A 57671-nucleotide genomic window follows, 5' to 3' on the forward strand; every position below is an offset into this window, starting at 1 on the left:
ATAGTGAACTCATGCAGATGTTCATTAGCAAATACTCTGGCGCGATGGGCTTCACTGTCCTCATATTCATAACCGGCATAGTGTGGCTTATGGAAAAAGACTCCCCGGTAATCACCCCAGATCTGAGCCTGCTCCTGACGGTCATACAGCTTTGAGCCCAAAATGCCGGACAGATAAACTACCGGCAGGTTTTTCCCTTCGCCGCCAAGCCCGGCCTTGCGTAGCTGATACGCAATAGATTGCGACCGGGCATAAGAGTATCCCCAATTTAGCGGCATATCAGCGCCCCGGGATGGGTAAAAAGTTTAATGGAACATCTTCGCTGGCAAGGTGAGTTTGTTCAGCACCGGTAACCGGGAAGTGTGCCCGGTCATACACTTCAAACACTTGCAGTTTATTCTCTGCCGGATGATAGAGGCGTATTCCTTCCGCTCTGTCGTCACTTTTAGACAACATAAAACGAATACAGCCGTTAGTGCCAATTTCGCCCACCGGCTGACCCGATGCGGAAATAAACTGATAGAACAACGCGGATTCTTGTTGTTGTTCTACGTGACAAGCCTGTATCGGTCCCCGGAACATATGGGTAGTACTGACAAAGCTTGCCGGAATTTGATGATTAACGGATTCAGGCGCTGAATCTTTCCATGGAAGCTGAATCGGCGAAGCTTTACCACACTGAGGGCAGCAGCCATTTTGCAGGAATGAACGAGCAATTAAACCATTACGTTGTACCCATAAAGCCTGACAGTCCGGGCAGTAAGAGTTGGTACTGGTGGTATTGTAAGCATTCCCTAAATAGACATAACGCATGCCGTCAGCCATTGCCTGAAGGCGAGCCTGTTCCAGGAAAGGTACCGAAGTACGTTCAACCTGGGTATAGCGGAAGTCCGGATGGAAACGCACATAGTGAAGAGGGATTTCCGCATCCAGATTATTTAGCATCCAGTCAGAAACCTTACGACTTTCAGTTAAATTATCATTACGTCCGGTAACACAGAGGTTGGAAACTTCCAGGTGGGGGCCATTACCTCCCTGTCTTGCTGCATAAACCTGCTTAATGCCGTCCAGTATTGGCTGCAGACGACCAGCGGTATGTTTACGGTAAAAGCTGTCCTGCATTGATTTAAGGGAAATACTGAAGATATCCATCACTTCCAGCAGTTCATCAATACCCTTTTCACCAATATAGAAGGCGCTTTTATACAGATTTTTCAGACCATGTTGGCGCGCCAGTCTGGCGGTATCCATAACAAATTCATGCCAGACAATAGGGTCGTTGTAAGTCCATGAAAGCACTTTGATATTATGCTTTAGCGCATAATTAACTACATCTTCCGGACTGTAGTACATCACATGGCTATCCTGCACGTAACGCGCCTGACTGGTGGTCCAGTTCTGGCAGAAATCACAGCGCAACATACAACCAATGTTGCCCAGTGAAAGAATCTGCTCTCCCGGTGCATAGTGATAAACCGCTTCGGTTTCAATGCACTCCTGAGTCATGGGTACTGACTTACCATAGTTAAGCGTCACCAATGAACCGTTTTCATTGCGTCGCATACGGCAAGTTCCTGAACGTCCCCCGCTAATTTTGCATTCCCGTGGGCACAGCTCACACTGCACTCGGTTTTCTGGCAAAGGCCGCCATAAACGGGCAGGATGCCCACTTTTTTGCCACTCTTTTAAACCAGCCATACAATAATCCCTCTGATTGACACGACATACCGGCTAACAGTTGCCGGGTATTTTATTGTTCACGCTATTTATAATTTTTTTTCATATCAGGCATCGACATTGACCAACGCAGTCCTTGTTGCCAGCGCCATAGTGTTGGTGTTAACAGCCAAAAGAAAGGCCCTCCTTTCGCAGGCGTATTCATCATATATCGCACTTCACCTCTGTCACTTAAGTCACATAACAGTTTGAATCCTGGCCCAAAAGTATAGGGTTTACTTTTTACCGGACCATCACTCCCGGTTTGGGATTGGGTCAAAAAATCAGTATTTTGACGGGTGGCATGAACCGTCTCGCGGTTTCCACCCTGATAGGGGTAACGGCCGGTGAGTAATTTTCTTAACCATGCCGGGTGTTTAATAGTGTGTTGAAACTCCACTTCAGGAACGGTGGCATGTTGAGTAGCTGCCAACGCGCTGTTATAGGCGTCCTGAACCAGTTGGCTGGCAGAGTTTTTTTCATGCCCCCAGTCGGTTAGATGATGATGCAAAATAGTCAGCATATTCCATCGACAACCCGGCCAGAAATCCGAATACAACGCCCGTGAGCCGCGTTTAAGTACTTTACGTAATAGCTTATCCGCCAGATGCTGCATCCAACGTTCAAATAGCTGTGCCTGCTCAATCTTTCGTGTATCACCATTCCAGCCGGATAACGGCGTAGAAACCGATAGATAGGGAAGGAGTATGGCTAAAGCACTGCGGGCAAACACATCCACTTTGTCGTCCTGAATAGCTTGCAGTGTATTAAGGTCATGCTGATGGGTTTGTTCAATCAGTTCACTAATGCGCAGTGCCCGGCTTGGCGGATGCCAACGGTTTGATAAAGCACATTTACCGCTAAACAGCGCTTCACTGTACTGATTGGCATAGACTGCATAACCTTCCGGCGGATTATATTGAAACGGTAAGTCTTCATAAGGGACATACCCCTGCCACTGATGATCAGGACTAGTCAGATTAAGGATTAAACTGCCAATCTCGGTTTTCCGTTTAGGGATAAATCCCATGGTTTGCAAACCAATATCACCATGAATATCTGCATACCCCACCATCATCGGGGAATTATGCACATGAGCCAGGCTGGCACGGAATGTTTCCCAATTGTGGCACTTCGCCAGAGAATGAAAGGTGATATCACCACCTGGGTGGTCAAGAGATGGCCAGCGTAAAAACAGGCCGTAGTCTCCTTTTTCTGAGAGCAATCTCCCCTGAGAAAAACCGTACGCGGTAAACTCATGGGCTTTACCTGATTTACACTGGATGGTTTGGTTTTCTCGCTTGAGTGGTACCCAACCTTCTGTGGTTTCAACCTTTTCTTCCGCCAGATTAATCTTGCCCCAGAACAGATCCTGATTATCCGCCATGATACCTACCATTCCCCAGGCAGCATGGTGATTACGACCAACAATAATGCCCGGTACACCGGGAAAGTGAGAGCCTATAACAGATAACCCTTCATCACTTTCCAGCTTACACATCAGATTATAACCGGGGTTTACGTGTCCCATATGAGTGTCGGCCGCTAATATTGGCTTGTCTGAAACCGTATGTTGCCCGCTAATGGCGATAACATTCGATCCGGTGTCCGGTGAAGCAAGTCCCAGATGTTGCATACCCAGCAATCCATCTTTTAATGCTTCTTCTACTTCAGCAAGGCGTTCTCCCACCTCATTCAGTGGTAATGGCGGTATTGAGTTTCCTTCCTGACTCACCGTAGTGAGCAATTGCTTATGCTGTTGGGGCGTTAAGCGGCCAGATAGTCGGGTATGAAACAGCTCATATTGCCAGGCCGAGTTAATAAAATACTTTAGCTGGGCCAGCAAATAGACATCCATAACCTGAAATGAAGCCGGGCGATAGCGTAATAACAGACACTCAACCGGCAATAGCTTCATATCCATCATCGCCTGATTAATACCCGCTACATAGGCCTGAATATGCTGATATTGTTGGCCTTGCCAGGATAAGGGTTCCGCACTGGCATCAATCGATTCTGCCTGCTGTGCCAGTGAAGCTAATCCCAGACGGCGTTGGAAAATATCGGTTCTTAGCGCACCATTACCCATAATTTCTGACAGCGTACCTGTCGCTACTCTACGAGAAAGATCCAATTGCCATAAGCGTAAACGGGCTGCGCCATAGCCCTGACCAAAAAACACCGCTTTATCGCTACTTCCCTGAACCGTCAGCTGCTGTGGATTTTCCAGCATTACCCTGACATCTCCCCAGGGGCTTTTTAATTGGGTGGTCTTCATCATTTGTCCCTTATTTTGCCAACCGGCTTTCCGCTGCTACTTCATCAGCCAGTGTCCGTATAAACGCGGTTAACTCCTGTGCAGGATCCCCTTCCGACCAGTTAAGTTGCCGTCTGGCTTTATCAGAACAATACATATAGGTACTACCATCCATAATGTGCAGAGCTTCCTGTGAAAGAGGCATTTCTGGCCCCATAGAAGAAATTTTATCCATCAGCCAGGCCAGTGCATTTAAAGATGATGCCGATTTAAAAGGTGGAATTTTACGTTTACCAATTTCCGCCATCAGCGTAAACAAAATCGGCATTGAGAAATCTTTTCCGGTAAACAGGAAATTTTGCCGCTGGATATCAGGGTTGAGTAAATGAATCAATCCATCACAAAGGCGATCCACATGACAAAGTTGAAAGCGGCTGGTAGTAGCAATTTGAAACGGGATTTTATCGCGGTAAAAAGCGCGTATGGTTTGGCTTAATACGCTATTATCACCCGGGCCAAAAACCCCGCCGGGGATCGCAATATTTACCGGTAAGCCTTGCTGCTGTTTTTGCTGCAGAAAGTAATGAGCAATTTGCTTGGTTTCTTCGTAATAACAGCGGAAAACACCATTATGCTGGTGGGTTTCATCCGGATAACTTCCCTGAGTTTCCCCTAATGCTGCTGTGGTACTCATGTGAATCATTTGCGGAATGGATGCCTGCTGTGCTGCATCAAACAGATCCAGCGTTCCTGTCACATTGGTTTGATACATCGCCCGGCGAGCAGAAGAAGATGCCGGTAGACCAACCCGATAATCCGCAGCCATATGAATCAATGCCTGATGACCCTTTAGCACACTTTTGTAACTTTCCGGCTTAGATAAATCACCCGTGATCAGTGTCGTTTCCGGCGGCAACGCTGGCCGACCTGCTATTTTCTTCAGTGACGGCGATCGAACTAAAACCGTCAGCGCATAGCCCTGCTGGTATAGTTTTGGCAGCAAATGTGAACCAATAAATCCGGTTCCGCCAGTAATAAAAATTCGTGGCCTGTTCATCATGAATAGTCGTCCTTGTCGATAAAATAGACCAATGATTGCAGAATAAAAAATCCATCATGGGGTGCCAGCAACGAGCGATCGTGCATACGTCCTATTGGACAATAGCGGGTAAAACCACCGTGCTGAAGGTCTGAAATGTCTCCCCAATATCCTAACGTTTGCAGGCGACCCGGCCAGCGTGATTGCGCATCAGATAAGCTGGTGCCAACAGGAGACACAATAAGCTGAAAGCCTTTAGATAGCCATAATTCAGGGGAGAAGTGACGGCTCAGAGTAACTCCCCAGCCGCTGGACTCACTGTAATCAATTTTTCCCCAGTCCAAAGTTAGCTTCTGATACATCGTCAATTCACGCGCTTTGGCTAACTGAGCGATTCGTTCATCTTCTGCCAGACGGGGTAACCTGTCTAATACATGCCGTAATTGCTGGTATAACTGCTCCGCAGCCAGCTCACTATCCAGCAAAATAAAGCGCGGTGAGCTACACACTTGCTGTAGAAACAGACAAACATCCGTCAGAATTTTTTCCACCGGCGGTAGCTGGTGGCCCAATATTGCCATTCCGCTAATTTTTGGGCCAAGCTCAATTAAACGAATATGTGCAGGAGTTATCTTTCGGTAATGGTGAATTAATGCTTCACCACCAGCCAGTAAAACCGTATCAATTCCCTGCAATAGCTGTTCATCACTTTGTTGATAGCTTTGCCAATCGCTGATTTGACACTCATCATCCGATAAATCTAATGCCTGACGCAGAGATTCCAGCCAGGGTCGCGAATGCCGGGCTTTGATTCGCATACGGCTACCAATCAGATAAGCGGCTAAAAAACCCTCCAGCGTACCCAACGGATCTTTTTCAGAGATCACCAGCAGTAACCGACCAGGTGGATGCCAGCTCTTCCCCGCCAGTTCCCGCTCAATTTTCTGTTCCGGCAAATCGGTTGAACACCATAAATGAAGCCGGGACAGACAAAACTGCTGAGTTGCAGGATCGGGAGAGAATTGCATCTCTGACTGTATACAGCTGGCAATCCACGATCTTATCTTTAACAGCCTTTCAGGCAATTGCGGTTTCATAAAGCTTCGGCAGCACAGGTCCCTTCCGGGGTTGTGGCTCTTCCTAAATAACGCAGATAAGGTCGCGGCTGACCACAAGAACAGCGCTCACCCCACATACCTAAATCCTGGGTTAATAAGCGCTGAGCAGGCAGTGAAGCAAAGAAAGGGTTTTCAAGCTGAATGAGCCCCTGTTTGCCTGACGCTGCGGGCTTGCCATCCGCATCAATGATAGTAAAGGAAGAGTAAGCCGGAATATGAAAATGCCCTTCCTGACAGCTGATGTAATGCAGTGGGTGTTCCGTCATGCCATAGATATCCCGGATATCTACCAAGGGCGCCTGTAAGCATTGATTCAAACCAAAAACAATTTGTTGGCGATCCAGCTGTTGAGTCATTCCCTTCCAGCCACCGCCGGTTAAACCTTTTACTGGTGCCTGTAGCGTGAATGCATCCGGGCTACTTAAGCACAGATGTTCAAAAAATACTGTCAGGCCAAAAATATAAATAGGTTCAGGGTCATTGGCCCAACGCTGCAATGTATCCCAGGCCAGCTGGCTATCAAAACGACCATCCGCCTGAACGGCAAATACACACTCCTTTACCGGTGCACAGGCAGTAAACTTCATAAAGGCGGTGGCATATCCGGCATGATCCCCTGAGCGAGGGTCCGGAGAGAGTAGAAGAAAACGTGAAGGCGTTAATGACACCAAGCCATTGGCAATGAACATTTGCGTCATTGCCCGTTGAATACGGCCCATACTGGCTACATCAAAAAATACCTGAGTTTTTCCGTGAGTTCCGGTGCCTGAACTGGAGAGCCATTGCCCTGGTTCATTCATCGGCGTAGCTAAATTAAGGGTCTTAAACAATCCAACGGGTATAACCGGTGATGATTGTTCATCACAGAGTTGCGCATATGTAGGATTATGCGAGCAGTGCCAGCGGTCTATTTGTTGCATTGCAGCAGTAAATATCTGCTCTTCCACCGGCGAGCTTAATGCATAAGGCGCTGGTAAATCAGCCAACGCATCTATGGCGGTCAGTGACTCAGCTTTTTCCATATAATCAGACATCTCTGTTTCCCTAATTGATGGGTAAAATATTGGCTGAACAATACTTTTACCACGCTATCCTTTATTATTTTTTAAACATAATTAATTTATTATTGATTTAAAAAAATAATGGAAATCCACTCTTTATCTATTATTCAGAACAAGAAGCATAGGGAAAGTTCCCCGATGAATTGGTACAACACAAATAATTGATACCTGTTTTTCACATAAATCTGATTAAATGTCTAATATCATTGATCAGGAATCAATAATCATCATGAAAACCACTCTGGAAGAACTTCTGGCATTTGTTACCGTCGTTGACAGTAATTCGATTACTCATGCAGCCAGCAAACTGAATCAAACGGTTTCAGGCATTAGTCGGGCGCTGGGCAGACTGGAAGAAAAACTGGAAACCTCGTTGTTAAACCGTACTACCCGACGACTGGCATTAACGGAAGAGGGACAGGCATTTCTGGTACATGCCAGAAAGATTCTGGCATCAGTGGATGAAGCAGAAGATCAGATGGCAATACGCCGTCAACAGCCTTCAGGGCTACTGCGAGTCAATGCAGCATCCCCTTTTATGATACATACCATAGTGCCAATTATCGGTGAGTTTCGCCGCCTTTATCCACAAATTGAACTGGAATTAAATACTAACGACCACTTTATTGATTTGCTGGAACATAAAACCGATATTGCTATTCGCATTGGTGAATTACGTGATTCAACCCTACATGCCCGTCATTTAGGTTCCAGCCAGAGGCGAGCGCTGGCAAGTCCTGAGTATCTAAAAAACCATCCGGCAATCATCAGTACAGAAGATTTAACATCCCACCAGCTGCTGGGTTTTACCCAAATAGAAAAGTTAAATGAATGGCCCTTCAGCGATGATAATGGTCATCTGCTGCATATAACACCAAACCTGACCGCCTCCAGTGGGGAAACGTTAAGGCAGCTGGCTTTAGCCGGAGAAGGAATTGTTTGCCTGTCTGATTTTATGACCCATAAAGACAGGATGCAGGGAGATCTAATAGAGATACTACCGCAACAAACGGTCAAAGTTATGCAACCTATTAACGCGGTTTATTATCGTAATACTCAGCTATCTGCCAGAATCACCTGTTTTTTAGATTTCTTAAGTAATCGAATAAAAATAATGCTTTAAATAAAAGTTTTAATATAAATACCCACTTTAATAATTAAATCCAAAATAACATCATAAATTAACGTTATTTTCAGATTGATGACAAAGTCTGGTTTGTTTAATTCTGTATTTTAAAATAGCCAATTGTCGGGAGGGGCTCCCGTGGGGGTCGACTTGGCGTAAGCCAACGACAAACAGGCAAAGCCTGTTTGAACAGCGCTAGCGCTGGCCCGAAGGGTGAAACACCGTCAGGTGTTTCATAACTGCCCCTAGGGAGACCAGGCCCGACACACACAGAAATCAAGTACAGATTGGTTTCCGGTCGAGCACTAAGCCAGTATAAACACTTTAGATTTTACGACCGGAATATTCTGTGATGCCAATTTATCTGATTTGTCATCCCCCTAATAACAACACCATAATCTAACGTTATTTTTTTATATGAAATTAATCACAATTTAATAACATTTCATGGCATTCCTTTAAGACTCTACTACGATTAATTTAACATCCATAACCCCTACCGGTAGTTATCGTGTTGTTTTGTAAAAAATATTAATACATCAGTCTTATTAGTAACCTTGTTACTAATCGGCTGTCGCGTGTTAACAATTCAAACTTAAAATAGTTATGCATGGAGATTTTCATGAAAAAAACGCTATTAGCCACGATTGTGTTTGGTACCTGTATGGCCGTTTCTGCAGCTACTTTAGCAGCCACCAAAATTGGGGTTACGATTTACAAATACGATGACAACTTTATGTCTGTTGTCCGTAAAGCGATTGAAAAAGAGTCTGCCGGCAATAAAGATGTCACCCTGCTGATGAATGACTCACAGAATGACCAATCCAAACAGAACGACCAGATTGATGTTCTGATCGCTAAAGGGGTTAAAGCCCTAGCGATTAACCTGGTTGACCCGGCGGCAGCTCAGGTAGTGATTGATAAAGCACGTGGCGACTCTATTCCAGTAGTGTTCTTCAACAAAGAACCTTCAAAAGCCGCACTGGACAGCTATGACAAAGCTTATTTTGTTGGTACCGACTCTAAAGAGTCTGGCGTTATTCAGGGCCAACTGATTGCTAAACACTGGAAAGCCCATCCTGAGTGGGATCTGAATAAAGATGGCGTCATTCAATTTGTACTGCTTAAAGGTGAACCGGGACATCCGGATGCTGAAGCACGTACCACTTATGTAATTAAAACATTGAATGATGATGAAAAACTGAAAACCCAGCAACTGCAACTGGATACCGCAATGTGGGACACCGCACAGGCTAAAGACAAAATGGATGCCTGGTTATCCGGCCCTAACGCTGACAAGATTGAAGTGGTTATCGCTAATAACGATGCCATGGCCATGGGCGCAATCGAAGCATTAAAAGCGCATAACAAAGGCAAAATCCCGGTATTTGGCGTTGATGCTCTGCCAGAAGCACTGGCTCTGGTACGTCAGGGCACTATGGCGGGTACCGTGTTAAACGATGCCAGCAATCAGGCTAAAGCCACATTTGAATTATCTAAAAACCTGGCTGAAGGCAAACCAGCAGCACAAGGCACCAAGTGGGAAATTAAAGACAAAGTTGTCCGCGTTCCTTACGTAGCAGTAGATAAAGACAATCTGGATAAATTTAAATAATCCTTTTTATTGATAGCAATAGAAGGGCCTGTTGTATGAGCGAAGAACTAACACCGCCAACCGATGAATTATTACTGGAAATGATCAATATCAGTAAATCATTTCCCGGCGTAAAAGCGTTAGATAACGTTAATCTTAAAGTTCGCTCTCATTCCGTTCACGCATTAGTGGGCGAAAACGGGGCCGGAAAATCAACGTTATTAAAATGTCTGTTTGGTATTTATAAAAAAGACAGCGGAAAAATTATCTTTCAGGGAAAAGAAGTTAATTTCAGTAATTCCAAAGAAGCATTGGAACAAGGGGTTTCAATGGTGCATCAGGAGCTGAATTTAGTGCTCCAGCGAACCGTTATGGACAACATGTGGCTTGGTCGATATCCGGTAAAAGGCCTGTTTGTCGACCATAAAAAAATGTATCAAGACACTAAGGCTATATTCGATGAACTGGATATTAATATTGACCCACTGGTAAAAGTCGCCACCTTATCTGTTTCCCAAATGCAGATGATAGAAATTGCCAGAGCGTTTTCCTACAACGCTAAAATCGTCATTATGGATGAACCCACTTCTTCTTTAACCGAGAAAGAAGTTAGCCATCTGTTTAGTATTATTCGTAAATTAAAAGATCGCGGCTGCGGTATTGTTTATATCTCCCATAAAATGGAAGAGATATTCCAGCTGTGTGATGAAATAACCGTACTGCGTGATGGCCAATGGGTCACCACTCGCCCGCTTGAAGGGCTAGCGATGAATGACATCATTTCTATGATGGTAGGCCGTTCATTAACTCAACGCTTTCCGGAAAAAACCAATGATATTGGCGATGTCATTCTCGAAGTTAAAAACCTGACGTCAAAAAAACAACCTTCAGTTCAGGATGTCTCTTTCTCTCTGCGTAAAGGAGAAATATTAGGCATTGCCGGTTTAGTTGGCGCGAAACGTACTGACATTGTGGAAATACTGTTTGGTATTCGCGAAAGAAGTGCCGGTAAAATTATTCTGAATGGAAAAGAGATAAAGAATAACAATGCTAATGAAGCTATTAGCCATGGTTTTGCTTTAGTAACGGAAGAACGCCGATCGACAGGTATTTATGCTCATTTGGATATTGGATTTAACTCTTTAATTTCCAATATGAAAACCTACAAAAATTCAGTTGGTTTATTAAACAATAACCGAATGAAAAGTGATACTCAGTGGGTTATTGATTCAATGCGGGTAAAAACCCCCGGTCATAAAACAGCAATTGGCTCTCTCTCCGGTGGTAATCAGCAAAAAGTGATTATTGGCCGCTGGCTACTAACCCGACCTGAAATTTTATTATTGGATGAACCTACCCGTGGAATTGACGTAGGTGCCAAATTTGAAATTTATCAATTAATTATTGAGCTGGCAAAAAAAGAGAAAGGAATCATTATTATTTCTTCTGAGATGCCCGAATTATTAGGTATTACCGATCGTATTCTGGTTATGAGCAATGGCCATCTGGCGGGTATTGTTAATACTAAAGAAACATCTCAGAGTGAAATTCTGCAACTGGCTTCCAAATATCTATAAGTTATAGGATCGGCATATTATGAGTACCAAAAATAAAGGCTCTGTTGTGAATTTCATGAAAGAGAACGGTATTTATATCGTTCTCTTCGTGCTGCTTGGCATTATTATTATTCAGGATACCTCGTTTCTTAGTTTACTTAACCTGAGTAATATTCTGACTCAATCTTCGGTGCGAATTATCATTGCTCTTGGGGTTGCCGGACTGATTGTAACTCAGGGTACTGACCTGTCAGCAGGTCGTCAGGTAGGCTTAGCGGCGGTAATTGCTGCTACCTTGCTGCAATCCATGAGTAACGTAAATAAAGTATTCCCTGGTTTAGGTGAAATTCCTATTCCGGTAGTGATCCTGATTGTTTGCGCTATTGGTGCAATCATTGGGCTGATAAATGGATTAATTATTGCCTATCTCAACGTGACACCATTTATTACGACGTTAGGCACCATGATTATCGTTTATGGTATTAACTCCCTCTATTATGACTTTGTTGGTGCCTCTCCTATCGCCGGTTTTGACCCACGATTTTCTACCTTTGCTCAGGGATTTATTCGATTTGGCGATTTTAAGCTGTCGTATATTACCTTCTACGCAGCTATCGCTATTGGATTCGTCTGGATTTTGTGGAACAAAACTCGCTTTGGCAAAAACATATTTGCCATTGGCGGTAATCCGGAAGCGGCAAAAGTATCCGGCGTTAACGTAACCCTGAACCTGATTATGGTGTATGCCCTGTCCGGTGTGTTTTATGCTTTTGGTGGTATGTTGGAAGCTGGCCGCATCGGTAGCGCCACCAATAACCTGGGCTTTATGTATGAGCTGGATGCTATCGCTGCCTGTGTAGTCGGTGGTGTGTCGTTTAGTGGCGGTGTGGGTACCGTTGCCGGCGTGGTCACTGGGGTGCTGATATTTACCGTTATCAACTATGGCCTGACGTATATCGGGGTAAACCCTTACTGGCAGTATATTATTAAGGGCAGCATTATTATCTTTGCGGTGGCATTGGATTCGTTGAAGTATGCGAAGAAGAAATAAGTTGTAATGCAACAAATTGGTTTCTGAGGATATTCCGGCCGTAAGAACTCTTGTGCTTATATAGCCTTGGTGCTCGGCCGGAAGACCATTTGTACTTTAGTTCAGAGTGCGTCGGGCCTACCTTTCCTAGGGGCCCTTCGTTGGCTAACGCCAAGTCGACCCCAACGGAAAGCTCTCCCTCCGATTGGATATTTTTTAGGTATAAATATTCACCGTCTGGTGTTTTCATATCAATCAGTATATTTAACCCAAAGTAACTCACTATCTGAAATCATCTGGCTAAACAGCGCTTTCATTTTTTCTTTTTCACTATCAGTCACATGGTATAACAACAATAAATCTTCACAGAGATAGTTTAGCTGTATATCTGTTAATGGCTCTTTTCTGATAAAACCTAAATAAGAAGCGCCGATACCAATAAGCTCTAAGCCATATTGTTGTTGAAAGCGTTTTGCCAATATAAAGTTTTCTGCCGGTGATAAATCACAACTAAAATAGCCATTAGGAAATGCATATAAAGTTTCATAACTATGATTAACCGGTACAATTAATGCAGATACCGGACAATCAAAAATAGAAACAGGATCTGTTTGATACTCAATCCATTCTTCTAAACATTCATCTGTTAACGTTAGTCCTTTTTCACAAGCCTGTTCAAAGGTGATGTCTTTTATTAAACGTTGAAAATTATGCTGACAAATAAACATTTCAGATGGGGTATTTAGATATCCAAGATATTCCCCCTGCTCAAAACACTCAGGTGGTAACCCGGATAAATCCAGATCGTCACTATCGGCTAAATCACAGGTCATTCTGGCGTGGCCAGAGGTATAGCAAGCCTGAGATACATCATCCAGAGTTAATAAAATTTGTTGATTACTATATTCCTGGCTTTTCTGATGATAAAAATCTAACAAACCATTCAGGCTTTCAATTTTATCAATTCTATATTCATTACAGAGGCCTCCCGAAGGATTATGTGTCTCATCATGGCCTAGAAACGTAATATTCATCCACTATATCCCTTTATGTTTATCGACCCGCTTTCACCAGATACTGTTTCCCACTCACCTCAACCAACGGCACTCTGCGTGTACCTTCAAAAGCATCATACGCTGGCTTTAGCGTTTGCCAGAAATCGATATATTCCGAATCCTGATACTGAGTCATTTTATTTTTCGTCATAGCAAACGGGAAAATATGGATAGGAACCACCTTCTGCCCACCGGCAAAAGCCTGTTCAACTAACCCATATATCTCGGTAATTATCGGGTCAGTCATGGCGTAGCAACCTGCAGAAGCGCAACCGCCGTGTACCATAAGAAAATCACCGGTATAACCATTGGCGCGATCGAAAGCATTTGGGTAACCAATATTAAAAGAGAGGTGATAACTGCTATTGGGGTTAAGTAATCCCTTGGTGGTTGAGTAGAAACCTTCCGGGCTTTTATGATCCCCTTGCTTCTTTTTCGGCCCTAAACCACCAGAGTAAGTACAGATGATATAGCTTTTATACAACTCATAAGGCTTATTGTCTGAACTAAACCACAGCTCAAACTTATCTTCTGCTTTAAGAATTCGGATATACAGACGATCGCCAAACTTAATCTGCTTTTCAGTTTCAGGAGGACGAGGATGAATAACTCCGTCATCCGGGCCAGGTCCTTCAGGAGGGCGGCTGGTAAGATTCTGGTAAATCAACAGGCTGACAATCACAATCAGCACCAGAATAATAATGAAAAGCACATTTTTCATTCAATAACGTCCATATTATCTCTGCAACTTCTTATCCATAGTAAAAAAGCCAATCTGTTTACAGATTGGCTTTTTATAACGCACATAGCAATCAAAATACCGGGTGCTGATTACATCATTTTCTTGGTCAATTCGATAACACGCAGTTTTGCAATCGCTTTACTCAGCTCTGCAGATGCCTGTGCATAATCGATGTCACCATGCGAATTACGGATATGTTCTTCCGCTTTACGCTTGGATTCCATTGCCCGAGCTTCATCAAGATCCTGTCCGCGGATAGCCGTATCAGATAAAACAGTAACTATAGTTGGTTGAACCTCGAGGATACCACCGGAAAGGTAGATAAACTCTTCATCACCGTTTAGCTTAACGATACGAATCAGGCCCGGCTTGATGGCAGTGAGCAGCGGCGTATGCTGAGGATAAATCCCCAATTCACCTTCGCTACCCGTCACCTGGATTCTTTGTACTTCGCCAGAAAACATATTATTTTCTGCACTCACTACGTCCAGATGGAAAGTTGATACAGCCATGTAGCCCTCCTATTGCAGCTTACAGTTTCTTGGCTTTTTCCACAGCTTCGTCAATGGAGCCAACCATGTAGAACGCCTGCTCAGGCAGATGATCGTATTCACCGTTCATAATACCGTTAAAGCCACGGATAGTGTCTTTCAGCGATACGTACTTACCAGAAGAACCGGTAAATACTTCTGCAACGAAGAATGGCTGAGACAGGAAGCGCTGAATCTTACGAGCACGAGATACCACCAGCTTGTCACTTTCTGACAGCTCGTCCATACCCAGAATCGCAATAATGTCTTTCAGTTCCTGATAACGTTGCAGAATTGACTGAACACCACGAGCACAATCATAGTGCTCCTGACCAACCACTAATGGATCCAGCTGGCGGCTGGTTGAATCAAGTGGGTCAACCGCAGGGTAAATACCCAGAGAAGCGATTTGACGACTTAATACGACCGTTGCATCCAAGTGGGCAAAGGTGGTTGCTGGTGATGGGTCAGTCAAGTCATCCGCAGGTACATATACTGCCTGTACCGAGGTGATTGAACCGGTTTTAGTTGATGTAATACGTTCTTGCAACACACCCATCTCTTCTGCCAGCGTTGGCTGATAGCCTACCGCTGATGGCATACGACCTAACAGTGCGGATACTTCCGTACCGGCCAGGGTATAACGATAGATGTTATCGATAAATAACAGAACGTCACGGCCTTCATCACGGAATTTTTCCGCCATGGTTAAGCCGGTTAATGCAACGCGCAGACGGTTTCCTGGTGGCTCGTTCATTTGGCCATAAACCAGTGATACCTTATCCAGTACGTTTGATTCGGTCATTTCATGATAGAAGTCGTTACCTTCACGAGTACGTTCACCTACACCCGCAAATACAGAGTAACCTGAGTGCTCAGTCGCAATATTACGAATCAGCTCCATCATGTTTACGGTTTTACCTACACCCGCACCACCGAACAGACCAACTTTACCACCTTTAGCAAACGGACAAATCAGGTCGATAACCTTGATACCCGTTTCCAGCAGTTCAGTTGCACCTGACAGATCTTCATAGCTTGGTGCTTCACGGTGAATAGCCCAACGGACCTCTTCACCAATGTCGCCTTTCATATCGATAGGCTCACCAAGTACGTTCATGATACGACCTAAAGTCGCAACACCAACCGGTACTTCGATAGGGTGCTCTAAATCTAATACTTTCAGACCACGGCTTAAGCCATCAGATGTACCCATTGCGATACAACGGACTACACCACCACCGAGCTGTTGTTGAACTTCCAGCACCAGCTTGGCATCGATCTGAACTTCAAGCGCGTCGTACACCTTTGGTACGGCGTCTTGAGGGAATTCGACGTCCACTACGGCGCCGATAACCTGGATAATCTTTCCAGTAGCCATCTTGAATCCTCTACGTAATTCCTAAACCAAGCCCTAGACCGCCGAAGCTCCCGAGACAATCTCGGTAAGTTCCTGAGTGATGCTGGCCTGACGCGCTTTGTTATAAACCAACTGAAGCTCTTTAATCAGCTCGCCACCGTTATCGGTTGCGGCTTTCATCGCTACCATTCGCGCGGCCTGCTCGCTTGCCAGGTTCTCAACTACACTTTGATAAACCTGCGATTCGACGTAACGACGCAGCAAGGTATCCAGCAGCGACTTCGGATCGGGCTCGTATAGATAATCCCAGGACTTATTTTTGATTTCTTCGTCATCTGACGGCGGCAGCGGTAACAGCTGTCTGATTTCTGGCGATTGCGACATGGTGTTAACAAACTTGTTGTTAGCAACATACAGTCTGTCTAAACGACCTTCATCATAGGCCTGCAGCATAACTTTTACCGGACCTATCAGTTCAGATACCGATGGGCTATCTCCCATGCCGGTAACCTGAGCCACAATATTGCCACCCACCGATGAAAAGAAAGAGGCACCTTTAGAGCCGATTAACGCTAAATCAACGCTAACGCCTTTATCATTCCACTCTTTCATTTCGGCCAGTAATCTCTTGAATAAGTTAATATTCAATCCACCACACAGACCACGGTCAGTAGACACAACCAGATAACCAACGCGCTTAACGTCACGTTCATCCAGATAAGGGTGCTTATACTCAAGATTACCTAACGCAAGGTGACCAATCACTTTGCGCATCATCTCTGCATAAGGACGGCTTGCCGCCATGCGTTCTTGCGATTTACGCATTTTAGACGCGGCAACCATCTCCATCGCTTTGGTGATCTTTTGCGTATTTTGTACGCTGCCGATCTTACTACGTATTTCTTTTGCGCCGGCCATTTAAGCTTCTCCTCACTACCTTACGGCCCCTGGAGGCCGTTTGGTATTACCAAGACTGGGTTGCCTTGAAGGTATCGAGAATGGCTTTAAAGCCTGCCTCGATCTCATCATTGTAACCACCGGTTTGGTTGATTTTCTGTAAAAGCTCAGCGTGGTCACGCTCGGCATAGGCTAATAAAGCCTCTTCAAAGCTACCAACCTTCTCTAACGTCACATCTTCCAGATATCCGCGCTCAGCTGCAAAAAGCACCAGAGACTGGTTAGCAACTGACATAGGATCATACTGTTTCTGTTTCAGTAATTCGGTAACTTTCTGACCGTGGCTCAGCTGTTTACGTGTTGCATCATCCAAATCAGAAGCGAACTGGGAGAATGCCGCCAGCTCACGATACTGTGCCAGAGCGGTACGGATACCACCGGACAGTTTCTTCATGATTTTAGTCTGTGCTGCACCACCAACCCGCGATACGGAAATACCTGGGTTAACCGCCGGGCGAATACCCGCGTTAAACAGGTTAGATTCCAGGAAGATCTGGCCGTCGGTAATAGAGATTACGTTGGTCGGAACGAATGCAGAAACATCACCCGCCTGAGTTTCGATGATCGGTAACGCAGTTAATGAACCGGTTTTACCTTTCACTTCACCTTTAGTAAAGGCTTCAACGTACTCTTCGTTAACACGAGCAGCACGCTCCAGTAAACGGGAGTGGAGATAGAATACGTCACCAGGGAACGCTTCACGACCCGGTGGACGACGCAGCAGCAGGGAGATCTGACGATATGCAACAGCCTGCTTAGACAGGTCATCATAAATAATCAGTGCATCTTCACCGCGATCGCGGAAATATTCACCCATTGCACATCCGGCATACGGTGCCAGATATTGCAGCGCGGCAGATTCAGATGCTGAAGCAACCACAACGATAGTGTTGGCTAATGCATTATGCTCTTCTAACTTACGCACAACGTTGGCGATAGTTGAAGCTTTCTGGCCGATAGCCACATAAATACATTTAATACCAGAATCACGCTGGTTGATGATGGCATCGATCGCCAGAGCAGTTTTACCGGTCTGACGGTCACCGATAATCAGCTCACGCTGACCACGGCCGATTGGAATCATGGAGTCAACAGACTTATAACCGGTCTGAACCGGTTGGTCTACCGATTGACGCTCGATAACGCCAGGTGCAATAGCTTCTACAGCAGAGAAACCATCATGCTCAACCGGACCTTTACCGTCGATTGGCGCACCCAGGGTGTTAACAACACGACCAAGCAGGCCACGACCGACCGGAACCTCAAGAATACGACCAGTACACTTAACTTTCATGCCTTCGGCAAGGTCAGTATACGGACCCATAACTACCGCACCAACGGAGTCACGTTCAAGGTTAAGTGCAATCGCATAGCGGCTACCTGGCAGTGCAATCATCTCGCCCTGCATTACATCGGCTAAACCGTGAATACGGATAATTCCGTCACTGACGGAAACAATAGTACCTTCGTTGTGAGCTTCACTCACAACATTGAACTGAGCAATGCGTTGCTTGATCAGTTCGCTGATTTCTGTGGAATTCAGTTGCATGCTCCAGTCCCCTTAAGACTGCAAGACGTCTGTTAGACGTTCAAGACGACCACGTACACTATCGTCTATCACCATATCACCGGCACGAATAACAAAACCGGCTATAACAGACTTATCAATTTTGCAATTTAGCTTAACTTTGCGTGACAAACGTTTTTCCATCGCGGTGGCAATTTTTGCCAACTGGGCATCATTCAATGGAGCAGCGGCAGTAACATCCACTTCAATGGTTGACTCCTGCTCTGAACGCAATTGAATAAACTGTTCTAACACGTCAGGAAGCACGATTAAACGTCCATTTTCGGCCATGACCTTTATCAGGTTTTGACCACTTTCGTTGAGCTGTTCACCACAAATGGTAATGAACGTGCTGGCTAAATGTTCCGGCGCCAGTGCCCCGGACAGCAAATCAGCAACTTGCTCATTACGGCTAACTTCAGCAGCAAATGTCAGCATTTGTTGCCAGTTATCCAGGTCATTCTGCTCAACGGCAAAGTCAAAAGCTGCTTTGGCGTAGGGGCGAGCTACAGTAATAAATTCAGACATCTGCCCCTCCTTACAGTTCAGCGACCAGTTTATCAACGATGTCGCTATTAGCAGCTTCATCCACGGAACGTTCGATAATTTTCTCAGCACCAGCAATCGCCAGCATAGCCACTTGCTTACGCAATTCTTCACGCGCTCTTTTGCGTTCTGCGTCTATTTCAGCCTGAGCCTGAGCAAGAATACGAGAACGTTCTTGTTCAGCTTCAACTTTAGCTTCGTCGACTATTTGAGCTTTACGCTTATTTGCCTGCTCAATAATTACCTGAGCATCGGCTTTAGCTTGAGCTAACTGGTCGGTCACATTGGCTTGCGCTAAATCCAGATCTTTTTTAGCTCGTTCTGCAGAAGCTAAACCGTCAGCAATCTCTTTTTGACGTTTTTCGATGGCAGAGATAATCGGCGGCCATACGAACCTCATACAGAACCAGACAAACAGGACAAACGCTATCGCCTGGCCGAGGATTGTTGCATTAATATTCACAGCACAATGCCTCTTGTTAATTTAACAGTTTGGTGTGGTTTCAATGTGCAATGTTAACCGGCTACGGCGAACATCACATACAAGCCCAGACCAACAGCGATCATCGGAATGGCGTCAACCAGACCCATAACGATGAAGAACTGTGTACGTAATAATGGGATAAGATCTGGTTGGCGAGCAGCACCTTCCAGGAATTTACCACCCAAAATGCCGATACCGATAGCAGCACCGATCGCTGCAAGGCCCATCATTACAGCAGCAGCCATGTACAGCAGATCCATGTTTAGGTTTTCCATGACAGTCTCCAGTTTATTTCAGTTAAAACTTAGCAGGGTTGTTAATATTAATGTTCTTCAGAAGCCATCGACAGATAGACAATCGTCAGAACCATAAAGATAAAGGCCTGTAACGTAATGATCAGTATGTGGAATATTGCCCATGGGACATTAAGTAACCACTGTGACCACCAAGGAAGCAGACCAGCAATTAGGATGAAAATTAACTCACCCGCATACATGTTTCCGAACAGTCGCAGACCGAGGGAAACAGGTTTGGATAGCAAGCTAACGCCTTCCAAAATTAGGTTAACTGGAATAAACGCCCAGTGATTGAACGGCTGCATGGTTAGTTCTTTAACAAAACCTGACACGCCTTTCATCTTGATGCTGTAGAACAGAATCAGAATGAATACGCCCAGCGCCATTGAGAGAGTAACGCTCACGTCCGCAGTTGGTACCACGCGTAAAGCAGGTAAACCAAGAACGTGTTCTCCGATGTAAGGAAGTAAATCGATTGGCAATAAATCCATGGTATTCATCAGGAAAACCCAGACGAATACGGTAAGCGCTAGTGGAGCAATCAGCTTACTTTTGCCTTGGTACATGTCTTTAACCGTACCATTAACAAAATCAATAATCAGCTCAACCGCACACTGAAGTTTACCCGGAACACCGCTGCTGGCCTTAACCGCAACGCGGCGGAAAATAAACAGGAACAGTACACCAAGAACAATGGAAAAAAACATCGAGTCGATGTTAATCGCCCAAAAGCCTGGTGTATCACCATGCTTAACGAGCTCCATAGTACGCAAATCCATTTGAAGGTTATTCAAATGGTGGCCGATATAATCCTGTGGAGTAGAGATTTCCCCTGATGCAGACATGATGCCTCTCACTCTTTATTATCAATTAGTTACGAAAAATATTTATTATAGCCGGCGCCACTACTTGCACTATCAACACAGCCAAATAAGTCACGCAAAGAGGCAAAAACTCCGCCTTAAACACAACCAACGCGATAACCAGCAGCGCGATGGTCAAAATAATTTTTACTATCTCACCGATAAAAAATGACCAGGCCAGTTTACCCTGAGCCTGCTCGCTATCCTGATGCCGCCATGTTAACAATAAAAACACCGCGTTAGGCAAACATCCGGATAAACCACCCAAAAAAGCAGAAATAGCCCATTTTTGGCTGCTAAGACAAAAAACCACGCTAAGTATAATAACAATGGCAAATTGTGCTAACAAAAGTCTGCGGGCTGTGACTGAATCATAAAGCGCTACAGACATGGCATATACTCTCTTTGAGCGTTAGCTTTCTCTCTACTAAAAAAGTAGAAACCGAGTAGTGTATAAAACTGTCTTTATCGACCAGAGTCAAGCCGGAAAAAACCAGTGGATTATACGGACAAACGCGGTTGATTCTATATTTAAGTAACAAAAAAGTGAACAAATGATTAAATTCCCAAATGTTCACTTTTTGGCATTTTTAACGAAAGCGCGGCCTATTATTACTAATAATGTTAAATATGTTTTGATTAATTATCCTTTTGTGAAGCTAATCACATAAATAATTTTAGTTTCCCGACTTAATTAAATATCACATATCTTACTAATTATTATTGATTTTATATAAAATCAAAGACCTGAAAGGATTCAACAAAAATTTAATGACCATAATGGTCAAATCCCCTCTTTTTGTCTTTCTGATAACAAACACAATGGAAACATATAGGAAAGGTGGATAACGTTTTGTAATAAAAGTGTTAATACACCTTGAATTCAAACTTGAAAATCACTCAATTATGTAAATTAATTTTATCTTTTAAAATAAATCTGCAAGAGCACGTTTTACTCATTAAAAGCATAAATACCTAATTTGAGTGATTAACATTTAACCAGCAATAATAACCAGATGACGTTCCCCATCCAGTTCAGGTACATCTAAAGCAACGATTTCTTGCACATGAAAGCCCGCAGGTACTTGCGACAACTCTTCTTCGGATATAATCCCTTTTAGTGCATAAAACTTGCCATGCTCTTTAGATGGTAAGTGATGACACCACTTCAACATATCCTGAAGTGAAGCAAAAGCCCGGCTGATAACGCCATCAAATCCTTGTGGTATGGAATAGTCCTCCACACGGCTCTGAACGGGTGTGACGTTGGTAATATTCAGTTCATGCATAACCTGACGAATAAAACGAATACGCTTACCCAAGCTATCCAGTAACGTAAATTGGGCATCAGGGCGAACAATGGCCAGTGGAATACCAGGCAAACCAGGTCCGGTCCCTACATCAATAAAACAATTCCCCTGAAGGTGTGGATTAACCACGATGCTGTCCATGATATGACGGATCAGCATCTGTTGAGGATCCCTGACTGAAGTGAGGTTATAAGCCTTATTCCATTTGTGTAATAAGGCCACATATCCCAGCAGCTGTTCTTTCTGAAGCTGACTTAGTTCCATTCCTGCGGCTTTGAGCAGCTTATCAAATTGGTTTTGCAAAACTTATCCTTAAGCGCTACGACGTAGCATGCCTTGTTTTTTTAGCCAAATCAGCAAGATAGAAATAGCCGCCGGTGTAATACCAGAAATACGCGATGCCTGACCAATAGAGCTTGGTTTGTGATCGTTAAGCTTGATACTCACTTCGTTAGACAACCCGGGAACCTGACGATAGTCCAGATCCGGAGGCAGGATCGCATTTTCATTGCGCAGGTGTTTTTCTATTTCTCCCTGCTGACGAGCGATATAACCTTCGTACTTAACCTGAATTTCTACCTGCTCAGCGGCTTGCTCATCGGATAATCCTGGTGCAAACAGTGACAAGGTGGACAACATTGCATAATCAACTTCAGGACGTTTTAACAGCTCTTCACCAGTGGCTTCTTTGGACAATGGTGATTTCAGCAAGGAATTAATCTCTTCCACCCGATCCATATTTGGATGGACCAGAATGCTTCTCAGACGCTGACGCTCTTGTTCAATGCTCTCTTGCTTAGTAACGAAGTGTTCCCAACGCCGATCGTCAACCAGACCCATTTCCCGTCCGATTTCAGTCAGGCGTAAGTCTGCATTGTCTTCACGCAACATCAGGCGGTATTCTGCCCTTGAGGTAAACATCCGGTAAGGCTCTTTGGTACCAAGAGTGCATAAATCGTCAACCAGAACGCCAATGTAGGCCTGATCGCGACGCGGTGACCATCCTTCCTTCTCTGATGAGAAACGACCCGCATTGAGGCCTGCAAGCAGCCCTTGAGCTGCTGCTTCTTCATAACCCGTTGTGCCGTTAATTTGACCGGCAAAAAACAGACCCTGAATAAATTTACTTTCCAGCGTAGGTTTGAGATCCCGCGGATCGAAGAAATCATATTCGATGGCATAACCAGGACGAACGATCCTCGCATTTTCCATACCTACCATGGATCGAACGATCTTCATCTGAACATCAAACGGTAAACTGGTAGATATCCCGTTAGGATAAACTTCATTGCTGGTTAAGCCTTCAGGTTCCAGAAAGATCTGATGTGCATTACGATCGGCAAAACGCATCACTTTATCTTCGATTGAAGGGCAGTAACGCGGGCCGATCCCTTCAATGATCCCGGTATACATTGGGCTACGATCCAGGTTATTACGGATCACATCATGAGTTTGTTCATTGGTATAGGTGATGTAGCACGGGATCTGCGTTGGATGTTCACTGGCATTTCCCATAAATGAGAATACCGGCAATGGAGTATCACCGTGTTGCTGTTGCAGAATATCAAAATTAATGGTTCTGGCATCGATTCTTGGTGGAGTTCCGGTTTTTAAACGACTTACTCGCAAAGGAAGTTCACGCAAGCGTTGAGATAAGCCAATGGAGGGGGGATCCCCTGCTCTGCCACCGCTGTAGTTTTCAAGTCCAATATGAATTTTACCATCGAGGAAAGTTCCTACTGTCAGTACAACAGCTTTAGCTCTGAACTTTAGCCCCATTTTAGTCACCACACCGGTGACTTTGTCATTTTCAACGATGAGATCTTCTGCTGGCTGTTGGAAGATCATTAGATTTGGCTGGTTTTCCAGTGCGGATCTTACTGCCTGTTTGTACAAAGCACGATCTGCCTGAGCTCGGGTTGCTCTGACTGCCGGGCCTTTACTGGCATTTAATATTCTGAACTGAATTCCTGCTTTATCAATAGCATGAGCCATTAATCCGCCTAAAGCATCCACTTCTTTAACCAGATGACCTTTACCAATACCACCAATGGCTGGGTTGCAAGACATTAGCCCCAGTGTGTCGATGTTATGGGTTAATAAAAGTGTTTGTTGCCCCATACGAGCAGCAGCCATAGCGGCTTCAGTTCCGGCATGACCGCCACCAACAACGATGACGTCAAAGGAATCTGGATAAAACATGGTATTACACCTCGGGATGTTCGGACGATCGAATATAAATGATCTTGAGTCAGCGATTCTACTTGAGTTTAAAGCTTAGTCCAACTGGCTTGGATCTTGGTTAATTAAAGAAAGATCTTTTTATTTAGAGATCTTCTTATTGGATCTACTACTAGGATCCTTTGATGTTGTGGATAAGCAATAATTCGTCTTTGGGATCAATTTATTAAATGGATCCTTTTACTGTGGATGATCGGTGATCCTGAACAGTATAAGCTGAGCATAATAGTGGTAGTTATCCACATGCACAACCGGCCCTTTAAGTTGTTAGTTGGATAACTACAGGTTAACAGCTGCTTTTAACTATACTTATACACAACTGACTGCGTATTAATTAATCGTTTTTGATTAAATTAATCCAGCTTTCGATCCAAACGCCTGCCGGATCTTCAGGAATTTCATGTTCAGTAACGTCAATTTCCAGTCGATCGCCTATACGTTTTGCTCCACGATCCTGCAAAATACGATCCGCAGTTTTAATACCACCACAGAAAGTGTCATATTCTTTACTGCCTAAACCAACTGCTCCAAATCTGACTTGAGTCAGATCTGGCTTCTGCTGTTCTATTTGTTCAAATAGTGGCTGTAGGTTATCGGGTATTTCACCTGCACCATGGGTTGATGTCACTATTAACCAGATGCCTTCAGGCGTTAATTCATCCAGTTCAGCACCGTGCAGGACTTCTGTCGTAAAACCTGCTTCAGTCAGTTTTTCTTCCAGATGCTCAGCAACATATTCAGCACTACCTAAAGTACTGCCGCTAATCAGCGTTATATCAGGCATACCCATCCTTAATTATTCAGTTTCGCGCGTATTGTACGCTGTGAAACAGCTGGGATCTACCTGTGGATAATGTGGGTATAATAAAATAGTGCTTATGGTCTGATGGTCCTCATAATCGGGTTCTGAAGAGAGATTAGTGTCTCTGTCGATTGAATTTCATCAATAGTTTGGATCTTGTTGATAAGTACCTGCTGTAACCCATCAATAGATTTGGTCATCACTTTAATAAAGATGCTGTAGTGACCGGTGGTGTAATAGGCTTCAACTACTTCTTCCAGGTTCTCAAGTTTGGCCAGAGCTGATGGATAATCTTTAGCACTCTTTAAAATAATGCCGATAAAGCAGCAAACATCATAACCCAACTGTTTTGGACTGATCTCAACCTGAGTACCTAAAATGATCCCCGATTGTTTCATTTTCTCCACTCGCACATGAATGGTTCCCGGACTGACGTTGAAATTCTTTGCCAATTCAGCGTAAGGAACCCGGGCATTTTTCATTAATTCGTTCAGTATGCTGCGGTCTAAATTATCGATTTGGTAATTATCGGCCATTTTTAACTCTCTTTTTTAATGTATTGTTATTAAATTAGCTTTAAAAATGAATAATTGAAACTAGTATGGCTATATTTATTAATGAATATTGAATTTAGGTGTGGTTCTGTTGCTTAATACTCATCAACGACATCACAGTATTGAGATAACCACAATGAAAAAGTCCTTTATTCAAAAACAGCAACAAATCACTTTTGTTAAATCTTTCCTTTCTCGCCAGTTAGAGCAAAAGCTTGGTCTGGTTGAGATTCAGGCACCGATATTAAGCCGTGTTGGTGATGGTACTCAGGATAACCTGTCCGGTTGTGAAAAAGCGGTACAGGTAAAAGTAAAAGCTATTCCAGGCGCTACCTTTGAAGTGGTTCACTCACTCGCTAAATGGAAACGTCAAACGCTGGGCCGTTTTGGTTTTGTACCTGGCGAAGGCATTTATACCAACATGAAAGCGCTGCGTCCTGATGAGGATCGCCTGAGCCCAATCCATTCCGTGTATGTGGATCAATGGGACTGGGAGCGTGTGATGTCTGATTCTGAGCGTAACACCGATTACCTGAAGCAAACGGTTCGCTCTATTTACTCAGCGATCAAAGAAACTGAAGCTGCAGTAGCTAAAGAATTTGGTTATAAACCTTTCCTGCCGGCTGAAATTAAATTTATCCACAGTGAAGAACTGTTACAGCGTTACCCGGATCTGGATGCCAAAGGCCGTGAACGTGCGATTGCAAAAGAATTTGGTGCAGTTTTCCTGATTGGTATTGGCGGTAAGTTATCCCACGGTGAAGCACATGATATGCGTGCGCCTGATTATGATGACTGGACAACGCCAGGTGCTGATGGCGAAGGCCTGAACGGGGACATCTTAGTATGGAACCCGGTACTGGAAGATGCTTTTGAACTCTCTTCTATGGGCATCCGTGTAGATTCAGAAACCCTGAAGCGTCAGTTAGCATTAACCAACGATGAAGGTCGTCTGGCTTTAGAATGGCATCAGGCGTTATTACGTGGAGAAATGCCACAAACTATCGGCGGTGGTATTGGGCAGTCCCGCGTAGTTATGCTGCTGCTGCAACAAAAGCACATTGGTCAGGTACAGTGTGGTGTATGGACTCCGGAATTACGTGAAAGCGTAGAGTGCATGCTGTAATTAGCCAGCACGCCAGCGGCGACGTAACCGCTGGCCAAGTCCGGTATCAAAACGCCAGACGTGATCGAAGATTTTCATAATGTTTGGTTTACCGTGTTTAGACATAGCCACCGCGTGAAAACGGTGGTTATGTTTTTTTTGTTTATTCTTTATCTGACTGATTAAACTTTCTGGTAAACGTTGGGCAATAAAGTCGGAGACGATCACGACATCTGCATCGATCCAGTCCTGCTGGTTTAGCTTTTCTACTGTTTCTGATAAACAGGCTGCCAGATCGGTACCGCCTCTAAAGCGCTGGCTTAGAAAGCGAATAGCTTCACTGATACCGGTTGATGATGTCAGCTCGTAATGAACGATTTCAGTAGAGAAAAGTAATATATAGCAGCGTCGATTATCAGCCATGGCTATGCATAATAAAGCTAAACAAAATGCTTTAGCACATTGTTCGTTAAAACCACCCATGGATCCTGAGGTATCAACGCAAACAATAAATGGCCCTCTGGGGAGCTGTTCATTGACGGTTTTTGAAATAGCCCTTACTTTCACCTGCTCACGCCACACATCGCCTTTTAGCTGATAAGTCAGAAGTTGCTGCTCTAAAAAACGCCGGTAAAATTCTATTTCCAGTTCATCAATATTTAGCAATACCATTTCTGTAGGTAGCATTCTGACGATGTCGCTACTCTGGAATATACCATTAACGCTTTCAGGCAGCGTTGCTGGCTCTCTGACCATGACCCGGTACTTTTCATATTGAGTATCTTTGCGATCGACTGAAGTGGGCTGGTAGCTTCTGCCCAGCTGTTCAGCCAGTTTTTGTAATTCAGGTTGTTGTGCCAGAAATTTACCGTATTCAATTAATGTATTGCAGTCAGAACGGTATTTTTCTCCACGACTCATATCCCACAGGTGACCAGAACTCCGGTCATTTTCCACCAAAAAAGGTTCCAGCGCGCTGTTAATGGCCAGGCGATCCTGAAGCTGAGATATCAACTGCTCCCAGTCTCCTTCAATCAATGATTTATGTAGCGTAGTTACTTGTATTGAAAGGATTTTTCGCCATTGCTGTAAAAAAAGGCTGCGAAAGCTCTCATTGCGGTACTCTGCTGTGGCCGAAAGTTTTTTGGCTTGATCAAAAAAAGGAGAATGAAGTTCCTCAAGCTGTTTAAGCACATCATCCAGCCGATCAAAAAACAGGAAATTATCTGAAGAGATACTTTGTTTATAGAGCGTGAATTCTGAGGAAATAGATACAGGTACTTCAGATTGCTTCAATTTATCCTGAAGTTTTATCTTCCAGCCAGAAACCTCTTTATTAAAAGCATTTCTGATTTTGGGATACTTTTCAAAAAAGATGGCTAACTGAGGCGCTGCAAACAGACTAATAAGTAATTCTTCGATTATTTCACTTTCACTGATAGAAAGTAATAACTCGATAGTTTGCAGGCTCATAATGACTATTCAGCTCCGGAAAAAAGCTGTTTTTGTTTGCTGATTTCTTCATGTACCGCAAACAGACTGGCTTCAATTTTTTCCAGCCATTGCTTATTAATAAACAGGCAGGGTTGGGCATCGGTAAAATTTTTACGTTGCTGATTGAGTCTGGATTGAGCATTTTCCAACCGTTGAACCAACTCTTCTGTTGGTTGTATATGAAAGTTTTTGTCTGACAGTGACAGAATAGAAGGCGATAAACTTAAATCCCGAACAATAAGTTGTAAATTATCATCAACGGCCATATCCAAAGATTGTGAAAAACCAATGCCGTTTAGTTTACCTTTTGGTGATTCACCTTTGGTTAACCATAATTCAATTTGCTGTTTTTCAATAACAATATGCGTTACTTCAATACCGTGGAGTTTTAGTGGTGTTTGTAATAATAGCGTTATCTTGTCGTCGGTAATATTAGCCGGTAATACATAGGTTTGTTTACGGTTAAACAGGGCTGTTTTACGTTCTAATTTTAAAGATAACTGATTAGATTGTTGTTGTTTGTATTTCAACCAGTCGGCGTTAATTTGTTGAATTTGTAATGTAATAATTTGCTGTTGAAATGCTTTCTCAGCAATTAACTGCTCAATTTGATGTTCTACCAGCGATAAAGAATTAATATCGTGCCACAGGCAATCTTTTAACAAAATGAGGTCAATAGGGCTTATCGCATCTCTGTCACTAAAAAATGCACTGGCTTGCAAAAGTCGGATAGCTTTTTTCCAACGACGATCGGAAATATAAGGTCCATTATTCAAAGCATTAAGGTTTTGGCGCAATGAATAGATCAGTTCAAAGACCTCATCAGGTAATTTTACCTGGTTAATTTGCTGTTGCCATTCAACGTATTCTTCATCGCTGATACTTAATGATTCAATGGCTGAATTAAGCTTTTCACTGGTTTGATGATTAATCATCGATAAAAAGTTAGCTTTATCCTGAATATTGTTGAGTGATAAACGGATTAACATCCTGTCATATAAGGCTTCAAGACTATTGTCTTCTTCAGGAAGTTCGTTAGAGGCAGTAACTAATAATCGCAATGGCATGGCAACTTCGGTATCACCATTACGAAAATGCCTTTCATTTATTGCGGTTAGCAATGTATTTAGAATGGCAGGACCTGCTTTCCATATTTCATCTAAAAAAACTATTTCAGCTTCAGGGAGATAATTTTTAGTTAATCTAATATATCGACCATCTTCTTTTAATGCCTGAATAGATAATGGCCCAAATACTTCTTCTGGCGTTGAAAAACGCGTCATTAAATATTCGAAAGCATTGGCCTGCTTAAATGAGTATTTTAATCGACGAGCTATCATGCTTTTAGCAATACCCGGAGGCCCCAACAGGAAAACACTTTCCCCACAGAGCGCGGCTAACAGGCAAAGTCTTATGACGTGTTGACGTTCATAAAGATCGGTTTCAAGGATACTGCTTAAACGAGTTATTCGTTCTGACAGGTATTTAGATTTAAGCATAATGAGGACGACTGAATAATAATTAGTTAAAAAATTATAGCAGATCAATGATTAGTAATACTTTTACTTTCCAACTAAAATAGATCAATCAGGGAAAACAAACGTCGTTATGGAATATATTATTCATATCTGCTTTATATAGAGCAGATAGTTATCATTATGCCTTTGGTTCTCTAACCACCGCATAAAAACGCGGATACAAGAAGCAATTATGAGTACAGATAATAAACGCTCGTTGCCGGCAACCATGTTAGCCACAATTGGTGTGGTTTATGGTGATATAGGTACCAGCCCTCTTTATACCTTAAGAGAATGTTTTTCGGGCTACTATGGATTTAGCGTTGAACCGGATGTCATTTTTGGTTTTCTGTCATTAATTTTCTGGATGCTTATTTTAGTGGTATCCCTTAAGTATCTGAGTTTTGTTATGCGGGCAGATAACGCCGGTGAAGGTGGTATTCTGACGCTAATGTCTCTGGCGGGTAGATATGCCAGCGATAAAAAAACCGCATTTGTGGTGATTATTGGCCTGATTGGCGGCAGCTTCTTTTACGGTGAAGTGGTAATTACTCCGGCAGTTTCCGTAATGTCCGCTTTGGAAGGGTTAGAGATTCTGGCTCCTTCTCTTGATGCCTACATTGTTCCCTGTGCGGTAGTTGTGTTAACCATTCTATTCTGTATTCAGAAGCACGGAACCGGTGGTGTTAGTAAAGTATTTGCTCCGGTTATGCTGCTTTGGTTTTTTGTTATTGGTTTATTGGGTATCCGCAGCATTATGGCCAGTCCGGAAGTGTTGTATGCATTGAATCCTTCCTGGGCGATTGGCTTTTTCCTTGAATATAAGGCGTTATCGTTTTTTGCACTTGGGGCTGTAGTTTTGGCTATTACCGGTGTGGAAGCGTTGTATGCGGATATGGGGCACTTTGGCAAAATGCCCATTCGCTATGCCTGGTTTACCGTGGTATTGCCCTGTCTGGTTCTGAATTACTTTGGTCAGGGTGCTCTGTTGCTAAGAAGCCCGGAAGCGATAAAAAATCCATTCTTTCTGCTGGCGCCTGATTGGGCATTAATTCCGTTGTTGATTTTGGCCGCACTGGCTACGGTTATTGCCTCTCAGGCGGTTATATCTGGTGTGTTCTCGCTGACCCGGCAGGCGGTGCATTTAGGTTATTTACCACCAATGAAAATTTTGCACACATCTGATATGGAGGCGGGGCAAATCTATATCCCTGTGATTAACTGGCTGCTGTATATTGCTGTGGTACTGGTTATTGTGACTTTCAAACACTCCAGTAATCTTGCCGCCGCTTATGGTATTGCCGTAACAGGAACCATGGTGATTACCTCAATACTCTCTTGTATTGTGGCTAATCAGAACTGGCACTGGCCGCGTATTGCGACCGTCACTATTCTGACGGTTTTACTGTTTGTTGATATTCCACTGTTTTCAGCTAACGCCGTTAAGGTGTTCTCCGGCGGTTGGTTACCGTTGCTGCTGGGGTTGTGTATGTTTATAGTGATGACCTCCTGGAAAAGCGAACGCTTCCGTCTGCTGCGTCGTTTACATGAGCATGGTAATTCTCTGGAAGCGTTAATTGCTTCGCTGGAAAAGAATCCGCCTACCCGGGTGAAGGGAACTGCGGTGTTTATGATTCGTACTACCAACGTTATTCCATTCTCTTTGCTGCATAATTTAACCCATAACAAAGTGCTGCATGAGAGAGTCATTCTGATGACGATAAAAACTGTTGATACTCCTTATGTACATAACGTTCAGCGGGTGACAATTGAGCAGCTTTCACCGTCGTTTTGGCGGGTAGTGTCGAGTTATGGTTATAAAGAAACGCCAAATGTTGAAAACATCTTCTATCTGTGTGGATTGGAGGGGCTGTCGTTTAGCATGGAGGAAACCTCTTTCTTCCTTTCCCACGAATCGGTGAAATTAGGTAAACGTCCGTGGTATTTAAAAATCCGCGGGCAGCTGTTTTTGGCGCTTAATCGTAATGCGTTGAGGGCTCCGGACCAGTTTAAGATACCGCCGAATAGGGTGATTGAGTTGGGGACGCAGATAGATATCTAATTTCTTCGAATTATAGTTATATTTTTAATCAGCTATGAGGATATTCCGGCCGTAAAGACGATATTGTACATATCTCCTTTGTGCTCGGCCGGAAGACCATCAATACTTAAGTTCGGAGTGCGTCGGGCCTACCTTTCCTAGGGGCCGTTACAAAACACCTTTGGTATTTTGCCCTTCGGGCCAGCGCTAGCGCTGTTCAAACAGGCTTTGCCTGTTTGTCGTTGGCTAACGCCAAGTCGACCCCAACGGAAAGCTCTCCCTCCGATTAGCTTCGCTAACAGCTAAATTTATCCAGAGATAATTATTATTAATCCTTTCTTCCTGCTATCAAATTATCCCCGTCGCCAGGTTTTAGCATGATAAATACCAGTGAGGATAAGAAGGTGATAACGCCCATGGTGATGAAGGTGTAGTGGAAATGGTCGATGGTGTTTCCGCTGGAGAAGGTTTCGTAAGCGTGAAGTACGGTTGCGCTGACGGCGACGCCAAAGCTGATGGATAGCTGTTGGGTTACTGCCATCAGGCTATTGCCGGAGCTGGCGGTTTTGTCGGTTAAGTCACCCAGCGTGATGGTATTCATGGCGGTGAACTGTATGGACATTACCATTCCCATAAGAAACAGGGGAATTATCAGCATCCAGAGCGGTTCTGCCGGGTCTTGTAGTGAGAATTGAGAGATCATTGCGCCAATTAGCAGGGTAACGCCAATCAGCGTATTGCGGTAACCAAATTTATTCAGCACTTTAGTGACTATCGATTTAGCCAGCAGTGAGCCAACGGCGGTTGGAGCCATCATACAGCCAGCTATCAGCGCTGAATAGCCAAAGCCGATTTGTAGCATTAGCGGCATCAGGAAAGGAACGCTTCCGGTTCCTAAGCGCGAAACGATGCTGCCGAGAATACCAACGGAGAAAGTGCGGATCTTAAATAGTGATAAATGAAACAGCGGATGCCGGTATCTAAGAGCATGCCACACGTACAGGAAAAGTAAAATTATTCCTGAAATAAAGATCAGTATGGCTAATTGCGTTGAAACAATGCGTTCGCTAAACAGTGACAATCCGCTGAGTAGCATCACCAGGCTTAAGCCAAATAACAGAAAGCCTAAAATATCAAATTTACGACCGGGAACGGTAAAGTCAGGCATATATTTACGGGCGTAGAACATTCCTATTAGCCCGATAGGAATATTTATCAGGAATATCCAGTGCCAGGTGGCGTATGTGACTAACCATCCCCCCAATAACGGGCCAACAATAGGGCCAATTAATCCGGGTATGGTGACAAAATTTAATACGGGTAATAGTTCACTGCGAGGATAGGCTCTTAATAGTGCAAGGCGGGCAACGGGCATCATCATCGCTCCGCCCACACCCTGAATAATTCGCGAAATAACCAGCATTGATAATGAATGTGACAGGGCACATGACAGTGAACCAAGCACAAACAATAAAACAGAAATCATGAAGACTTTGCGAGTGCCAAAGCGATCGGCCAGCCAACCGCTAATGGGAATCAACATGGCAACAGTAAGCGTATAGCTAATAATGGCCGACTGCATTGCCAAAGGGGAATGATTAAGACTTTTAGCAATAGCTGGAATCGCCGTGTTTAATATGGTGGCATCCAGAGCCTGCATAAAGAACGCAGTAGCGGCAATCCAGGGGAGGCCGGCTACACTACGCGCTGATTGAGTCATTCATTATCCTGCGGTTGATTCAATACTGTAAATCTTAATGTCCTTTTCTAATAATTCCTGTGTAGCCTTAAGTGCTTCGGCACTATCCTTTTTTAGAATAGCATCAACAATGGATTGATGGTGTTCCAGCTTGATCACTTCATTATTGGTTACCGATCTGAAGTAGGTTTGATAGACCGAACTGAACAGGCTGGAGAAAGATGTCAAAAGCGGATTGCAGCTGGCATTGTAGATAAGCTTATGGAATTCCGTATCCACCTGTATCCATTTTTCAGCATCGAAATCTTTATGTAATGAGCGCATTTCTGCCATTAAAAGCGAGAGTTGATAGCGCTGTTCATTACTGGCGTGCATTGCAGCCAGAGCTGCTGCCTGAGGCTCTAACGCCCGGCGTAGTACCACAAAGTGTTGAGTAACTTCAAAAAAGTTATCTTTGCTAATCCACCATGAAAGCAGATCTTTATCGAGAAAATTCCAGTAATACTTAGGCATAACCCGCGTACCAATCCGCGGTCGGGCAAGTAACATTCCTTTAGCGGTAAGCATTTTCACTGCTTCTCTGATAGCGGTTCTGCTAACGCTATATATTTCACAGAGTTCATTTTCACCCGGCAGTATGCTTTCTGCTGCAAATTCGCCAGACAAAATGCGGTGCGCTATCTTCTCTGCAACCAGGTAAGACAGATTTCGATGGGCAGCCTGCTGCTGAACATTAAATTGCATTATGTTAAGTATCCTTTCGCGGTTATCAATGTAAACTATTTGATTTTTAATAATTATTATTTGTTGTTATTCAACGAGGAACATCTCATTTTATCCCATAAAAGGCGATAAAATAACAAACTCTTCGCCATATTATGATCACACGCAATCGATAACGTATTTAATCCAGTTAAATAAATAAGATAGGAATTATCTATCAGGGTTAATTGCGGATAAATTTTCTGTATTTGGGATAAACAACGAATCTCTAACAATAGTTTTAGCGGATGAAACACCTTTTTGGAAATAAATTACTCTTCCTGCGGAGGCTCATGTACTTTTCTTGCCAGAAACCAATAAGAGTAGACGGCATTAATCAATACCACTATAGCAGTAACGATAAATACTGCACGAAACCCGAGGGTTGCGGCTACGCCGGAACCCAGTAGTGGGCCGCTAACATTACCTATATCGCGAAATGATTGGTTATAGCTGAATATTCGTCCGGCTACCTGATTACTGCAATTATAAATTAGCAGGGTTTGTACCGCTGGTAATAGTGCGCCATCAGCCACCCCCAACAGAAAACGCAGTGCTGCCAGTTGCCAAGGATTTTGCACAAATGCCATGGGGATCAGTACCAAAATGGAGAAAATCAGCATGGCTATCAAAATACGTTCCGGCCCGATGCGATCGCCTAATTTACCTAATCGTGGTGCGCTTAACAGGGCAGCAAAGCCGGGGACGGAAGCAATAAATCCGCTAATAAAAGCCAGGTTCTCAATATTATTTGATATTTCACGCACATACAGCGTCAGAATTGGTGCAATAGAGCCAGTTGCTACCTGAATAATCATGGTGGTAACAAATAGTCCCAGTACCAGTTTGGGCTTACTCAGTGAGGCAAAAACTTGTCGTCCGCTCAACATGTCTTTTTTATGTACTCGGGTGAACTGCTCTTTAACCGCATACCAGGTCAGCAGGAAACAGATAAACAGTACGCTGGCGGTAATAAAGAACACCGGACGCAGACCATAACGGTCAGCCAGAAAACCACCAATCAGTGGCCCTAACAGGGCTCCACTAACAGCCCCGGTTGACAGGGTTCCCAGTGCCCATCCGCTACGGTTGCGGGGTACCTGAGTGGCTATTAGCGCATTGGCGTTGGGTACAAATCCTCCCAATACACCTAACATTGCGCGTAACCCAAGGAACTGCCAGATATTCTGGGCCAATCCCATTAATACCATAATAATTGCCATACCCAACGCTGAGCGAAGCAGCATCAGTTTTCGACCACGACGATCCGCTAACCCGCCCCAAAATGGGGAAGCCAGGGCAGAAAACAGGAAGGTGATACTGAAAACCAGACCTGACCATAAATTCAGTTCACGGTGGCCGGTTATGCCGAGTTGCTCTACATATAAAGGTAAGAAAGGCATCACCAGGCTAAAGGCTGCCCCGGTGAGAAAACATCCAATCCAAACCACCATCAGATTTCTCTGCCAGTTAACTGGTTCAGTGAGTTCTATCGTGTCGGGATCTTCTGTTGGCATGTTTGACCTGCATAGAGTGGTATTACGGCGAGTGTTTAATACACAATCTCAGAATGCCACTAATACCGCCCTTTTAAAACCGGAATTCAGTTAAAACAGGGCGGTAAATCAATTTTACGACTGATAAATATTCCAGCCTCTTTTTTTCCATAACTCCGGTAGTTCACTCATATTATAGAATGTGGTGACCAGAGGGTGATCGATTGGCTGGTTGTGTGGATCGGCACAGTAGTAAAATACCGGAATACCGGCAGCAATACCCGCATGAGCTCCTGCAACGGAGTCCTCAACTAAAATACATTTTTCCAATGGAATATCGAGACTATCGCAGGCAAATGCCAATAGTGCCGGATCGGGTTTCCAACGCTGGATATCAAAAGCGCTATACAAGTGGTCGCCAAAGAAATCGATCAGTTTGGTTAGCCCCAGAGAATGCTGCATTTTGCTGACCGGACCATTAGAAACAACGGCCATAGGCACAGTAATGCCTTCCAACAAAGGACGGATCCCTTCAATCGGCTTCAGGCTCAGTTCGAACAACCGTGCCATATCCTGCCGGTACTCTTTCTCCAGTTTTTCGTCAGGCTGATCGAGACCATAGGTCTCTCTGACTTGAGCAAACACTTTATAAAGGTTAGTTCCTTTAAACTGTTTTATGCACTCTTCTGTAGAAAGTGGAATGCCATAGCTCTTAAAAACGTTAGAAAAAGATTCACAACATAAAATCTCGCTGTCTACTAAGGTGCCATCACTATCAAACAGCACGCATTCAACCGGTTGCATAATTTATTCCTTTACAAGTGACCAATGTGTTTCATGCCATGTGGCATTGTATATATTAAAACAGCGTTTCAAAAAATGATAGCCCTTTGTTTATTTTGAATTTTTTGATACTTATCATATGGTTTGTAGTACAAAACGACCTGTCAGAGTAAGAACTTAATGATAAAAACTTAAATAATTCATGTAATCGATTGCGTATTTTGGTATATGTAGCGGCTTAGTTTTCCATTACTTCATCTTTTTCCCGGATATCAAAATGAACAAACCAGTTTCTGGACCTGCTAATGGGCAAGGATTACTAGAGCGCATATTTCAGTTAAATCAACATGGGACAACCATCAGAACTGAGATTGTAGCTGGCTTTACCACCTTTTTAACTATGGTTTATATCGTTTTTGTTAACCCTCAAATTTTAGGGGTGGCAGGAATGGATACCGAAGCCGTTTTTGTTACCACCTGTCTGGTTGCTGCATTTGGTAGCATCTTTATGGGGGTTTTGGCCAATCTGCCGGTTGCACTGGCGCCAGCCATGGGGTTAAACGCCTTTTTTGCCTTCGTGGTGGTTGGGGCGATGGGCCATTCATGGCAAGTGGCCATGGGCGCTATTTTCTGGGGCTCTTTTGGTTTTCTGTTGCTGACGCTATTTCGGATTCGTTACTGGATGATCTCCAGTATCCCGGTTAGCCTGCGTGTGGGTATTACCAGCGGTATTGGTCTGTTTATCGGGATGATGGGGCTGAAAAACGCCGGTATTATTGTACCGAATCCTGATACGCTGGTGGCAGTAGGTAACCTGACCTCGCTGAATGTTGCGTTAGGTATTTTAGGTTTCTTTATTATTGCAGTACTGGCGGCAAAAAATATTCATGCGGCAGTACTGATCTCCATAGTGGTTACCACAGGTATTGGCCTGCTGGTGGGTGATGTAACCTATCAGGGCGTATTTTCTGCACCGCCAAGTATTGCCAGTATTGTTGGTCAGGTAGATGTAAAAGGGGCGTTGGATATTGGCTTAGCCGGCATCATCTTCTCTTTTATGTTGATTAACCTGTTTGACTCTTCCGGTACGTTAATTGCGGTAACCGACAAGGCCGGACTGGCAGATGAAAATGGTAAGTTCCCACGTATGAAACAGGCATTAATGGTGGACAGTATTACTTCTACCGCTGGTGCTTATTTGGGTACGTCCTCTATCTCTACCTATATTGAAAGCTCTTCCGGGGTTTCTGTTGGTGGAAGAACCGGACTGACGGCGGTTGTGGTTGGTCTGTTATTTTTGCTGGTTATCTTCCTGTCTCCATTGGCGAAAATGGTTCAGCCTTATGCCGTTGCTGGTGCGCTGATTTATGTGGGGGTTCTGATGACCTCCAGCCTGTCTCGTGTGAAATGGAATGATTTAACTGAAGCAACACCAGCGTTTATTACTGCAGTAATGATGCCGTTTACTTTCTCTATTACCGAAGGGATTGCTTTAGGTTTTATCTCTTACTGTGTAATGAAAGCGGGCGTTGGCCGTTGGAGAGAAATTAATCCTTGCGTACTGATTGTTGCTTTACTGTTTTTGATTAAGATTGTTTTTGTCGATCATTAATTTAATTGAAAAAAACCGGCCTGAAATTCAGGCCGGTTTTTTATTGTCTCCAGTAATTAGTGAGTCTGAATAGCCGGAGATGAAGGTGTTTCCGTTTGTTTTTTTTCCTCAACAGCCTGATGAGCTTCCCGATAAGCGGTCAGAAACACGCTGAAAAAACCATTAGTTGGATACCATTGATCATCTTTCTTAACCACTGGCATATCGATATATAATTCCAGTTCTTTATCTTTGTTAGCGTCGTCAAGCATCCGGCTCATCAAACCATCGTTATATCCAACGGCAAGAGGGCAGATATAATAAGGATCTTTGGTTACCTCACATTCGCTAAGGATTTTAATCCATGTGACTTTTTCCGGCATAGAGATGATGTATTTGCCGGTATTACCGCCATTAATAATTTTATCCAACTGCATCAGACCCGCCAGAAACGCGATTTTTATGCCTGTTCTTTTTCACTCAGCATATTGTAATAGGCATTTTCACCGTTAACTTTTCTTATAATTTTATCTCTGTCTTCAATATTAACAGTGAAATCGCTTTTGCTGGTTGGCACTACCTGATAGTTAAACTCTTCGACAATGTCGGTAGCCGTTTTATCTCTTCCTGAGGCTTTATAGGTTACTGAGGCTGTACAACTGCGTACACGCGATTCGTCGTTATAAGTCGTTTGGCTCATTCCAGCTATTGAATTAAGTCGGTAAAAAATTGGCTGACCGATAATTTTCTGAAGTCTGATGTTATTCGTTGATGGTTTTGCGTTATCAATAGCATTGAAGCTTTGGTTTAGCTGTTGAACAATTTTTATATTATTGCAGTCCGGTGCTGTAGACGGCGTGAAATAAACGATAAGAATGACGACTGCAACCGCAATAATCAGCAATTTCTTAAGGCATCCCCCTCCATTACTTTTTTTGACGGGAGCTGATGCTGGCGTTACTGATGGTGGTAGTTTTACCGTGCTTTTAGGGGGAGTAATATATTGTTTAGTTTTAGCCGATTTCTTCTTTTTCTTTTGTGGCGAATTGGTTGGTGGTTTTTTTACCAGTTCGCGCTTTTCAAGCCACGCCAGTAGCTCATCACTGTCTTTAAAATGAATATCAGGATGTTGGGAAAGTACTGTCTTAGCTCTTTTTATCGTGCGTTCATTAAGAATGCCGGAATAGTACAACAGCATTAGCATTTCCAGCACGTTGCTATCGGTAGACGACGTTTCATCGTGTTCGATATTAGGTGATTCCGGCTGGAAATTGTCGATAACCGCAGATTCAGTGGCTACTTTTTCAATAACCATTTCGGAATTAGAGGCGAGTTCTTCAGGGATGATTTGTTCAGGAATATCCTCAGGCTGGTTTTCTTCAACAATCTCTGGCTCAGGAATATCTTCAGGCTGGCTTTCTTCAACAATCTCTGGCTCAGTATTATCCTCAGGCTGGTTTTCTTCGACAACTTCTGGCTCAGGAATATCTTCAGGCTGGTTTTCTTCAACAGCCTCTGGTTCAGGAATATTTTCAGGCTGGTTTTCTTCAACGGTTTCTTGTTCTATCGCAGGTTCGTTGGTTACCGGACGTTCACTGATGATTCGATTTTCCAGTAGCCAATCGATAGCACCATCCTGAGAGTCAAAGCTAACGTTGGAGATAAATTGCAGGTAGAGCTTTGCCCGACTCAGTTGATCTTCGGTGATCAGGTTTTGTTCATACAGTCGGGTAAGCAGCTCCGTCCGTTGAGTGTTATCTGACATTTCTGATTATTCCTGTAATTATTATTCGTTTTCTGACGGGTTATTCATCGTCATTGTCATACCCATGGAAGCTGGAGATGGTCATGGAGACATCATTTTTTACATTATTACCGGGCTCCAGATGATAAGAAATGGATTCTCCATCGGAAGGTACTATGCGCATATTGCACTGGCGGAAAGCATTAGAATCGTTGGTCTGAATGATTTTTCCTGCTGAGAATTGAGGCATCTTTTCATGAGGATGCTTCTCTTTATAATGTTTTCTTAGTGCGTTTAAAACGCTCTGAACAATCATTGGATGATCGCAATTTGCTGCGACTACTACGGGTTCCGGAGCTGGAGTTACAGGTTGTTCAGATCTGACTGAGGGTGTTGCTGACGTTGGGGGGATATCTGTTGCCGGCAATGGGGCGATAGATTCAACGTTCTGCAGTTCAGAGTCTGGTTTATCAGTTTTGCTGCATTTATTTACCCAGCTAATAAACATCATAAATAGAATAAAAGGCAGCAATTTACTCTTTATAAATCCGCTCTTTTTCTTTGGCTGATTGACCGATCTTGGTGGTGCCTGTTGAACGATCACGGGCTGATTGGCTTCTCGTTGAATAGAACGCTGGGCGGCTGAATGGTCTACTTGTTCTTGGGCAACCCCTTGTTCCACCAACCATAAGAAAAGGTGGTAAGAGGTATTAAATTTGAGGTCATTACGGCTCAAAAGCAGCGAACGGGCATCCACAAACTGTTGATCATCAATAAAACTGGTATTGTGAAGCTGAGTCAATAAATCAAGATGCTGCTGCTGTTGGGGACTAATACGGTTTTCTGGCTGAGTGACTCTGGTTGATGAACTTGCCTGTGGCGGTGTTTCAGCGGCACTCTCTCCCTGTGGGGCAGCAATAATTTTGTTATTCAATAACCAGGTGATGGCACTTGATTCACTGTCAAAGCCGTTAGCGGTTCCGGACAGCAGGCAGGCAATGGCTTTTCGTCTTTCCTGCTCGGTAATCACGTTTTGACTGGCGAGATTTGCTAATAGCGCAATTTGTTCATCGGTGGAGAGTGCCATAATTAAGCCAAATATTCCCTGTCTGTGTTCCTGATGGTTCGTTATAGCATTTTTAGCTTACTTTGGTGTAGTGAATCCCACTAACTGCGGCAACTTCATTGGGCTGAGAATGCATTTTTCACTGTCTGCTAGCCAGCTTTCAATATGCTGAACGGCTAAATTAGTGCTAATGGCCCAGGCGATATCATGATGGCGACTGGTAATGCAAAATAACTCGGGCTGGAAGTCAGCAAATAGCGTCTTTTGCTGTGGTTTAATTTGAATCTGCTTCATCTGCCAGACGCCTTTAGCCGAAAGCTTTAGTACCGATTCTCTCAGCGTCCAGAGCTGCCAAAAACCATCAGTTTGTTTGGATTCCGGTAAGTTGATTAACCACTGATATTCATCATCACTAAAACTGTATTGTGCTAACTCCATCAGCTTTCTTCTGGGGCGGATATGTTCTACATCTAATCCAATTCGACCGCTTTGTACCAGCGCTACCATAATGTATTCACCGCTGTGGCTGATATTAAAATCAGGCAATTCAGCGTCGGTGAAAATTGGGCGCCCATTATCGGAGGTGATGACAGCAGGAAGTTCAGAACAGCCAAGCTGATGGAACATTAACTCGGCCAACAGCCAGCGGCCAGAAATATATTGCTGGCGACGTTTAGGATTAAACAGTTCCCCTTGCTGCCGAATGGATAGCGAAAGCCGCGATTGCTGAGTGGGTAACCATTCCTCATTCGGCAGGCGCAGCGTTGCAATGGTAATGTTAGTCGCATTTAGATTCATGCTGTCATGATAGGCTGGCACTATTGTGCTGTCAAAAAGCCATCAGAATTTCAGGCCAGTAATGCGTTTGTTTTTGAAGTAATTCTGATCATATCTGGTTATTTCATAAAGTTTAATTAGCTATCGTAATGTGGCTCTTTTCCTCAGTAGCTAAATGGTAAAGTATTGCGGTATCATTTGGGCAGGTGACAATCAGGACATATGAATAACTATTGGATAGTTAGTTCAGATATATATTAATGGAGAACAGATAGCATGAATATGAAAAGAATAAAGTCATTGCTGCTGGGTGTATTGGCAGTTGCGCTTATTGCAGGCTGTAGTACCCGAGTCGCCCGTAATGTGAACGCAGATATTAATGGTGCTTTTGTAATGCCTCAGGTAGAAAAAGCAATTATTGATTCGGGCAGAGCGCAGCACTGGGAAATGAAAAAGATGCGTGACGGATTGATTACCGGTAAGTTGGTAACAGATGACAGTTCAGCAGAAATTCGTATTCCTTATACATTAGCTAATTATTCGATTGAGTATGTTGGTAGTCAGAATCTAAATCCTGGTACTGATAAAGTACCAAGTGATTATAATGATTGGGTATCCGATCTAAATAAAGAAATTCAAAATCGTTTATTAGCACAGCAACAACTTTATAATAAATAAGATAATTTAACGGATAGTTATTTAATAACTATCCGTTATCATCCAGCTCTCCTGATTGCTTTTTCTTTCTAAATTATCTTTCTGTTTTACCTCGTTTTTTATTAACCAATTTAATGCATTAGATAGCATTATTCTGTCGGTAATCATTATTGAACATATATCATGCCGGTTGGCTATCTGGATGGTTCGGATTTTTATTCTGAGGGAGTACAATCACTGCACTCGCAGAAAAAGCACAGAAAGGAATCTCAATGCAGCAGCATTATCGTTATCAGAAACCCCGTTGGATGCGTGATTTGCTACGCTTTTTACCGCTGAAAAGTCAGTTTGTGCTTTCTGGTAACGTTCGGGATCTTCAGGCCAGTGAGATTAGTCCCGATATTGTAACGCCTTTGCCGTTTAATCAGGCGTTGCATAATACGCTGAGGGAGGCGGGCTATCAGCATATTATTGTGTTTAATCCTCTCAATGGCTTCGCGCCAATGGTACCACCGGGAGACGATCCTACCCCTACGCAGAAATTACTTGGTCAGCTTGGTCTGAATGTTGTTGAAGGTCGGGTCAGCGGTGGGATTGATCTGCTAAGCAGCATGCTGGAGAGATTGATTGAGCTGCCGGGAGAACCGGTTGCATTAATCGTCGATTTTGCCTCTTGCCTGATTAACCATCGGGATAACCTTTCTCCTGTAGAACATAACCTGTTTACCCGTGCGCTGGTGCTCTCTCATCAGGCCCGTGCGCGCCCCTGTGGTGAACAGCGCCAGGCTTTCTTTAATACCGTGCTGTGGGTGGTGGAAAAAGAGGGGGATTTACCTGACTGGTTTCTGATAAATAATCCGCGTATCCGTCATATTCCGGTGGCTAAACCGGATCGGATTGCGCGTCGGGCATTAGCGCCAGCATTGTTGCGTTCACTATCCGGGCAGTCTGAAGATGCCACAATGCAGGAAAAAAACGCGCAGGATTTTGTTGATGAAACTGAAGGGTTACTGCTGTTGGATATGAATGCTATTGCTCAACTGGCTCGTATTGAAGGGGTTAGCCAGGAACGTATTAGTGATGCAGTTCGTCGTTATAAAGTGGGAATTACTGAAGACCCATGGTTAAAAATCGAAAAAGATAAAATCCGTAACGCCGGAACCATTATTCAAAAACGGGTGAAGGGGCAGACTCATGCCGTTACCCATATGCTGGATATTATCAAGCGAGCTGTAACCGGTGTTGGCGGAGGGAAACAGGGTGGGCGACCACGTGGTGTAGTATTTCTGGCCGGGCCTACCGGGGTAGGGAAAACTGAGCTGGCAAAAACCGTCACCCAATTACTGTTTGGTGATGAAAGTGCTTATATTCGCTTCGATATGTCAGAATTTAGCGCCGAACATGCGGATCAACGTCTGGTTGGTGCTCCTCCGGGCTATATTGGTTATAACGTCGGTGGTGAGTTAACCAATGCCATTCGGGAAAAGCCGTTTAGCGTAGTACTGTTTGATGAAATAGAAAAAGCCCACCCGCGTCTGATGGATAAATTTCTACAGATTATTGACGATGGCGTGCTGACCTCCGGCCGTGGCGATCGGGTCTATTTTTCTGAAGCGCTGATTATTTTTACCTCCAACCTGGGTATTTATCGTCTGGATAACAGCGGCGAGCGCGTGGCTAACGTAAGGCCTGAAGAGCCATTTGAAACGGTGCAAAAAAATGTGAAAGCAGAAATTGAGCGTCACTTTAAACTGGTGCTCAACCGTCCTGAACTGCTTAACCGTATCGGAGAAAATATTATTGTCTTCGACTTTATTCGTCCTGAAGTGGCGGAGCAGATATTCAGCCAGATGGTAGAGAATACGCTGGAAGGATTAACCAAGCTCGATCTGACAATAACCATCAGTGAAACGGCGCTACATGCGTTACGCCAGCTCTGTCTGGCTGATTTATCTAACGGTGGACGGGGAATTCGTAACCATCTGGAAGCGCATCTGGTTAATCCTCTTTCTCGTGTGCTGTTTGATATAGATGCGCAACCGGGAGATAGCTACCAGATAACAGGTTTACTCACCGGGGAATCAACACAGTTAGTGTTGACCAAACAGGAGTCATCATTCTGATGGCAATTGGCCTGTCGCGGTTACATTTTCCCGTCACCACGCTGGGACCAGGAAAGCGCATTGGTATCTGGTTTCAGGGGTGCTCAATTCGTTGTGCTGGTTGTCTTTCACCGGAAACATGGCGTTTTACCCGGGAAAAAATAGCAACAGAGGCTCTGATAGAGCAAATCCGCCCCTGGTATTCACAGGCGGATGGTATCACTATTTCCGGTGGTGAACCCTTCGATCAGCCAGAGGCATTGACCGCGTTATTGCATGCGATTCGTCAGGATTTTCAAGGTGATATTCTGGTGTTTAGCGGTTATTCATATACGGCCATCAGCGCTTATCTTGATACGATGAATGGATTGATTGATGCGCTGGTTTCCGGCCCCTTTGAGCAGGATAGTCCACAGACCATCAAACTCAGAGGCAGTGATAATCAGGTGTTACACCTGTTGACTGAGGCCGGGAAGGTAAACTTTGGTGATTTTGACCAACCGTTAAACGATAAAGAAAAAGCCCTGGATATGACTATTGATGGGCAGGGGATAGTAAACTTGATAGGTATTCCCCGTCGCGATGATATGGCTCGTTTACAGGTGATTCTTCAACAACAGGGGCATCATTTTGCTCCAATAACTAAATAACCCGGCTCGGAATTTATCGCTATGATGCGTTTTTGCCCAAATTGCCACACGGAACGTGCATTAACAGAAATTTTCTGTGAGGGGCACATCGACAATCATTCTTGCGGCTGGGATCTCTCTTCCGAACCCATTCATGCAGAAGGCTGGCGACCGATTGCCATTATCAGCGCTGAAGATGTGGCTCAGGAAGCGGTTGAAAGCATAGCTACGCCATCAGCTGCTACCCATTGCCAGAACGGCCATCTGATGGAAGAGGGCGATTTAATTTGTATGCAGTGCGGTGCGGATGCCGCTACTGCCACTTCAGATAATTCGGATGTTTCACTTTCTGTCTCCGGGGAAGTTGCTGATACGGATAGCGTGACTTGCATTGGAAACTGGCAAGTTCTACGTCGTATAAACCGTAATGACAGTATTCGCGAACGCTATCAGGCACAGCATCAGCAAAGCGGTCAGCATGGCGTATTGACCCTGTATACCTATGGTGCTGAACCTGATCCGGCCATTTATGAAGTCATCCGCAGGCTACCGCGTGAGCACGTGCCAGAGATTATAGAAACAGGCCGCTGGAACGATCGGGCCTGGCAGGTGGCTGAGGAACTGACAGGCGGCTCACTGGCAGATTCTGCAACCCAGGGTGACTTTTGGCAGCCGGATGAAATTTCCCATATTGTGCGTGAGCTGGGAAGTGCACTATCCAGTTTTTCTGAGCATGGTTTGCGCCATCGCGACCTTCGACCTTCGACCTGCTAATCTGCTGATCCGCACCCGCCACCCGTTAGATATCGTTATTATCGAGTTTGGTTCTGCCTGCCTGTCTGAGTTCGATTTGGATATCGTTTCTCCACTGGAAATTAGTCGCTATAGTGCACCAGAAACATTAGCCGGCGGCGTAGCAGCAGCTTCTGACTGGTGGAGTCTGGGAATTATATTGCTGGAGCAAGTGACTCAGGGCCGCTGTTTTGAAAATATTCATCCTCACGCGTTTTTAATTCAGGTATTGGCTAATGGCATAACGTTGCCTGAAAGTCTGGATGCGAATTTACGTCTTCTGCTGCGGGGACTATTAACCCGCGATCGTCATCAGCGCTGGCAGTGGCCAGAAGTACAAGCCTGGCTGGATGGCCGACCAGTAGCGGTAGCGGATGAAACCCTTTCTGTCTCTGGTAACCAAAATTTTGGCATTACGCTAAATCAGCAGCACTATACTCAACCTGCTATTTTTGCGTTAGCGGCCGCCAGACACCAATACTGGCAAGAAGCGCTGGAATTAATGCAGCATGGAGCCATAACGTCATGGGCACAGCAGGTCGGTTTGGCTGACGCCCTATTGACCATGCTACAGCAGGTGGCCGAACTGACGGATTTGGATGATAACTATCGTCTGATGCTGGTGTTAAAACTGCTGAACCCAAATATGCCGCTGATTCTTCAGGGGGAGATTGTGACACCTTCCTGGCTGCTGGAACATCCGCTGGAAGGTTATGAGTTATTACTCAGTCCATTGCCCGATTTACTTGGTCAGATGGAATCGGGCCATTGGCTGTCACAAATAAAAATACGACAGATAAAAGTCCGGCAGCGGGGAAAAAGCCTGAGAATAGCCTTTGATGAAGAGGCATTGCGTATCCATTTATTGGCCACTTCTCGGGCCCGACTATTGGCTATTTGGGAGGAACAGCGCAAGCTGTTTCCGGATACCACCCATAGTGGACTGAGGACGCTAATCGACCGGCGCAACCTGAATGAAGATGAACTGATTCTGCTGTTAAGTGCCGATATCGGACAGTTTACCTCAGCAGAAAGCCTGCTGGTGCAAGCCAGTACGTTGGCCGATCGTTACAACATAATAAATTTCGACCGGGAGGAGTCACGGGAGCTACTGACTCTTCCCCGCGTCGATATTTATCAGCAGCTGGCGGATCGCCTGGATGGTTTTAACCGCAGTAATATCGCTGATATTGATAGCTGGGCAGAACGCTTTTTACTGACACGTCGTCTGCCACTGGAACAAGTGCTGGTGATGCTAGCGATACCGCCAGAACACTGGATGGTGCCGGAAAAACAGCGCTATATTCATCAGGTTTTGGATTTCTTTACCCGAAAAATAACCGCCTCTACCATGCGAGGTTCACTGGTTCGTATGAGTATCAGCCCCCATGCAGGGCGAGTGGACCTTTATGAACTGGGTGGAGAGAAAAAGAGTTCTGAAGCGCTACTTAATCATTTGCTGACGCGCAATCGGCAGGCAATTCCCGTCGATAGCCAGACCCTGCTGGATAATGAGCTGGTGAGTGGACGGTTGCGCACGCTGAATTCCCAGACTCAGCTCTATATGCGGGATACCGGTATTAATGGCATGTATCTCGGTTTCCCTTTTCTGTTGATTAATACCCAGCCTAAACAGATGAAGCCACGTATTGCGCCTCTGCTGCTGTGGCCGGTAAATATCAATATGGAAGCGGGTATTCGAGGGGTTGCCAGCCTGCGTTTCGACCATGATCGAGGCGCAGTACGTCTAAACCCTGCACTGGAAAACTTTGTTGGTATTCCATCAGTAAAACGTTGGCAAGAGGTGGCAGATCAACTGTTGAGTCAGGCGGCTTTAAGTGTCGAAGAGGTGATGGAGAGCTTCTCTACGCTAGTAGCAGCCCGCGAGAATCAACTGGTCAGGTTACCGCCGTTAGATGTTGAAGTGCCGGAAAACGCCAGTCAACTGGTGTGCTCTGCGGTATTGTTTCATGCCTCGTTTATTGGTCAGGCAATCAGTGAAGATTTGCGTCAGCTGAGTACCCAATCTCCGGGAGGAACTGCGCTGGAAACGGCGCTCGGCCTGAACTCGGATATGAGTGCTGTAAGGCAGCCTGTCAGCGCGGGTGAGTGCTATTTTACCGCCGCCAGCGATCCTTCTCAGGAGTCCGCGGTTCTGGCGGCGCGTAATGCGCCAGGATTATTGATTGAAGGACCGCCGGGCACCGGCAAGAGTCAGACCATCGTTAATATGGTGGCTGACGCCATTGGTCAAAAACGTAGTCTGTTGATTATCTGCCAGAAGCCAGCAGCACTCGAAGTCGTATTTAAACGCATAATGGCTGGTGGATTGGGCGATCGCATTGTGATGGTGAAAGATGCGCAAAAAGATCGCGATACCATTATTCGTAATGTGCGAGCTCAGCTTGAGACACTATATAAACCGGCTGAAACCAGCGAAGTTAATCCGTGGGTTACCTCCAGAAAAAAGAGCGGTCGCCATCTCGATCGGTTGGAGCAGGAGCTGGATAGTTACTATCAGGCTCTGTATCAATCAGATGAACAGACGGGTATCAGCTACCGCTCATTATTAGGTGAGTTGATGGAGCTGGAAGCCTGTCCGGATCGTCTGGAGGTTCCTGCGCTACAACCGATACTGCAGCGTTATTCTCTTGAACAAATAGAAGATATCAAACTGGCAATTATTCCCGGCATTGCGTTATGGCTGGAAGCGAATTACGAGCAAAGCCCACTGGTACAACTGAGTCCCTTCTTATCAAATCAGGCTACGTTGTTTGATTTTTTCGCTCGTTTTGAACGGTTTTGTCAGGCAGAACAGCAACGGGATGTGATTCTGGCTAACCCGCATCGTGCTTTTGAGGTAACGGAAGAGAGTGAATATCGGGAAAGTTTAGCGAATTGTCGGGCATCGCTGGCATTGTTAACTTCCGCCGAATGGGAAAATCTGGCCCGGTGGTTACCGCTATTTTTCGCTTATCACGGCAGTATTGTGCAAGGTGAGCAGATATTGGCCCAACTGGAGCAGTTGTCCGCCCGGTTACAGCAAATAGATTCCTCCGGCTGCGACCAACTGCTGTTTGAACCTTTGGCTAATTGTGACAGTCAGCTGTTGCTACAGCTGATTGCTGCCGCTACGGCAGAGACCGAAAAGCGCGGTTTTCTTCAGGCATTGAATCCGTTCTACTATCTGCGCCGCGGTAAATTGAGAGCGTTTTTATTACAAACAGGGCTACAAAACAGCCATGACACCGTGATGCGTTTGTTAATTTCTGCTCGTTCCGAGCAGCAATGGCGCGGAGTCAGAACAGAGCTTAACCGCCTGCATCAACGTCTGAATTTGCCGCAGGTTGGACTGCTGGATAGCCTGGAGCTGGCTAACCAACTGGGTACCACTCTGCGAGATTTCCGACGCAGTGCTTCGCTGTATCAGCCGTTGTCTGTTTCGCCTGATATTAACCGATTGATTCCGGCGATTATTGAACATCAGCAGGCTGGTTTTGAGGGGGAATGTGAAGAAATTACCGCCGCCATTAACCGCTGTCAGGCACGGGCAGCGAGTTTAAGCGCACTGGAAAACCTGCGGGACTGGCTGGAAGCATCGGCAAGCGATGAGTTTACTTTAGCGATTCATCAGAATCGTCCGCTGACTTATTCCCTTGAAGCGATTACTGCGGCATTACCGTCTCTGGCTGCTTATCAACAGTTTCGCCCTGTTGCAGCCCAACTGGATAAGACCTGTCTGACGGTGCTGGAGATTTTGCGCCAGCAACAGAAAATTCTGCATGGTTTCAGTCAGTCACAGTTGGAGCTGGTGGTGGCCCGGGCGCTGGATCGCGAAGTGCGTTTAGTCTGGAAACAGCAAATGGAGTGGCGTTCACCGATATTGCTGCAGGAGCAAGCCACCATCAATGACAAGATTGAACAGCTGGCGAATGCGGATAGCCAAATGAGGGCACTGAACCGGCTGGAACTCACTGAAGTTATCAAAACCAACAATATTAGCCCATTGCGGGCGTGGGAAGAGATCACCCGCCTGACGGGGAAACGGGCACGGCGATTGCGGGAGTTTATGGAGCAGGGAACGGCTCGGGGATTGATGCAACTGCGACCAGTCTGGCTGATGACGCCGGATGTTGCCAGTCAGGTACTGCCGTTAAAAGCCGGATTGTTCGATACGGTGATTTATGATGAAGCCTCGCAGATGCCGGTAGAGTTTGCACTGCCTACCCTGTTTCGTAGCCGGAATATGGTGGTCAGCGGCGATGAGAAACAGATGCCGCCATCCACCTTCTTCTCTGGCAGGGGCATTGTTGATAACGATGCAGACGATAATGAAGACGAACTTGAGGCGGATAATAGCCAACAGGAAGCCGCAGCAGAGAACTGGAACTATCGGCAAATTAGCGACTGTCCGGACTTATTGCATCTGGCCCGAACGGTATTGCCAGTACAAACGCTGGAAATCCACTATCGTTCTGCCTATCGGGAGCTGATTAATTTCTCTAACTATGCATTTTATGAGAATCGCTTAAATATTCCGGTACAGCACTCCGGCAAAGTTATTGATGCGGTTAAACCGGTCTCTTTGATCATGGTGAATGGGCTGTATCAGAATCAAAGTAACCAGCAGGAAGCCGAACAGGTTGCCATTACGCTGGCAGAAATTTGGCAACAGCCTTACGCTCAGCGCCCTTCCGTTGGTGTGGTGACCTTTAACCAGAAGCAGGCCCAGCTGATCCAAAATGTCCTGGAGGCGAAAGCGGAGCAGGATGAGGGGTTCCGTCTGGCTTACTATGAAGAGCAGCAGCGGCTGGAAGATGATGAGGATATGTCATTCTTTGTGAAGAATGTGGAAAACGTTCAGGGGGATGAGCGGGATGTGATTATCTTCTCCACTACCTTTGGACGTAACCATCAGGGTACTTTCCGGCGTAATTTCGGTATTCTCGGCCAACAGGGCGGTGAGCGACGGTTAAACGTTGCCATTACCCGTGCCAGAAAGCAGGTAATGATTATGTCTTCTATGCCAATTGAAGAGATTTCTGATTTGCTCTCTACCCGCCGTCAGCCTGATATTCCTCGCGATTTTCTGCAAGGGTATCTGGAATATGCCCGCAGCCTGTCAACGGGTGAATTTGCCAACGGTCAGGCGCTACTAAAGCGAATGAACCGGACAGAATTAGCCAGCAGAGCCCAGACAGAACAACATGATGGTTTTATTGCGTCGGTTGTTGAGTATATTCGTTCTCAGGGTTGGTTGATTGCTGACTCCCGTCAGGAAGGTGCTTTCTATTTTGATTGTATTATTGAAGATCCGCTAACGGGACGCTATCTGCTGGGAATTGAGTGCGATATGCCACGCCATGGCTTGCTACAGCATGCCCGAGCCCGTGAGTTATGGCGCCCGTTGGTGTTGAAGCGGGTTGCACCATATCGCCACCGTATTTCAATACAAAATTGGTATAACAATGGCCCAGAGGAACAAGCTCGTTTAAAACAGGCCATTTTGCAGTCAATCAATGCAGAACAACCTGAGGTTGCTGCCATCACCTCTGAAAATATAAGCGAGGAAAATCCATGAGTTCATCTGTACATGTTATTCGAGCCAGAAGTGAGGATATCGCAGAATATCGCCGTTCAATGGCCTGTTTGAACGCGCTGATGAAACAATGGGAGGCGGTTAACCAACAATATAGTGAAGTGGATGCGCTGAAGATTGAACAAATACGTCAGCGCTTTGAGGAAATGAAGCAATATCAAAAGGATATTCACCGTTATAGCGCGGAAGCATTTGCCCACTTAACTGAACAAATCCCCGGCATGATTGAGTTTGTTCGCCAGGATATTGAGCAGATGCAGGAAGCGCTGATTGAACAACATACTGTGCAACGCCAGCATCAGCGTGCGCAGCAGGAAAATGCCGCAATGTTGTTGAATCTCTTGCAACAAAGAATGCCGGAACAGCAAACGTTGTTACAACAGCTTGATGAAGTGACAAAAGGTGAGCAAACCAGCAGCGCAGAAAAGATATTAAGTCAGGCTATATTGATGATTGGCCAACAGCCAGCCCGTCTGACAGAAGCACAGCAGGCGCTGGCCCAGCGTTTAAAAGAACCTATGTCCGAAGGGCAACAGGCTATAATGCAGCAGGGTGATCACCACAGCAGTCAATCTTTACAGCGAATTGATCGGCATATTGCTGAACTGACAGTGTTAGACCCTCAACAAGATATCGCTCTTTTTATGCAGCGCGCAGCAGAGTTGGATCGACTGACGCAAGATTCAAACTGGAACATGCTAAAGGATTCATTGATTCTGGATTTAGCGCAGGCCACCCGCCATGCCAGAATTGTGACAGAAAAAAGGCAACAGCTCGGTTTACTGCTTGCCGGACTTGAGAGCTACCATTCTCCAGCAATTTCAGCCCTGATTGAGAGATTAAATCTGGTACTCACCTCTCGCGAGCTACAACCATTGATTGAAGCTATTACCGTCGCTCAGGCCGCCACAGAACAACAGCAACAAGATATTGCTGCGTTAGCCAGACGTGAAGCGGTTCTCGATGGGCTGGCAAAATTGGGATATGAAGTTCGTGAGAGTGATGCAGAAGCATGGCTTGATGATGGTAAAGTCGTGATTCGCAAACCGGCGACACCGGGCTACGGTCTGGAATTAGCCGGCGCTAAAGGAAGTGAACGTTTTCAGGTTCGGGCGGTGGCGTTTTCAGAACAGCGAGATACCCAGCTTGATGCTGATATTGAGTCAATCTGGTGTGGTGAACATCAACAGCTTCAGCAAATATTGGCAGAAACCGGTGATAGGTTAACCGTAGAGCGTGCGCTGGCGGCAGGAGAATCCCCTCTTAAAGTCGCCAGACCGGCAGATGTACCAGCAGAACAGGTTGATTACCGCTATCGTGGTGAAGGGAGCCGTAGTCTTGATTAAGGCGGATTGTTATACTGAGTAACCTGTGTTTTAGCCATTAACTCAACCAGTCAGGGAGCAGATCGATATGGGATTACTGATTACGATTGTGGTTATCATTTTTGTTGTGCTGGCGCTGGGTGGCTGGGCAATAAGTATTTATAACCGTTTAGTGGCGCTGCGTAATAATATTGATGCGTCTTTTGCCAATATCGATGTGATCCTGAAGCAGCGTGCAGACCAGATCCCGGCACTGATTCAGGTGGTTTCTAAAGCCATGTCTCATGAGCAAGAAACCTTTACCCGTTTAAGTGAAGCCAGAGTGGCTTATCTGAATGCGGGTTCGATAAAAGATAAGGTAGATGCGGCTAATCAGATGGAAACGGCTTTAAAGTCGGTCATTGCCATTTCTGAAAATTATCCAACGCTTATCTCCGGTGAAACCTTTATTGAGCTGCAAAAATCGGTCAGTGAAGTTGAGGATAAAATTGCCCACCGTCGTGAATTCTTTAATGATGCTGTCAATCTCTACAATATTGGTATTGCTCTGTTTCCTGATGTGCTGTGTGCTAAAGCGATGGGATATCAACGGATGTCACTGCTGAAAATCAGTGCTGAAGAGACCGCTTATGATGGTATTAAATTTAGTAGTTAATTATTCCCGCCATTATTAATGTTTGGGGATAAATGTCCCCGAATATTTATCTGTGTTTCTAATATATAGTTTCCTAATATATTTATTAATTAGTTTTTATATTTGTTTTTATTTTTATAATTAATTTAATACTCTAAAAACACGGTAATAATAACATTTATTTATTATTTAAATTGAATATAAGTAATTGAAGTGATAAATAAGCTATTTGTGCTTAAAGAGTTGTTAATGGGGTGTGGTAATCGTATATTCGTTTTTCAAGATGTGTGTTTTTGGAGAAACGACATGATCGTATCACGTCGCCTGCATGGCTATCATGTGCACTCCAGACAACCTGACGATAGATATTTATCTGTTTTTAATGATTTTATGCATGGAAGAATATCTATTGTTAAGGTGATGAGGAGTAATTATAAAACTAAGGTTTGGTTAATTGACACCGACTGGGGAAAGTTTGTACTTAAAATATTTGTCCCTAAACAAAAAAAATTAGAACGCGTTTTAAAGTCTATTTTCAAACGTAATTATTACGTTCAGTTAATTCGCCAGATAAATAATGTTCGTAAGCGCGGCCTGAAAGCGCCAAATGATTTTTATTTACTGGCAACTAAAAAAACCTTCAATTATGTCAGCACTTATATCATGTTGGTTGAGTATATTGAAGGGACTGAACTGTGGAACATGCCAGAGATTACTGATGAGCTTAAGCAGGATGCAAAACAATTAATAGATGAGCTACATCAGCACGATATGATATCCGGTGATACTAATGGTGGTAATTTTTTTGTCACCGAGCAAGGGTTAAGAATTATCGATTTATCAGGGAAGAACTGTAACTTTATTCGTCGGGCGGAAGACCGCATCGACTTAGAAAAGCGGCTGGGCATTAAAAATACCCAAAAAGATTTGGGCTACTACATTGTTACGTGGCGTACAAATATTCGAGCCTACCTGAAAGAATTCAGAATGCGGCTAAAATCGCGAACTAATGGCATTTCACACTAATCGAAGTAGTCAGCTATTGATATAGCTGACTACTTCTTCCATCAAATACTGATGCTCACCTTCATTCCACAACCTTACTCGCTGGCGAATCTCGTCTCGCTGGGCGGAGGTTAACTGATAACGGCTGATGTTTTCCTGTATCTGACTCTTTCGTTCAGCATAATGTTGCAACAATATCTGCTGCTGTTGTTCATCATTACTGTCATCGCTTTGCTGCTGTAAAAATATCGCACTCAGGGTTAAGAAAACGCACTGTAGTATTGCCAGATATCCCGTTTGCTGTGGATTTTTTTCCATATCGGGAGAGAACATAGCGGCCAGATCCTCCGCAGCTTCCACGCTGTCAAGCTGTAGAGCATAGAAGTAGTGCATGAGCATCGGGGCGGTATGATGCTGGGTGTGGGATATGCGCGCCAGTGAGAGGTGACAGAATGCTAACTGATGAAGGTTAGCCTCAATATTTTCACTTTGGCTATAACGTTCAACTAATTGTCCGAATATTTCAGCAGCTTTATTCAAATCTTGTTCAACGGTATTACCCGACAAATACAACTGCGCCTGTACCAGATAAGCTGGCAGGTAATCCCTCACCAGTAACTTATTCAACCAGTACCAGAGCTCTTGTGGCTGCCGTTGTTCTGTCAGATAGAAATCAGCGAGTGCCAGCATATAAGCAGGATCGTCAGTCTGCTCTGACATATCCATCAGGTACTGCTCTTTTGTTTCAGGGGAAGATTTTGATTTTTCTATCATTTCAAATAGCGGAATCTTTTTATAATCAATGTGACGACAGGAATTGATGAGGGAACCTTACCTGCTTCGTATAAACTAAACAATATCAGAAACTTTTAATTCTCTGGAGAGATGATGTCTCAATTACGTATTGGCGTTGCCGGGCTGGGTGGTATTGCCCAAAAAGCTTATTTACCGATACTCAGTCGTACTGAAAATTGGGCACTGGTTGGGGCTTTTTCACCAAATCAACAAAAGGCCAGAGTGATTTGCGATAGCTACCGCATTCCTTGCTTCTCCAGCCTGTCTGAACTGGCTCACCATTGTGATGCGGTTTTTGTTCACAGTAATACAGCCAGCCACTTTCAGGTTGTTAGTGAACTGCTAAAGCTGGGAGTTCATGTCTATGTGGATAAGCCGCTGGCAGAAACTCTGGAGCAATCCGAACAGTTGATTGAACTAGCCCATCGGCAGCGAAAAACGTTGATGGTAGGATTTAACCGACGCTTTGCGCCCTTGTATCAGCAGCTTAAGCAGAATATGGCTCAGGCTTCTTCTCTGCGTATGGATAAGCATCGCACTAACAGTGTAGGGCCAAATGATGTGAGTTTTACCATGCTGGATGATTACCTGCATGTGGTTGATACCGCACTCTGGTTAGCTGGTCAGGAAGCCGGGCTAATGAGTGAACAGCTGTTGGTTAATCAGCAAAAACAGATGTTGTATGCCGAGCACCATTTCCGCTGTGGAAATACTATCGTTACCACCAGTATGCACCGACAGGCGGGTAGTCAGCGGGAAAGCATACAGGCAGTCACCTCCGGAGCGGTTTATCTGGTCGAGGATATGCGCCGCTGGCAGAGTGAAAGTGTGCGGGGAATAGTTGAATTACCGGCCCCCGGCTGGCAAACCATGCTAGAACAACGTGGTTTTGACGGTGCAATTCGCCATTTTATTGAGGCGGTAAGCAATCAGACTCAGGCAGAAACCTCTGGCGAACAAGCGATTTACGCCCAGCGGATTGTAGAACAACTTCTGCAGAGCCACAGTGAGTAACCTAAAATAGAATTATATTCTGAGATGAATTACCGGCTTAATGCCCCGCCAGCGAGGATAAGACTATGCAGCGTTCTTTAGATAGAGTCATTGAAGAAGCCATTTGGCCAGAAGCGGGCCTGACGCCAACTATCGTTGGTACAGTGGTATTAGTTTCACAATGCGGAAAACGATTATATCAACGAGCCGCCGGATATGCCGATCGGGAAAACCAAATCCCGATGATGATGGATACGCCGTTTCGCTTGTCATCCGTCACTAAATCTTTTGTAACGGCGGCTGCAGGTGTGCTGCTGGAACAGGGGCGAATCGGGCTGGATGATCCTATTACTAAATGGTTGCCTGATTTTACCCCCTCTTTACCGGATGGTAGCCAGCCGGATATTACTATTGCTCACCTGCTTTCTCACTCTGCCGGATTAAATTATGGTTTTTCTGAAGAGCCAGATGGCCCTTATCATCAGTCAGGCGTTTCAGACGGACTGGATATCTCCGGGTTGACGCTGGAAGAGAATCTTCGACGCATAGCCAGTGCACCATTACTGTACCCACCAGGAACATCAATACAATATTCAGTGGCAACCGATGTTTTAGGGGCAGTGATTGCTCAGGTATGCGCTACTAATCTGGCAGATGCTATCCGTCAGTTGGTCACGGAACCATTAGGTATCATCAACAGCGGCTTTATAGTTTCCGAACCAGAACGGCTTGCCGTGCCTTATGTTAATAGCTCGCCTGAACCAAGAAAAATGGAAGCAGACGAATGGCTGGTTGATCCAGAGGCTGGTATTGCCGGTGGTATTCATTTTTCTCCTGGCAGGGCGCTGGAATCAGGAGAGTTTTTCTCTGGTGGTGCAGGTATGGTGGGTACCGCCGAAGATGTTGAACGGCTATTACAGGTATTTCGAACCGGAGGTCATCCGCTGTTTGGTAAACAGACGCTGAATCAACTATTAACCGACCGGGCTGGAGATTTGGAGTTCAACCCGGGTTGGGGCTTTGCTTCCAGCTGGCAGGTATTAAGAGATCCGCTATTGGCTAACTCTCCGCAATCGCCAGGTACTATTGGTTGGGGAGGCGTATACGGTCATAGTTGGTTTATCGATTTTGAGCAGGATCTCAGCGTAGTGGTGATGACCAATACATCCCTGGAGGGACTATTTGGGGAATTTATTGAAGACATTCGTGATGCGGTTTATATGGCCCTGCTGGCGAAGGCATCCTGATATGAATAACGGTT

Annotated in this window: 49 protein-coding genes (1 of these 49 only partly in view); 17 read left to right on the forward strand and 32 right to left on the reverse strand. The window is 44.7% G+C overall.

Features of this window, described 5'->3' with window-relative positions:
- The 6 genes from GOL65_RS13600 to GOL65_RS13625 all read right to left on the reverse strand — a co-directional run.
- A protein-coding gene (locus tag GOL65_RS13600) for a lipase/acyltransferase domain-containing protein (RefSeq protein WP_140920654.1) crosses the window boundary here: on the reverse strand, positions 1 to 278 show its start. It extends 979 nt beyond the left edge of the window; 278 of the gene's 1257 nt are visible here — the first part of the coding sequence; it begins with the start codon at positions 276 to 278; its stop codon lies off the left edge, out of view.
- A gap of 1 nt (position 279) precedes the next feature.
- On the reverse strand, positions 280 to 1698 hold the full coding sequence (gene amrS / locus GOL65_RS13605) for an AmmeMemoRadiSam system radical SAM enzyme (protein ID WP_140920653.1): 1419 nt from the start codon (positions 1696 to 1698) through the stop codon (positions 280 to 282).
- A 64-nt stretch (positions 1699 to 1762) separates the two neighbouring features.
- On the reverse strand, positions 1763 to 3997 hold the full coding sequence (locus GOL65_RS13610) for a penicillin acylase family protein (protein ID WP_228723105.1): 2235 nt from the start codon (positions 3995 to 3997) through the stop codon (positions 1763 to 1765).
- A gap of 7 nt (positions 3998 to 4004) precedes the next feature.
- Positions 4005 to 5033: an NAD-dependent epimerase/dehydratase family protein gene (locus tag GOL65_RS13615; protein WP_140920652.1), complete on the reverse strand. Its 1029-nt coding sequence runs from the start codon at positions 5031 to 5033 to the stop codon at positions 4005 to 4007.
- On the reverse strand, positions 5030 to 6109 hold the full coding sequence (locus tag GOL65_RS13620) for an acyl-CoA reductase (protein ID WP_140920651.1): 1080 nt from the start codon (positions 6107 to 6109) through the stop codon (positions 5030 to 5032). The genes GOL65_RS13615 and GOL65_RS13620 overlap by 4 nt, the downstream gene beginning before the upstream one ends.
- Positions 6106 to 7164, reverse strand: coding sequence for a LuxE/PaaK family acyltransferase (locus GOL65_RS13625; RefSeq protein ID WP_228723106.1), 1059 nt, complete (start codon positions 7162 to 7164; stop codon positions 6106 to 6108). Before GOL65_RS13625 ends, GOL65_RS13620 begins: the two co-directional genes overlap by 4 nt.
- Before the next feature lie 256 nt (positions 7165 to 7420).
- On the opposite strand from GOL65_RS13625, the gene GOL65_RS13630 reads away from it, so the two are divergent.
- The 4 genes from GOL65_RS13630 (at position 7421) to mglC (ending at position 12518) form a co-directional block, all read left to right on the forward strand.
- The gene (locus GOL65_RS13630; protein WP_140920650.1) at positions 7421 to 8314 is read left to right on the forward strand and encodes a LysR family transcriptional regulator; all 894 of its coding nucleotides are present in this window, start codon (positions 7421 to 7423) and stop codon (positions 8312 to 8314) included.
- Positions 8315 to 8939: 625 nt separating this feature from the next.
- Positions 8940 to 9932: a galactose/glucose ABC transporter substrate-binding protein MglB gene (gene mglB / locus GOL65_RS13635; RefSeq protein ID WP_179038351.1), complete on the forward strand. Its 993-nt coding sequence runs from the start codon at positions 8940 to 8942 to the stop codon at positions 9930 to 9932.
- A 35-nt stretch (positions 9933 to 9967) separates the two neighbouring features.
- Positions 9968 to 11488, forward strand: coding sequence for a galactose/methyl galactoside ABC transporter ATP-binding protein MglA (gene mglA, locus GOL65_RS13640; RefSeq protein WP_140920648.1), 1521 nt, complete (start codon positions 9968 to 9970; stop codon positions 11486 to 11488).
- A gap of 19 nt (positions 11489 to 11507) precedes the next feature.
- Complete coding sequence (gene mglC / locus GOL65_RS13645) at positions 11508 to 12518, forward strand: galactose/methyl galactoside ABC transporter permease MglC (RefSeq protein WP_130593464.1); 1011 nt, start codon at positions 11508 to 11510, stop codon at positions 12516 to 12518.
- Positions 12519 to 12748: 230 nt separating this feature from the next.
- Here the strand turns inward: mglC and GOL65_RS13650 are convergent, their stop codons facing one another.
- The 15 genes from GOL65_RS13650 to asnC all read right to left on the reverse strand — a co-directional run bounded on the left by GOL65_RS13650 (position 12749) and on the right by asnC (position 25786).
- The gene (locus GOL65_RS13650) at positions 12749 to 13531 is read right to left on the reverse strand and encodes a hypothetical protein (RefSeq protein WP_140920647.1); all 783 of its coding nucleotides are present in this window, start codon (positions 13529 to 13531) and stop codon (positions 12749 to 12751) included.
- Positions 13532 to 13550: 19 nt separating this feature from the next.
- Positions 13551 to 14273, reverse strand: coding sequence for a L,D-transpeptidase family protein (locus GOL65_RS13655; RefSeq protein ID WP_140920646.1), 723 nt, complete (start codon positions 14271 to 14273; stop codon positions 13551 to 13553).
- Positions 14274 to 14383: 110 nt separating this feature from the next.
- Positions 14384 to 14806 (reverse strand): F0F1 ATP synthase subunit epsilon, encoded by a 423-nt coding sequence (locus tag GOL65_RS13660; RefSeq protein ID WP_130593467.1) that lies wholly within the window; start codon positions 14804 to 14806, stop codon positions 14384 to 14386.
- Between the two features lie 19 nt (positions 14807 to 14825).
- A complete protein-coding gene (gene atpD, locus GOL65_RS13665) occupies positions 14826 to 16205 on the reverse strand; it encodes a F0F1 ATP synthase subunit beta (RefSeq protein WP_130593468.1) in 1380 nt (459 codons plus the stop codon).
- A 33-nt stretch (positions 16206 to 16238) separates the two neighbouring features.
- Complete coding sequence (gene atpG, locus GOL65_RS13670; protein WP_130593469.1) at positions 16239 to 17102, reverse strand: F0F1 ATP synthase subunit gamma; 864 nt, start codon at positions 17100 to 17102, stop codon at positions 16239 to 16241.
- A gap of 46 nt (positions 17103 to 17148) precedes the next feature.
- On the reverse strand, positions 17149 to 18690 hold the full coding sequence (gene atpA / locus GOL65_RS13675; protein ID WP_140920645.1) for a F0F1 ATP synthase subunit alpha: 1542 nt from the start codon (positions 18688 to 18690) through the stop codon (positions 17149 to 17151).
- Positions 18691 to 18702: 12 nt separating this feature from the next.
- Positions 18703 to 19236 (reverse strand): F0F1 ATP synthase subunit delta, encoded by a 534-nt coding sequence (gene atpH / locus GOL65_RS13680; protein ID WP_140920644.1) that lies wholly within the window; start codon positions 19234 to 19236, stop codon positions 18703 to 18705.
- A 10-nt stretch (positions 19237 to 19246) separates the two neighbouring features.
- The gene (gene atpF / locus GOL65_RS13685) at positions 19247 to 19717 is read right to left on the reverse strand and encodes a F0F1 ATP synthase subunit B (RefSeq protein WP_108900913.1); all 471 of its coding nucleotides are present in this window, start codon (positions 19715 to 19717) and stop codon (positions 19247 to 19249) included.
- A 53-nt stretch (positions 19718 to 19770) separates the two neighbouring features.
- Positions 19771 to 20013: a F0F1 ATP synthase subunit C gene (gene atpE / locus GOL65_RS13690; protein WP_108900914.1), complete on the reverse strand. Its 243-nt coding sequence runs from the start codon at positions 20011 to 20013 to the stop codon at positions 19771 to 19773.
- Positions 20014 to 20060: 47 nt separating this feature from the next.
- A complete protein-coding gene (gene atpB, locus GOL65_RS13695; RefSeq protein WP_140920643.1) occupies positions 20061 to 20879 on the reverse strand; it encodes a F0F1 ATP synthase subunit A in 819 nt (272 codons plus the stop codon).
- Between the two features lie 25 nt (positions 20880 to 20904).
- The gene (atpI, locus tag GOL65_RS13700) at positions 20905 to 21288 is read right to left on the reverse strand and encodes a F0F1 ATP synthase subunit I (protein ID WP_140920642.1); all 384 of its coding nucleotides are present in this window, start codon (positions 21286 to 21288) and stop codon (positions 20905 to 20907) included.
- 604 nt (positions 21289 to 21892) lie between these two features.
- Positions 21893 to 22471, reverse strand: coding sequence for a 16S rRNA (guanine(527)-N(7))-methyltransferase RsmG (gene rsmG, locus GOL65_RS13705; RefSeq protein WP_407657503.1), 579 nt, complete (start codon positions 22469 to 22471; stop codon positions 21893 to 21895).
- A gap of 48 nt (positions 22472 to 22519) precedes the next feature.
- Complete coding sequence (gene mnmG / locus GOL65_RS13710) at positions 22520 to 24409, reverse strand: tRNA uridine-5-carboxymethylaminomethyl(34) synthesis enzyme MnmG (RefSeq protein ID WP_140920640.1); 1890 nt, start codon at positions 24407 to 24409, stop codon at positions 22520 to 22522.
- A 373-nt stretch (positions 24410 to 24782) separates the two neighbouring features.
- Positions 24783 to 25232, reverse strand: a complete 450-nt coding sequence (mioC, locus tag GOL65_RS13715; protein ID WP_140920639.1) for an FMN-binding protein MioC — start codon at positions 25230 to 25232, stop codon at positions 24783 to 24785.
- Positions 25233 to 25324: 92 nt separating this feature from the next.
- Complete coding sequence (gene asnC / locus GOL65_RS13720; protein WP_130593477.1) at positions 25325 to 25786, reverse strand: transcriptional regulator AsnC; 462 nt, start codon at positions 25784 to 25786, stop codon at positions 25325 to 25327.
- 154 nt (positions 25787 to 25940) lie between these two features.
- Between asnC and asnA the strand changes: the two genes are divergently transcribed.
- Positions 25941 to 26930, forward strand: a complete 990-nt coding sequence (asnA, locus tag GOL65_RS13725; protein ID WP_140920638.1) for an aspartate--ammonia ligase — start codon at positions 25941 to 25943, stop codon at positions 26928 to 26930.
- On the opposite strand, the gene viaA is transcribed toward asnA, so the two are convergent.
- Positions 26931 to 28385, reverse strand: a complete 1455-nt coding sequence (viaA, locus tag GOL65_RS13730; RefSeq protein ID WP_179038392.1) for an ATPase RavA stimulator ViaA — start codon at positions 28383 to 28385, stop codon at positions 26931 to 26933.
- Positions 28386 to 28387: 2 nt separating this feature from the next.
- Positions 28388 to 29902 (reverse strand): ATPase RavA, encoded by a 1515-nt coding sequence (gene ravA, locus GOL65_RS13735; protein WP_140920636.1) that lies wholly within the window; start codon positions 29900 to 29902, stop codon positions 28388 to 28390.
- A 211-nt stretch (positions 29903 to 30113) separates the two neighbouring features.
- On the opposite strand from ravA, the gene kup reads away from it, so the two are divergent.
- A complete protein-coding gene (kup, locus tag GOL65_RS13740; RefSeq protein WP_140920635.1) occupies positions 30114 to 31982 on the forward strand; it encodes a low affinity potassium transporter Kup in 1869 nt (622 codons plus the stop codon).
- Positions 31983 to 32289: 307 nt separating this feature from the next.
- Here the strand turns inward: kup and mdtD are convergent, their stop codons facing one another.
- The 4 genes from mdtD to yieH form a co-directional block, all read right to left on the reverse strand.
- A complete protein-coding gene (mdtD, locus tag GOL65_RS13745; RefSeq protein ID WP_140920634.1) occupies positions 32290 to 33681 on the reverse strand; it encodes a multidrug transporter subunit MdtD in 1392 nt (463 codons plus the stop codon).
- A 3-nt stretch (positions 33682 to 33684) separates the two neighbouring features.
- Complete coding sequence (locus GOL65_RS13750; RefSeq protein ID WP_140920633.1) at positions 33685 to 34404, reverse strand: FadR/GntR family transcriptional regulator; 720 nt, start codon at positions 34402 to 34404, stop codon at positions 33685 to 33687.
- A 290-nt stretch (positions 34405 to 34694) separates the two neighbouring features.
- On the reverse strand, positions 34695 to 35939 hold the full coding sequence (gene mdtG, locus GOL65_RS13755) for a multidrug efflux MFS transporter MdtG (RefSeq protein ID WP_140920632.1): 1245 nt from the start codon (positions 35937 to 35939) through the stop codon (positions 34695 to 34697).
- A gap of 114 nt (positions 35940 to 36053) precedes the next feature.
- Positions 36054 to 36722, reverse strand: coding sequence for a 6-phosphogluconate phosphatase (gene yieH / locus GOL65_RS13760; RefSeq protein ID WP_140920631.1), 669 nt, complete (start codon positions 36720 to 36722; stop codon positions 36054 to 36056).
- Positions 36723 to 36978: 256 nt separating this feature from the next.
- On the opposite strand from yieH, the gene GOL65_RS13765 reads away from it, so the two are divergent.
- On the forward strand, positions 36979 to 38313 hold the full coding sequence (locus tag GOL65_RS13765; protein ID WP_140920630.1) for an NCS2 family permease: 1335 nt from the start codon (positions 36979 to 36981) through the stop codon (positions 38311 to 38313).
- 56 nt (positions 38314 to 38369) lie between these two features.
- Here the strand turns inward: GOL65_RS13765 and GOL65_RS13770 are convergent, their stop codons facing one another.
- The 4 genes from GOL65_RS13770 to GOL65_RS13785 are packed head-to-tail and all read right to left on the reverse strand — an operon-like array spanning position 38370 to position 41900.
- Positions 38370 to 38729 (reverse strand): hypothetical protein, encoded by a 360-nt coding sequence (locus tag GOL65_RS13770; RefSeq protein WP_140920629.1) that lies wholly within the window; start codon positions 38727 to 38729, stop codon positions 38370 to 38372.
- A 23-nt stretch (positions 38730 to 38752) separates the two neighbouring features.
- On the reverse strand, positions 38753 to 40057 hold the full coding sequence (locus GOL65_RS13775) for a hypothetical protein (protein WP_140920628.1): 1305 nt from the start codon (positions 40055 to 40057) through the stop codon (positions 38753 to 38755).
- A gap of 40 nt (positions 40058 to 40097) precedes the next feature.
- A complete protein-coding gene (locus GOL65_RS13780) occupies positions 40098 to 41123 on the reverse strand; it encodes a hypothetical protein (protein ID WP_140920627.1) in 1026 nt (341 codons plus the stop codon).
- A 57-nt stretch (positions 41124 to 41180) separates the two neighbouring features.
- Positions 41181 to 41900, reverse strand: a complete 720-nt coding sequence (locus GOL65_RS13785; protein ID WP_140920625.1) for a 4'-phosphopantetheinyl transferase family protein — start codon at positions 41898 to 41900, stop codon at positions 41181 to 41183.
- A gap of 255 nt (positions 41901 to 42155) precedes the next feature.
- Here GOL65_RS13785 and GOL65_RS13790 point away from each other — a divergent pair, with 255 nt between their 5' ends.
- The 8 genes from GOL65_RS13790 (at position 42156) to rfaY (ending at position 54643) form a co-directional block, all read left to right on the forward strand.
- On the forward strand, positions 42156 to 42557 hold the full coding sequence (locus GOL65_RS13790) for a hypothetical protein (protein ID WP_140920623.1): 402 nt from the start codon (positions 42156 to 42158) through the stop codon (positions 42555 to 42557).
- A 251-nt stretch (positions 42558 to 42808) separates the two neighbouring features.
- Positions 42809 to 44659, forward strand: coding sequence for an AAA family ATPase (locus GOL65_RS13795; RefSeq protein WP_140920621.1), 1851 nt, complete (start codon positions 42809 to 42811; stop codon positions 44657 to 44659).
- The gene (locus GOL65_RS13800; RefSeq protein WP_140920619.1) at positions 44659 to 45288 is read left to right on the forward strand and encodes a 4Fe-4S single cluster domain-containing protein; all 630 of its coding nucleotides are present in this window, start codon (positions 44659 to 44661) and stop codon (positions 45286 to 45288) included. Before GOL65_RS13795 ends, GOL65_RS13800 begins: the two co-directional genes overlap by 1 nt.
- Before the next feature lie 21 nt (positions 45289 to 45309).
- Positions 45310 to 46041 carry a serine/threonine-protein kinase gene (locus GOL65_RS22065; RefSeq protein ID WP_218652033.1) on the forward strand — a complete coding sequence of 244 codons (732 nt, stop codon included), beginning with the start codon at positions 45310 to 45312 and terminating at the stop codon, positions 46039 to 46041.
- Positions 45977 to 51640 (forward strand): AAA domain-containing protein, encoded by a 5664-nt coding sequence (locus GOL65_RS13805; RefSeq protein ID WP_218652034.1) that lies wholly within the window; start codon positions 45977 to 45979, stop codon positions 51638 to 51640. The genes GOL65_RS22065 and GOL65_RS13805 overlap by 65 nt, the downstream gene beginning before the upstream one ends.
- Positions 51637 to 53004 carry a hypothetical protein gene (locus GOL65_RS13810; protein WP_140920617.1) on the forward strand — a complete coding sequence of 456 codons (1368 nt, stop codon included), beginning with the start codon at positions 51637 to 51639 and terminating at the stop codon, positions 53002 to 53004. Before GOL65_RS13805 ends, GOL65_RS13810 begins: the two co-directional genes overlap by 4 nt.
- Before the next feature lie 67 nt (positions 53005 to 53071).
- Entirely contained in the window at positions 53072 to 53638 is a 567-nt protein-coding gene (locus tag GOL65_RS13815; protein WP_218652035.1) for a LemA family protein, read from the forward strand.
- Positions 53639 to 53923: 285 nt separating this feature from the next.
- Positions 53924 to 54643, forward strand: a complete 720-nt coding sequence (rfaY, locus tag GOL65_RS13820) for a lipopolysaccharide core heptose(II) kinase RfaY (protein WP_140920675.1) — start codon at positions 53924 to 53926, stop codon at positions 54641 to 54643.
- 9 nt (positions 54644 to 54652) lie between these two features.
- Here rfaY and GOL65_RS13825 read toward each other — a convergent pair whose 3' ends face one another.
- Positions 54653 to 55396 (reverse strand): hypothetical protein, encoded by a 744-nt coding sequence (locus GOL65_RS13825; RefSeq protein WP_179038352.1) that lies wholly within the window; start codon positions 55394 to 55396, stop codon positions 54653 to 54655.
- 114 nt (positions 55397 to 55510) lie between these two features.
- Here GOL65_RS13825 and GOL65_RS13830 point away from each other — a divergent pair, with 114 nt between their 5' ends.
- The gene (locus tag GOL65_RS13830) at positions 55511 to 56431 is read left to right on the forward strand and encodes a Gfo/Idh/MocA family protein (protein ID WP_140920613.1); all 921 of its coding nucleotides are present in this window, start codon (positions 55511 to 55513) and stop codon (positions 56429 to 56431) included.
- A gap of 65 nt (positions 56432 to 56496) precedes the next feature.
- On the forward strand, positions 56497 to 57657 hold the full coding sequence (locus GOL65_RS13835; protein WP_140920612.1) for a serine hydrolase domain-containing protein: 1161 nt from the start codon (positions 56497 to 56499) through the stop codon (positions 57655 to 57657).
- The last annotated feature ends 14 nt before the right edge of the window (positions 57658 to 57671 follow it).

It is taken from the genome of Limnobaculum xujianqingii, from assembly GCF_013394855.1.
GTDB lineage: Bacteria > Pseudomonadota > Gammaproteobacteria > Enterobacterales > Enterobacteriaceae > Limnobaculum > Limnobaculum xujianqingii.

What these genes read in the sequence shown, in the direction of transcription:
- mglA (WP_140920648.1), top strand. Translation starts at nt 9,968, where the DNA reads ATGAGCGAAGAACTAACACCGCCAACCGATGAATTATTACTGGAAATG.
- asnC (WP_130593477.1), bottom strand. Translation starts at nt 25,786, where the DNA reads ATGGCCGATAATTACCAAATCGATAATTTAGACCGCAGCATACTGAAC.
- asnA (WP_140920638.1), top strand. Translation starts at nt 25,941, where the DNA reads ATGAAAAAGTCCTTTATTCAAAAACAGCAACAAATCACTTTTGTTAAA.
- GOL65_RS13790 (WP_140920623.1), top strand. Translation starts at nt 42,156, where the DNA reads ATGAATATGAAAAGAATAAAGTCATTGCTGCTGGGTGTATTGGCAGTT.
- GOL65_RS13835 (WP_140920612.1), top strand. Translation starts at nt 56,497, where the DNA reads ATGCAGCGTTCTTTAGATAGAGTCATTGAAGAAGCCATTTGGCCAGAA.
- rsmG (WP_407657503.1), bottom strand. Translation starts at nt 22,471, where the DNA reads ATGGAACTAAGTCAGCTTCAGAAAGAACAGCTGCTGGGATATGTGGCC.
- GOL65_RS13810 (WP_140920617.1), top strand. Translation starts at nt 51,637, where the DNA reads ATGAGTTCATCTGTACATGTTATTCGAGCCAGAAGTGAGGATATCGCA.
- atpD (WP_130593468.1), bottom strand. Translation starts at nt 16,205, where the DNA reads ATGGCTACTGGAAAGATTATCCAGGTTATCGGCGCCGTAGTGGACGTC.
- atpG (WP_130593469.1), bottom strand. Translation starts at nt 17,102, where the DNA reads ATGGCCGGCGCAAAAGAAATACGTAGTAAGATCGGCAGCGTACAAAAT.
- mglC (WP_130593464.1), top strand. Translation starts at nt 11,508, where the DNA reads ATGAGTACCAAAAATAAAGGCTCTGTTGTGAATTTCATGAAAGAGAAC.
- atpA (WP_140920645.1), bottom strand. Translation starts at nt 18,690, where the DNA reads ATGCAACTGAATTCCACAGAAATCAGCGAACTGATCAAGCAACGCATT.
- GOL65_RS13775 (WP_140920628.1), bottom strand. Translation starts at nt 40,057, where the DNA reads ATGTCAGATAACACTCAACGGACGGAGCTGCTTACCCGACTGTATGAA.
- mdtG (WP_140920632.1), bottom strand. Translation starts at nt 35,939, where the DNA reads ATGCCAACAGAAGATCCCGACACGATAGAACTCACTGAACCAGTTAAC.
- atpB (WP_140920643.1), bottom strand. Translation starts at nt 20,879, where the DNA reads ATGTCTGCATCAGGGGAAATCTCTACTCCACAGGATTATATCGGCCAC.
- GOL65_RS13825 (WP_179038352.1), bottom strand. Translation starts at nt 55,396, where the DNA reads ATGATAGAAAAATCAAAATCTTCCCCTGAAACAAAAGAGCAGTACCTG.
- atpE (WP_108900914.1), bottom strand. Translation starts at nt 20,013, where the DNA reads ATGGAAAACCTAAACATGGATCTGCTGTACATGGCTGCTGCTGTAATG.
- atpI (WP_140920642.1), bottom strand. Translation starts at nt 21,288, where the DNA reads ATGTCTGTAGCGCTTTATGATTCAGTCACAGCCCGCAGACTTTTGTTA.
- yieH (WP_140920631.1), bottom strand. Translation starts at nt 36,722, where the DNA reads ATGCAACCGGTTGAATGCGTGCTGTTTGATAGTGATGGCACCTTAGTA.
- amrS (WP_140920653.1), bottom strand. Translation starts at nt 1,698, where the DNA reads ATGGCTGGTTTAAAAGAGTGGCAAAAAAGTGGGCATCCTGCCCGTTTA.
- GOL65_RS13770 (WP_140920629.1), bottom strand. Translation starts at nt 38,729, where the DNA reads ATGCAGTTGGATAAAATTATTAATGGCGGTAATACCGGCAAATACATC.
- GOL65_RS13765 (WP_140920630.1), top strand. Translation starts at nt 36,979, where the DNA reads ATGAACAAACCAGTTTCTGGACCTGCTAATGGGCAAGGATTACTAGAG.
- GOL65_RS13800 (WP_140920619.1), top strand. Translation starts at nt 44,659, where the DNA reads ATGGCAATTGGCCTGTCGCGGTTACATTTTCCCGTCACCACGCTGGGA.
- GOL65_RS13795 (WP_140920621.1), top strand. Translation starts at nt 42,809, where the DNA reads ATGCAGCAGCATTATCGTTATCAGAAACCCCGTTGGATGCGTGATTTG.
- kup (WP_140920635.1), top strand. Translation starts at nt 30,114, where the DNA reads ATGAGTACAGATAATAAACGCTCGTTGCCGGCAACCATGTTAGCCACA.
- GOL65_RS13785 (WP_140920625.1), bottom strand. Translation starts at nt 41,900, where the DNA reads ATGAATCTAAATGCGACTAACATTACCATTGCAACGCTGCGCCTGCCG.
- GOL65_RS13620 (WP_140920651.1), bottom strand. Translation starts at nt 6,109, where the DNA reads ATGAAACCGCAATTGCCTGAAAGGCTGTTAAAGATAAGATCGTGGATT.
- mglB (WP_179038351.1), top strand. Translation starts at nt 8,940, where the DNA reads ATGAAAAAAACGCTATTAGCCACGATTGTGTTTGGTACCTGTATGGCC.
- mnmG (WP_140920640.1), bottom strand. Translation starts at nt 24,409, where the DNA reads ATGTTTTATCCAGATTCCTTTGACGTCATCGTTGTTGGTGGCGGTCAT.
- GOL65_RS22065 (WP_218652033.1), top strand. Translation starts at nt 45,310, where the DNA reads ATGATGCGTTTTTGCCCAAATTGCCACACGGAACGTGCATTAACAGAA.
- ravA (WP_140920636.1), bottom strand. Translation starts at nt 29,902, where the DNA reads ATGCTTAAATCTAAATACCTGTCAGAACGAATAACTCGTTTAAGCAGT.
- GOL65_RS13660 (WP_130593467.1), bottom strand. Translation starts at nt 14,806, where the DNA reads ATGGCTGTATCAACTTTCCATCTGGACGTAGTGAGTGCAGAAAATAAT.
- rfaY (WP_140920675.1), top strand. Translation starts at nt 53,924, where the DNA reads ATGATCGTATCACGTCGCCTGCATGGCTATCATGTGCACTCCAGACAA.
- GOL65_RS13630 (WP_140920650.1), top strand. Translation starts at nt 7,421, where the DNA reads ATGAAAACCACTCTGGAAGAACTTCTGGCATTTGTTACCGTCGTTGAC.
- mioC (WP_140920639.1), bottom strand. Translation starts at nt 25,232, where the DNA reads ATGCCTGATATAACGCTGATTAGCGGCAGTACTTTAGGTAGTGCTGAA.
- GOL65_RS13750 (WP_140920633.1), bottom strand. Translation starts at nt 34,404, where the DNA reads ATGCAATTTAATGTTCAGCAGCAGGCTGCCCATCGAAATCTGTCTTAC.
- GOL65_RS13830 (WP_140920613.1), top strand. Translation starts at nt 55,511, where the DNA reads ATGTCTCAATTACGTATTGGCGTTGCCGGGCTGGGTGGTATTGCCCAA.
- GOL65_RS13655 (WP_140920646.1), bottom strand. Translation starts at nt 14,273, where the DNA reads ATGAAAAATGTGCTTTTCATTATTATTCTGGTGCTGATTGTGATTGTC.
- GOL65_RS13815 (WP_218652035.1), top strand. Translation starts at nt 53,072, where the DNA reads ATGGGATTACTGATTACGATTGTGGTTATCATTTTTGTTGTGCTGGCG.
- atpH (WP_140920644.1), bottom strand. Translation starts at nt 19,236, where the DNA reads ATGTCTGAATTTATTACTGTAGCTCGCCCCTACGCCAAAGCAGCTTTT.
- GOL65_RS13610 (WP_228723105.1), bottom strand. Translation starts at nt 3,997, where the DNA reads ATGATGAAGACCACCCAATTAAAAAGCCCCTGGGGAGATGTCAGGGTA.
- GOL65_RS13615 (WP_140920652.1), bottom strand. Translation starts at nt 5,033, where the DNA reads ATGATGAACAGGCCACGAATTTTTATTACTGGCGGAACCGGATTTATT.
- GOL65_RS13650 (WP_140920647.1), bottom strand. Translation starts at nt 13,531, where the DNA reads ATGAATATTACGTTTCTAGGCCATGATGAGACACATAATCCTTCGGGA.
- GOL65_RS13625 (WP_228723106.1), bottom strand. Translation starts at nt 7,164, where the DNA reads ATGTCTGATTATATGGAAAAAGCTGAGTCACTGACCGCCATAGATGCG.
- GOL65_RS13780 (WP_140920627.1), bottom strand. Translation starts at nt 41,123, where the DNA reads ATGGCACTCTCCACCGATGAACAAATTGCGCTATTAGCAAATCTCGCC.
- mdtD (WP_140920634.1), bottom strand. Translation starts at nt 33,681, where the DNA reads ATGACTCAATCAGCGCGTAGTGTAGCCGGCCTCCCCTGGATTGCCGCT.